This window comes from Azoarcus sp. TTM-91, from assembly GCF_012911025.1.
Lineage (GTDB): Bacteria > Pseudomonadota > Gammaproteobacteria > Burkholderiales > Rhodocyclaceae > Azoarcus.
Genome location: NZ_WUEI01000012.1, coordinates 1 through 55,262 on the forward strand (window position 1 = coordinate 1; position 55,262 = coordinate 55,262).

Below are 55,262 nucleotides of genomic sequence, written 5' to 3' on the forward strand. Positions count from 1 at the left end.
CGCTTCCGCTGGTATGGCCGTCCTAGCGCGCCAGACCGCGAGGGCTGAAGCCCTCCGCCGCCCTGTTCGTGCTGGTGTGGACCGGCATCGACTACTTCCGCGACCGCGCGCTGGAGATGGAGCAGACCCATACCTGGTCGCGCTTCCAGCAGTTGGCGGCGCAGGAAATCGCTCACCTGCGGCGGGAATTCCAGGCCCCGGCGATACGGGCCGGCGGCGAGGACGGCCGGCGGGAGATCGTCCATCTGCTGGCCGACCGCAGCGACGCGCTGGACATCGGCCTGGAAGTCATCGAGATCACCAACGGCCGGCCGACCCCGCTGTACCAGGATCCCGGCCTGCGCCCGGCCCCCATGGTCTACGCGGAAGCAATAGACGCCGGCGAACGCAGCTGGCTGGTGGAAGCCTCGCCGCTGCCCGGCCACTACTCGCTGGAACCCAGTCCCTCGGTTCAGGCGCTGCAGGTGGGCGCGCCGCTGCTGGGCCTGCTCGCCGCCGCCCTCGCCTTCGTCCTGCAGAGCCGCAACCGCGCCATCCGCCGGCAGGTGGCGCGCCAGACCGCCGCGCTGGAACAGGCCAACCGCGAACTCGCCCGCAGCAACGCCGCGATGGGCGCCGAAGTGGACCAGCGCATGCGCTCCGAGGCCGCGCTGCGCAAGAACGGAGCGCTGCAGAGCGCAATCCTGGACTGCTCCGAGTACGCCATCATCTCCACCGACGCCAAGGGCTTGATCCAGCTCTTCAACCCAGCCGCGGAACGCATCTTCGGCTGGCCGGCGGCCGAGGTCATCGGCCATCTCACGCTGCAGACCTTCTACCCGGAAGACGACATGGCGCGGCTGGAAAGCCGCTACGACACCAAGGGCTTCCCCAGCCTGGTGGCGGAAAGCCGTGGCAGCCGCATCGTCGAGCCGCACGAGCTGACGCTGCAGCGGCGCGACGGCAGCCGCTTCCCCGCCAGCCTGTCGATCTCGCCACTGCAGGCGGACGGCCACCTGCTCGGCTACCTCGGCATCGTCGCCGACGTCTCCCACCGCAAGGCGGCGGAGCTGCGCATCCGCTTCCTCGCCCACTACGACGCCCTCACCGAACTGCCCAACCGCAGCCTGCTCAACCTGCGCCTCACCGAAGCGCTGGACACCTGCCGCCGCCGCGGCGAACGGCTGGCCTTGCTGTTCCTGGACCTCGACCGCTTCAAGTATGTGAACGATTCGCTCGGCCACCACGCCGGCGACCTGCTGCTGCAGGCGGTGTCCCAGCGCTTCATGACCTGCGTGCGCGGCGAAGACACGGTGGCGCGCATGGGCGGCGACGAGTTCGTCATCCTGCTGCCGGCGCTGGAATCGCGGAACGAGGCGGCGGAAGTCGCCGAGCGGGTGCTGCAGGCCCTGCGCCGGCCCTTCGACGTGCGCGGCCAGCAGCTCACCATCACCCCCAGCATCGGCATCGCCCTCTACCCGGACGACGGCCCGGACGAAGAAACGCTGATCAAGCACGCCGACGCCGCCATGTACTCCGCCAAGGAGGAAGGCCGCAACGGCTTCCGCTTCTACACCCGCCAGCTCTCCAGCCATGTCTCCGAGCGGCTGGTGATCGAGAACCAGCTGCGCCAGGCGCTGGAACGGCAGGCCTTCGTGCTGCACTACCAGCCGCAGGTGGATGTGGCCAGCGGCGAGATCGTTGGCATGGAGGCCCTGCTGCGCTGGAACAGCCCGGAGCGCGGGCTGGTACCGCCGGACCGCTTCATCCCCATCGCAGAGGACAGCGGCCTCATCGTGCCGATAGGCGAATGGGTGCTGCGCGCCGCTTGCGCCCAGGCCCAGGCCTGGCGGGAGGCCGGCCTGCTGGAGGCACCGGTGGCGGTCAACCTCTCCGCCCGCCAGTTCGACCAGAGCAAGCTGCCGGAACTGATCGCCCAGGTGCTGGAGGAAACCGGCCTGCCGGCGAGGCTGCTGGAGCTGGAGCTGACCGAAAGCCTGGTGATGCGCGACCCGGAGCGCAGCTCCGACATCCTCAACCGCTGCAAGGCGCTGGGGCTGCAGATCGCGGTGGATGACTTCGGCACCGGCTATTCCAGCCTGGCTTACCTGCGCCGCTTCCCCATAGACCGGCTGAAGATCGACCGCTCCTTCATCAAGGACATCGTCGAAGAGCCGGACGACGCCGCCATCGCCCGCACCGTAGTCGCCATGGCCCACAGCCTGCGCCTGGCGGTGGTGGCCGAAGGGGTGGAGAGCGTGGCGCAGCTGCGGCTGCTGCGCGAATGGCAGTGCGACATCTACCAGGGCTTCCTCTCCAGCCGGCCGCTGCCGGGCGAGGAGATCAGCGCACTACTGGCCGGCCTGCGGGCCGCGCATCTGGTCGGCCTGCCACTGCCGGTAGAGCCGGTCTGAGGTCACCCGCACAGACCGCCGCCTGCCTCCCCCTCCCCGCGCCTGAGAGGGACGGAGAGAGGAAGAGGGCCACCCGCGAAGGGGCGGCTACGTTCCGGCCAACATAGCCTGCTCTTCGTCGCAGTCCCCCGCGCCAAAGCCGCCTGCAGAAAAACTCAAGCCCCGCTGGCAGACTCCAGCACCCGCAGCAGGCTGGCGGTGTCGTCCTGCCCCCAGCCCTGCGCCATCAGCGCGTTGAGCTGCTGCCAGACCTGCGCCGCGATCGGCAGCGGCACACCCAAGCGATACGCCTCTCCCAGCAGGATGCCGAAGTCCTTGTGATGCAGCCACGCCTCCACGCCGGCGGAGAAATCCCGCGACACCATGCGCCCACCCATCACCTCCAGCATGCGCGAGGCCGCCGAGCCGCCCATCAGCGCCTGGCGCACCGCGGCGACATCCACGCCGTGGGCGGCGGCGAGCCGCATGGCTTCGGCGCAGGCCTCTATGGCGGACACCATGACCATCTGGTTGCAGGCCTTGGCCACCTGGCCGGCGCCGGCCGGGCCCACATGCACCACCCGGCTGCCCAGCGTCGCCAACAGTGGCTGCACGCGAGCCAGCACCGCCGCCTCGCCGCCGGCCATGATGGCCAGCGTGGCCGCCTGCGCACCCGCAGCGCCGCCGGAAACCGGCGCATCCAGCCAGTCCACGCCCAGCCCGGCGTAACGCCCGGCCAGTTCGCGCGCGACCGTGGGCGAGGTGGTGCTCATGTCCACATGCACGCCGCCGCGGCGGAAGCCTTCGGCGAGGCCGTTCCCGCCGAAGGCCACCGCACTCACGTCGGCGCCGGTGGTGACGATGGAGAACACCACCTCGCTGCGCGCCGCCAGCTCGGCCGGCGTGGCGCACACCGCGGCCCCGGCCCGGGCCGCCTCGGCCGCCGCTTCCGGCCGCCGCGCCCACACCGCCAGTTCGTGCCCGGCGGCGATCAGGTGGCCCAGCATCGGCCGCCCCATCGCCCCCAGGCCGACGAAGCCCAGCTTCATTCGCCAGCCCCGCCGCTCATACGCTCCAGCAGCTTGAGCACGCCAATGGAGTCGTCCTCGCCCAGGCCGCTGCCGACCATGGCGTTGAACATCTGCGCGGTGGCCGCCGCCGCTGGCAGGGCGAGGCCGAGGCGATGCGCTTCTTCCATGACGATGCGCATGTCCTTCTGGTGCATCCAGGCCTTGAAGCCGGGCTTGAAGTTGCGGTCCAGCATGCGCTGGCCGTGGTTCTCCAGCACCCGCGAATAGGCGAAGCCGCCGAGCAGCGCCTCGCGCACCCGCGCCGCATCCACGCCGCTGCGGGTGGCGAAGTTCAGCGCCTCGGCCACCGCCGCCACGCCCACGCCGGTCAGGATCTGGTTGCAGGCCTTGGCGACCTGGCCGGCGCCGGAATCGCCGATGCGAGTCACCGACTTGCCCATGGCCTCGAACAGCGGCTTCACCTTGTCGAAGGCAGCCTGCTCGCCGCCCACCATGATGGTCAGCGTGGCGGCGATGGCGCCCACTTCGCCGCCGGACACCGGCGCGTCCAGCATGGCAATGCCCTTCTCCGCCATGCGCGCCGCCACCGCCTGCGCCGCGGCCGGCGCGATGGTGCTCATGTCCACATGGACCAGCCCCGGCCGCGCGCCTTCGGCCACGCCGCCGGCACCCAGCGCCACCTGCTCGACGTCCGGCGCATCGGCCACCATGGAGATGGTCACCTCCACCTGCGCCGCCACCTCGGCTGCGCTGGCGTGGCCCTGGGCACCGGCTTCCAGCAACGGCGCCATGGACTCCTGGCGGCGGGTCCACACATGCACCTTGTGGCCGGCCTTGAGCAGATTGAGGGCCATGGGGCGGCCCATCAGGCCGAGTCCGATGAATCCGACTTCCATTGGGATTGCACTCCTTGCGAGGGATGGGAGGCCACCGCGCACGCGGCTACCGCGGGCGCGCCGCCGGGCGGATAATGCGGCCATGACTTACGCCCCAATCATCAAGGAAATTGCCCGTGGCGCCAAGGGCGCGCGGCCTCTGGACGTGGCCGCCGCGGCCGCGCTTTTCGGCGACATCCTGGACGGCAAGGTGCCGGACCTGGAGCTGGGCGCCATCCTGATCGCGCTGCGGGTGAAGAGCGAATCGCTGCCCGAGTTGCTGGGCTTCAAGCAGGCGATGGATGTGCGCACTGCCCAGGTCGCCGTGCCACCCGGCCCGCGTTGCGTGGTGCTGCCCACCTACAACGGCGCCCGCCGCCAGCCCAACCTGATGCCGCTGGTGGCGTTGCTGCTGGCGCGCGAAGGCGTGCCGGTGCTGATCCAGGGGCGGCACGACTTCGAATCCCGCGTCAGCCCCTTCGAGCTCTTGTCCGCCCTCGGGCTGGAGCGCGCGGCGGATGCAGCCGCCGCCTCCGCCCAGCTTGCCCAACGGCGCCTCGCCTGCATCGGCGTCGAACAACTGCTGCCGGGGCTGGACCGCCTGCTGGCACTGCGCACCCGCTTCGGCCTGCGCGGCAGCGGCCACATCATGGCCAAGCTGCTGGACCCGGCGCGCGGGCGCAGCGTGCGGGTGGTGGCGGTGACGCACCCGGAGTATCTGGAGCGCATGGATGCCTTCCTGCGCGCCGACCCGGGGCCGGCGATGCTGCTGCGCGGCACCGAGGGCGAGATCTACGCCAACCCGCGCCGCTGCCCGACGCTCACCGTCTACGAACACGGCCAGGGCCGGGTTGCAGTGGAGGGCGAAGAAGGCGGCGCGCCGCCGCTGGCCGGCCTACCGGACAATCCCTCCATCGCCGACAACGTGCGCCTGATCCAGGCAGTGCTGGCCGGCGAGCAGCCGGCGCCCGAGCCCATCCGGGCGCAGGTGGACGCCCTGGCGGCCCTGGCGAAGGCGCCGTGAACGAAACAAGGGGAGCCGCCTCACTCCCCTTTTCATGCACCCGGCGAACCTGGATTTCTCAGCCTTGCAAGTGCAGGCGCCAAACACAGTCGAATCGCCTTGCGCCCGCCGCCCGCAGGCGGCACCGGCCTACATGTCGCCGAAGAACTGCACCTTGACATCCCGCGGCGGTGCCGAGAATGGCGCCGAGCTGACCAGCAAATCGGCGCCCGCGGCAACATAGGCTTCGGCGTTGTCCGCCTTCACCCCGCCAGCGGCGGCCAACAGGCAGGGCAGCTGGCGCACATCCAGCGCGGCGCGGCACTCGGCGACCCGGTCCGGCGGGAATTTCTCGGTCTGCACCACATGGGCGCCGGCCTGCGCCCAGGCCAGCGCCTCGTCCACCGTGCCGACCTCGACCACCACCTTCTTTTCCGGCTCCGCCGCCCGCAGGCGCGCCACCGTCACCGCCGGCGACTCGTCCAGATACAAGCGGTGCTCCGGAAAGACCAGCAGGGTCTCGGAGAGGCCAAGCCGGTGCATGGTGGCGCCGGCGCAGCGCACCGCCTTCACCGACAGCGCCTTGGTGCCGGGAACCGTCTTGCGGGTGCAGGCCACCGGCACCCGCTTGCCTTTGTGCTGGGCCGCCTGGACGATGGCCGCCGCCGCACTGGCGATGCCGCTGGCCCATTCGACCAGGACCTGGGCGGTCTTCCAGGTGCGGTGCAGCACTTCCGCACTGCCGTCCACGGTGAGGATGGGCGCCTGGAAGGACAGGCTCTCGCCCGACCGGGCTTCGAGCCGCACCCGCGCGCCGTTGAGTTCGAACAGCCGGGCGGCCTCTTCCACGCCGCAGACCGTCATCGGGCCGCGAGCGCAGAAGCTCAGCCGGGCCGGCCGCGGGCCGATGCGCAGGCTGTCGGTGGTGAGATCGCCGCAGGGCACGTCGTCGGCAAGCAGGGCCGCCAACTCTTGATCGCTCAGAACCGGATGACGCATGGAAGCCCTACTCCTGGTTGGCCGGCACGCTCCTCACGGGCGGGAACTCAATGCCGGGAAAAGAGATCGCGCAGGGCGCACAGCGCCCGTGTCGGATCGAAGCGGGTGTCCGCCAGCGCCTCGCCGGCGATCAGCTTTTCCAGCGCCGCCTGCGGTTCGCTCTCGCCGGTGAGCAGCACCTCGGCGCCGCGCTTGGCCATGTGGCGCAGGAAGCCATCGCCGGCGCTGCCCGCCACCACCAGATCCACGCCGTCCAGCGGATGCGGGCCGACGTCGTCAAAGTAGTGGAAAAGCTGCGCCTTCTCCAGCGTGATGCGCTCCGGCACCGGCAGCGGGCTGCCCGGAGTGCAATCGTAGATCAGCCACTCGCGCGTCTTGCCCGCATGCCCGGACACTTCCAGGAACTCGCGGGTGGCGACCGCGATGCGCATGCGGCCCTCTAGCCCGCTCAGGATAAAACCGGCGCCGCGGCGCCGGCCTCCCGGCCGATCTCCTCGACGAAGCAGCCCACCGGTGGTCCGAGCACGCCATCCGCCGCCTCGAAGCGGACGACGAACACCTCCACATCCAGCACTTCCTCGATGTGCCCCACTTTCACCACCACGCCGCGGGTGCCGGCCGCGGCCAGCAACTCGCCCTCGGGCACGCCCGGCAGGCTGCCATCGTTGTGGATGTCGTCCACCGCGAACACGATGGTGCCCGGCGGGTAGGTCGGCTCGCCCGACAGGGCTTCCGGCTGAACTGGCGTTTCCATGCTCACCCCCAGATTTCCGCAGGTACTTTCAGGCGCTCGACCGGCGCGCCGCCGATCAGGTGTTCGTCGATGATGGCCGCCACGTCGCCCGCCGCCACGCCGCCGTACATGACCGCGTCCGGATAGACCAGCACGCTGGGCCCGCTCATGCAGGGGCCGAGGCAGCCGGTGTTGGTCACCGCGAAGTCGTTCCACAGGTTGCGCGCCTGGAAAGCCTCCTGGAAAGCCTGGAAGACATCCATGCAGCCCTTCTGCTGACAGGAGCCACGGGGATGGCCCGGCGGACGCCCCTGGACACAGACGAGTACGTGCTTTTTCGGCTTGGGCATGGCTAGGCTCCTGGAGGGAAAGATTTCTCCTCTCCGAAGCAAGCCGGGTGCCATCAACTTTCTTTCACCAATTCAAATGCTTGCAGGAAGGGGGCTGTCGTCTTTGCGACAAGCCTCTGCGGGGATGGCAGTCCGGGCCGGGATGCGACAATCGCCTTCCTCCGCCGCGCTCCCCAAAAAAACGCGCCCCGCGTGCCTTGAGGCATCGCGGGGCGCGGCCGGACGGGGCGCGCTGCGCATCAGCCGCCGAAACGCCCGTCGCGGAAATCCGCCAGCGCTTCATAGATCTGCTGCTCGGTGTTCATCACGAAGGGGCCGTACTGCGCGATGGGCTCGTTCAGCGGCCGGCCGGCGATCAGCAGCAGGCGCGCACCCTCGGCTCCCGCTTCGACCGCCACGCCATCCCGGTCCGCCGCGTTGGCGAGCACCGCCATCCTCCTTTCGCCAACCTCCCGCCCGGCGACCGTGACCGCGCCGCGATAGACGTAGAGGAAAGCGTTGTGCTCCGCCGGCAGCCGCTGGGCAAAACGGCCGCCCGCCGGCAGTTGCAGGTCCAGGTAAAGCGGCTGGGTGCCCTCGCGGCTCACCGCGCCCGCTACGCCATGGCTGGTGCCGGCGATGACGGTTACCGCCGCACCGTCGTCAGTCGAGAAGACGGGCAGGTCGGCGGCGGAGAAGTCGCGGTACCACGGGTCCCTCATCTTGTCCCCGGCCGGCAGGTTCAGCCACAGTTGGAAGCCTTCCATCAGGCCGTCCTCCTGCTCCGGCAACTCGGAGTGGATGACCCCGCGGCCAGCGGTCATCCACTGCACGCCGCCGTTCTGCAGCAAGCCTTCGTGGCCGGCGCTGTCGCGGTGCCGCATGCGGCCGGCGATCATGTAGGTCACCGTCTCGAAGCCGCGGTGCGGGTGATCCGGGAAGCCGGCGATGTAGTCGTCCGGATCGTCGCTGCGGAAGGCATCCAGCATCAGGAAAGGATCCAGCCGCCGCTGCAGCGGCTGGGTGAGCACCCGGGTGAGCTTCACCCCGGCGCCGTCCGAGGTGGCCTGCCCGGCCACCAGGCGCTCCACCTCGCGGGAGCGATTCACCGTGTCGGGCCGCATCGTCTCTGTCGTGGTCGTCATGATGGTCTCCTGTTCTAGGATGCAATTCGGGGTTCAGGCGAAGGCGGCATCCATGTCCGCTTCCGCATCGGCAAAGGCCTGGGCTGCCGCCTCTTCGCCCAGCGCCAGGCCCTCGGCGTAGATGAAGCTGACGTCGGTCATGCCGAGGAAGGCCAGCACCGTCTTGAGGTAAGGCACCTGGCTGTCGGCCGGGGTGTCGCGGTAGCGGCCGCCACGGGCCAGGGCCACGTACACCTTCTTGCCCTTCAGCAGGCCTTCCACGCCGTTCTCGGTGTAGCGGAAGGTGACACGGGCGCGGGCAATGGCGTCGATCCAGTTCTTAAGCTGCACCGGCACGCCGAAGTTGTACATCGGCACTCCCAGCACCACCGTATCGGCAGCCTGGATCTCGGCGATCAGCGCATCATCCAGCGCCACCCGCGCCGCCTGCTCGGCGCTGCGCTGTTCGGCCGGGGTGAAGAGCGCGCCCAGCGCCGCTTCGTCCAGCACCGGATGGGGATTGGCGGCCAGATCGCGCAGCGTGAGGTTGGCGTCGGGATTCGCCGCGCGCAGGCGGGCGACGATGCGCTCGGCAACATGGGTGGAGTTGGCACCGACGGTGCGGGCGCTGGCATTGATCTGCAGGATGTTCATTTGGCTCTCCTTGTTTGGGGTGGGGTGCTTTGCTGCATGGGCTCCACTTTATTACCCACCTCATAATGGATAAATACGCCACATCGGATAACATTGACCCAAAAATGGAACAATACGACGCCAACGATCTCCTCATCTTTGCCCGCGTGGCCGAGGCCGGCAGCTTCACCCGCGCGGCCGAAAGGCTGGAATTGCCCAAGTCCACCGTTTCCCGCCGCATCGGTCAGCTGGAGGAGCGGCTGGGCGAACGCCTGCTCCAGCGCACAACCCGGCGCCTCAACCTCACCGAGTTCGGCCACAGCCTGCTGGAGCACGCCCGCCAGGTGGCGGCGGAAGTGGATGCGGTCGCCGCACTGGCGGAGCATCGTCAGGCCCGGCCCAGCGGCCGGCTGCGGGTCTCGATGCCCAGCGACTTCGCCAACCTGCTGCTGGTGGACATGCTGGCCGCCTTCGTCGCCCTGCATCCGGCGGTCACGCTGGAGCTGGACCTGTCGCCGCGGCGGGTGGATCTGCTGGGCGAGAATTTCGATCTCGCGCTGCGCATGGGCGATCTGCCGGACGACGCCAACCTGGCCGCCCGCCGCATCGCCACCTATCCCTCCGGGCTGTACGCCTCGCCCGCCTACCTCGCCGCCCGCGGCGCGCCGGCCGTGCCGGAGGCCCTGGCCGGCCACGACTGCCTGCACCTGCTGGGCCGCAACGGCGAACCAGCCCCTTGGTGCCTGCGCCACGGCGAGCATGAGTGGACGGGCACGCCGCCCGGCCGCAGCATCGCCAATTCGCCGGAACTGCTGATCCGGCTGGCCCGGGCCGGTGCCGGCATCGTCGCCGTGCCCGAGTACTTCGCCCAGCCTCACGTGCGGCGGGACGAATTGCGCCGCGTCCTGCCCGAGTGGAACCTGCCCTCAGCCACCGCCTGGGCGGTGTTTCCCGGACGCCGGCTGATGCCGACCAAAACGCGGGCCTTCCTCGACATGCTGGCAACCGCCCTCAGCCCGATACGGGAATAGCCAGTCCACACGCCTGCCCCTGCGCAGGGAACTTTCCGCCTAGCCGCACGCACGAAATGCGCTCGCCACCGGCTGGCGCTAGCATCTCGACTTCGGCCTCATCGGCACCGCCCCTCCCACCCTTCGCTCTCGACGCCCCCATGCCTGCAACCTTCCTGTCCTACCCGCGCGGCCCATTCCTCGCCCTCTTCCTCATCTGCACCGGTTTGCTGGGCTTCGGGCTCTATCTCCAGCATGCAGTCGGCCTGCAGCCTTGCCCGATGTGCATCATGCAGCGCTACGCCTTCGTCACGATCGCGTTGGTCTCGCTCGTCGCCGGCATCCATGGACCGGCGCGCACCGGCCGCAAGGCCTACATCCTGCTGATCCTGATCGCCGCCCTGGCAGGAGCCGGCGTTGCCGCGAGGCAGAGCTGGATACAGCTGTATCCGCCCGAATTCGCCGAGTGCGGCCCTGACCTTGGTTATATGCTGGACAGCTTCCCTCTCGCCGAATCCCTGCCGATGATCTTTGGCGGCTCAGGCGATTGCAGCGCGGTGGACTGGACCTTCCTCAGCCTCTCCATCGCCAACTGGTCCCTCCTTTGCCTGCTGGGCATCGCAGCGGTCGCGGTGCACCAGCTATTGCGTCGGCGCTGAGCCTTTCCCTCCGCTTTCCTCGCCCGCGCTACCGCAGCGCAGCATGCCTCGCGGGCAGCCGGATGCCGTACGCCGGACGATAGCGGCCACCCAGCCAATACCCACGTTGGCAGAAATGGAATCCATTGCTATTGTTGGCGCGCAGTTACCGGTATTGCATCGGATCGGAACGCCGCAACCAGCGGCGTCCGCGCGAGGAGAGCCATCATGTATGAGCAATCGAATGCGAGCCGGGGAGTGCCTCCCTGGTTCAAGGGCAGCGCGGAAGACTACAGCCAGCTGGAGAAACTGCATTTCGACATGCGCGTACGGGAGAACGCCCGCCGCCGCGCATTCGCCTCGCGGCTGACCGCCTATCTGCTGGTCATGCTGGGACTCGCCATGGCGATGGGGCGCTTCGCCCTGGCCGAGGGCGAAGGCTTCACCGAAACCACTTCGGCTACGGTTTTCCCCTTTTTCGTACTGACTGCCACGGTGGCGCTGTTCGAGCTGGTGCGCTTTCTAGAGCGGCACGTATTCGATCTGGAAGTGAATTTGCGCTTTGCACCATTGGCGCAGGAGTGTGTCCGTCGGGGGGAGGTGGATGAGGAGCAGCCGCTGCTGCCCTACTCCGACGAAGCCCCGCTGCATGCGGAGCTACTGCGGTTTGCCCGCGCCCGGCGGGAAAGCCGGCGCCTGCTGCCCGCCCTGTTCCGCGCCGGCTTCACCCTGGGCGGCCAGCTGCCGCGCAGGCCGGGAAAATACTGAACCGGGCGCAATCTCGCCCGGCGGTTCAGCCCAGTACGCGGACTATGGCGCCCCCGATCTCGTAGATGCCGTCGCCCACCGCGTGGCAGCGCTTCACCTGCAGCCGTGTCACCAGCGGCGGGCGGTCGAGCTGGGCGCCGGGCGAGGCAACGGCCACCTCGATCACTTCCAGCTCCCCGGGCACATAGGCCGCCCGTATCGTCATTCCGCCGACACTGATTTCCACGCACTCCGCCGCCACCACCTCGCCATTGGGCAAGAAGATGGACGCGGAACAACCGAGGGGAATGCGCCGGTCCAGCCGACGATCCGGAGGTGTGGAGCGAGCATTCATTGGCAACCCCGCAGATGACGATGCGCGATTGTAGCCGGCCTGCCCCGGCGGGGATGGCGGACATATGCCCGCATCCGGGCGAAATCAGCTGGAAGGGGCACGCGCGCAGGCGCAGGCGTAATCCGCGATGGCCGCCACCACCGGCTCCGCCTCGCCCACTGCCGGTTCCAGCTTGAACACCACCTGCGGATGCCGGGTGGCGAGTTCCGCCAGGAGCGCCGGCAGGTCGCGCTTCAGGTGGCCGCCCTGGGCCAGGAACACCGGCACGATCACCAGGCGCTGGCAGCCGCCGGCGATCAAGCCCTCAGCCGCTTCCGCCAGGGAGGGCGACATCAGCTCCAGGAAGGCCAGCGTTACCTCCAGCTCCGGCGCGAGCGCCCGCACACGCTCGCGCATACGCTGCATCGGCCCCGCCCAGGCGGGATCACGCGCACCATGCCCGAACAGGATCACGCCCTGACTCCCGCTCATGGCCGCGCCTCCTGCACCACCAGCCGATCCAGCACCCGTGCCGCGGCGAACAGGCCCACGCTGGCAGTCATCGCCACGCTGGAACCATAGCCTGCGCAGGCCAGCCCCTGCGGCCCCTGGCCCGGCGCACAGGCGGCAACCGGATAGCGCAGCGGCTCCACCGAATACACCGCCTCGATCCCGAACTTGCGCCGTGGGTCGCGCGGGAACCCGTGATTCTTGCGCAACGCGGCCCTCACCTTGGCGAGCAGGGGGTCCTGTTCGGTGCGGGCAAGGTCGTCGACCCGGATGCGCGTCGGATCCGTCTTTCCGCCTGCCCCGCCCGCCATCACCAGCGGCAAGCCCTGGCTGCGGCAAACCGCGGCAATGGCGACCTTGGCACGCACGTTGTCGATTGCATCCACCACATAGTCCATGCCCTGCAGCAGCTCGGCCGCATTCTCCGGCGTCAGGAAGTCTTCCACCTGGACGACCCGGGCGGCCGGATTGATTGCGGCAATGCGCGCCGCCATCGCCTGCACCTTGGCCTGGCCCAGCGTTCCGTCCAGCGCATGGATCTGCCGGTTGATGTTGGACTCGGCGACATTGTCCAGATCCACCAGGGTCAGCCGGCCGACCCCGCTGCGCGCCAGCGCCTCCGCCACCCAAGAGCCGACGCCGCCGACGCCGACGACGCAGACATGCCGCTGCGCCAGCCGCTCCACCGCCCCGGGGCCATAAAGGCGGTCCAGGCCGCCGAAGCGGCGAGCGGCATCGGCCTCCCCCGTGGGGGGCGACAGGGCATGTTCGGGAGCGAGCGGAAGCGACATCGGAGACATACGGGAACGGGAAATCCGGCCGATCTTACTCCACTCCCCTGGCCCGGGCGGGGCGGCGGCGGCCTGCGGTGCCGGCAACAGACGGGAGCGGCGCACCGCGACAGGCTCCGCCCCCGAATGCTCAGACGATCTCTGCCGCCGGCAAGCGGGCCTTCTGGCTGTCCAGCCACACGCCCAGCCCCTGGGCATTCAGCTCCAGGTCGTCGCGCAGCAGTTCCAGCACGGCGTCCTCTGCCAGCAGCCAGCCCTGCCGCTCCGACTCCTCCCGCACGATCTGCTCCAGGCCGGCGAGGATCTCCACATGCCGCGCCACCCCATCTCCGCGGGCAGCCTTCGCCACCGCGACCTGGGTGTCGATGAGCCGGTGCAGATCGTCGGCCAGCCGTGGAATGTCGGTCACCCGGCTGTAGTGAGTAAGGAACATGGCCCGCGGCGAACGCGACAGCATGCGGTTCACCGAAGCGTGCAACGCATTCGGATCGAACTGGGTAGGCGTGGTGCTGGGAAAGATGAAGGCGCGGCCATCCACATCCAGCTCGCGGTAGGAGAGGCCGAAGGTATCGCCGGCGAAGAAGGACTGTGCCTGGGTATCCCAGAGCGCCACGTGATGCTTGGCATGCCCCGGCGTCTCCAGCACCTCGAAGACACGACCCGCCAGTTCCAGCGTCTGCCCCTCCACCGCGGCGACGACGCGCTCTTCCTCCACCGGCACCAGGCGACCATACAGCGAAAAGGCGCGCTCAGCCCCATACACCGCAGCCGTTCCCTGCCACAGTCGGGTGGGGTCGACCATGTGCGGAATGCCGCGCGGATGAACCAGCAGCCTGGCCCCGGGCAGCGCGCACATCAGGCTGCCGGCGCCACCGGCGTGGTCCAGGTGAACATGGGTCAGCATCACCCATTCGACAGCGTCCGGCGCCACGCCCAAGCCGGCCAGCGCGGCCAATACGCGCGGCACCGATGCGTTGCAGCCGGTATCCACCACCGCGGCGCGGCCTCGGTGGACGATGATGTGGATTGCGGCAAGCAGTGGCCGGCCATAGCCGGAATCCACCGCATAAATGCCGTCAGGATGCGCACAGAGATCATGCACGGTTGCCTTCCTCCGTCCTTCGGACTGTTTTGCCCGATTCTATCCGAGTAACAAAAAACGCTCTCCAGCCGCGCAGCCCAAGGGGTGGAATGCGCCGGGCAGCGGACCCGGGACGTTAAACTGTCCGTCCCTAACGCCACCGCGGCCCCGGCTCACGACATGGATTTCGATTTCGACCGACAACCCGACCGCCGTACCGTTCCCGGCGAGAAGTGGGGCCGCTATGCCGGCCGTGACGTACTTCCGCTCTGGGTGGCGGACATGGATTTCACCGCACCGCCCGCCGTGCTGGAAGCGCTGCGCGAGCGGCTGGACCATGGCATCTTCGGCTACACCGATGCCTGGCCCTCGCTGACCGAGGCGGTCATCACCGGCCTGGCGCGCGACCATGCCTGGCAGGTCGAAGCCGAGTGGCTGGTATGGCTGCCGGGCGTGGTCACCGGCTTCAACCTCGCCTGCCGTGCCGTTGGCCAGCCCGGGGACAGCGTATTCACCGCCACGCCGATCTATCCGCCCTTCCTGTCCGCGCCGGACAACTGCGAGCGCCGGCTGATCACCGCACCGCTGGTTGAAGGCCCGACGCGCTGGGAGTGGGACAGGCAGGCGACCGAGCAGGCGCTTGCCGGGGATACCCGCCTGTTCATGCTGTGCAGCCCGCACAACCCGGTGGGCCGGGTGTTCGACCAGGAAGAGCTGCAGTGGCTGGCCGACCTCGCCCAAGGCCGGGACCTGGTGGTCTGCAGCGACGAGATCCATTGCGGCCTGGTGCTGGACGAGGACAAGCCGCATGTTCCGCTGGCCGCGCTCAATCCGGAGATCGCCCGCCGCAGCATCACGCTGATGGCGCCCTCCAAAACCTGGAACATCCCCGCGCTCTATTGCGCCTTCGCCATCATTCCGGACGCCGGCCTGCGGGCGCGCTACCGGCGGGCGATGCGCGGCATCGTGCCGCATGTGAACGTGCTGGGGCTGGTGGCCACCGAGGCAGCCTATCGCGACGGCGGCGCCTGGCGCAGCGCGCTGCTCGATTACCTGCGCGGCAACCGCGAGCGGGTGATGGAGGCGGTAGCGGCCATGCCGGGCCTGCGCACCAACCGGCCGGAGGCGACCTATCTCGCCTGGCTGGATTGCCGCGACAGTGGCCTGGCAGATCCGGCGGCCTTCTTCGAGGCCGCGGGCGTAGGCCTGTCGGACGGCCGCCCCTTCGGCCTGCCCGGCTTCCTGCGCCTCAACTTCGGTTGCCCGCGAGCGACGCTGGACGATGCGCTGGGGAGGATGCAGCGGGCGCTGGCCACACGCTGACGCGCGCCAACCCGCCATGCCGGGGCGGAAGAACACCGCGGCGGGCGTCTGCAGGGGAAGTCAGCGGTGGCGGAGGAAGCGCGCCTCGAACTCCGCCGCCGGCACCGGCGGGCTGCAAAGATAGCCCTGGTAGGCGCCGCAGCCCAAGGTCGCCAGCAAGGCAAGCTGGGAGGCGGTTTCCACCCCTTCCGCCTGCACGCTGATCTCCAGCGCCCTCGCCATGGCGACCACCGCGGCGGCAATCGCGAGGTCGTTGCGGTCGTCGGCCAGATCCTTGACGAAACTGCGGTCGATCTTGAGTTTGTCGATGGCAAAGCGCTTGAGGTAGGCGAGGCTGGAATAGCCGGTGCCAAAATCGTCGATGGCCAGCCGCAGCCCCAGCTCCTTGAGGCGATCCAGCATTGCCGCCGCCCGCTCGCCTTGGTCCATCAGGTTGCTCTCGGTGATCTCCAGCTCCAGCCGGCCGGCCGGCAAGCCGGTTTCCTCCAGCACTTCCCGCAGCATGGAGCCCACATCCTGGCGCTTGAACTGTGCCGCGGACAGGTTGACCGCCATCGAACCGAAGGCAAGGCCGGCGGAAATCCAGGCCTGGGCCTGGCGACAGGCTTCGCGCAGCACCCATTCGCCCAGCGGCAGGATGAGGCCGGTTTCCTCGGCGATGGGGATGAACTCCACCGGCGAGATCATCGCCTCCCCCGCGGGCTGCCAGCGCACCAAGGCCTCCGCTCCCAGCAGGCGGCCATCGGCCACCGACAGCACCGGCTGGTAGAAGACGACAAACTCCTCCTGCGCCAGCGCCCGGCGCAAGCGGGTTTCCAGGTCCAGCCGCTGGCTGGCGTAGCGGGTCAGGTCTTCGGTGTAGAAGCCATAGGTGTTGCGGCCCTGGCTCTTGGCCCGGTACATCGCGGCATCCGCGTTGCGCACCAGTTCCATGAACTCCCAGCCGTCGTCCGGATAGAGGCTGATGCCGACGCTGACGTGGATGAACACCTCATGACCCGAAGAAAGGGAGAAAGGCTCGGCCAGCCCCTCGATCAGGTTCTGCGCCACGATGGCGGCATCGCCCGGCGCCTCCACTTGCTCCAGCAGCACCATGAACTCGTCGCCGCCCAGGCGGCCGAGGGTGTCCTCCTCGCGCAGCCGGCGGCGCAAGCGGCCGGCGACCTCGCACAGCAGTTCGTCGCCCACCGAATGGCCCAGGCTGTCGTTCACCGTCTTGAAACGGTCGAGGTCGAGGAACATCACCGCCACCCGCTTGCCGCGGCGCTGGGCCACCTCCAGCGCGTGCTCCAGGCGGGAGAGCACCAGCAGGCGGTTGGGCAGGTCGGTGAGCGGATCGTGATGGGCAAGGTATTCCAGGCGCGCCTCGGTCTGCTTGAGCTTGCTGATGTCGGTGAACACACCGACGTAGTGGCTGAGCTCGCCGGCCTCGTTGCGCACCGCGTTCAGGGTGAGCCACTCCGGATACAGCTCGCCGTTGCGGCGGCGGTTCCACAGCTCGCCCTGCCAGTAGCCCGTCTGCGTCAGCGCCGCCCACATCGCCTGGTAGTGGGCGCGGTCGTGACGGCCGGACTGGAGGAAACGCGGATTGCGGCCGATCACCTCGTCCCGCTCGTAGCCGGTCACCACGGTGAAGGCGCGATTGACCGAGACGATGCGGCCTTCGAGGTCGGTGATGAGCACGCCGTCGTGGGTGCTCTCTATCACCGCCGCGTTCAGCCGCAGGCACTCGGTGGCGGCACGCTGCTCGCTGATGTCGCTCCATACGCCGACGATGCGTTGCGGCGCGCCCTCGCCATCCCTCACCAGCCTGCCTTCGTCGCGCAGCCACATCGTCTCGCCGTCACCCCGCAGGAAGCGGTATTCGCGCACCCGCTGGGTGCCGGCACGAAGGTCCACCGGCAGGCTGCGCGCCAGCGCCTGCTCGGCCGGGTGCAGACAGCTAGCCCACCAGCCTGGCTGCAGCGCGGCGGCGACTTCGTGGCCGGCGAGACGAGGCAGGTTGTCGCTGACCCAGGTGAGCCGCCAGGCGCCGTCGCGCAGCTCCATGGTGTAGTTCACCGAGGGGCTGGTGGCGAGCACCTCCTGCAGACGCGCGCTGGTCTGGCGCAGCGCTGCGCGCTCGCGCACCAACTCCGCCTCGCGGAACACCTTGTCCAGCACCAGCGGCAGCTCGTGCAAGTAGCCGTCATGCTTCACCAGGTAATCGGACACCCCCAGCCGCAGCGCCTGGGCTGCGATCTCCTCGCTGCCCTGGCCGGTGACCATGACGATGGGCAGGTCCAGCCGGCGCTCTTCGCGCAACACCTTGGTGATGTCCAGCGCGTTCATGCCGGGCAGCAGGAAATCGAGCAGCACCACATCGTAGTCGCAGGGCAGCCCGGGAGCGGCCGGCAGGTTGGCGAGGACTTCGTCCGCAGTCGCCACATTGCGGATGCGCAGGTGGGGAGCCCCGTGCTGCAGGTGCCGCCGGGTGAGGTCGATGTCGAAGCGGTGGTGCTCGGCATAGAGCACCCGGATGGGCCGGCTGCGGTGAGCCAGCTCGGCGCGCGAGCGATTCAGCGCCACCTCCAGCGTGCGCGGCAGGCGCTCCAGGTAATCGCCGTCCTTGACCAGGTAGTCGTCCGCTCCCGCTTTGAGGGCCGCCACCGCAGCGCCCTGGTCGCCCGAGCCGGTGAGCACCACGAAGGCCAGTGGCAGCCGCTGCTCCCGCACCCAGTTCAGCAGGTCCATGCCGCTGCCGTCGGGCAGGGCGAGATCGGCCACCACCACCTCGTAGCCAGGCTCCAGCTTGAGCCGCTCTATGCCGCGCGCAACGCTGGTCGCCAGTTCGAGCACAGCGGCCGGCATGCCGCGCGCGAGTCCGCGGCGGACCAGATCCGCATCGAGCGGATTGTCTTCGACGTAAAGGACTTTCATCCGTACCCCCGGCCGCCGCCTCAGGCCCGGGCGGGCTTGTTGAGCGCGCACCAGTAAAGCTCGATCTGGCTGGCGACCTGGGTGAACTTGTCGAAATCGACCGGTTTCAGGATGTAGGAGTTGGCGCCCAGGGTGTAGGCGGTCTCGATGTCGGCGTCTTCGTCCGAGGTCGTGAGCACCACCACCGGCACACTGCGCGACACCTCCTCGCGCTTGTACTGGCGCAGCACGTCCAGGCCATGCACCTTGGGCAGCTTGAGATCCAGCAAAACCACCAGCGGCAGCGGCTCGCCGGCGCTCCAGCGCGGCAGGAAGTCGAGCGCCTCCTGGCCATCACGGGCGACCAGCAGCGGGTTCACCAGATGCCGGCGGTTGAAGGCGCGGCGGGTAAGGTCCAGATCGGCCGGATTGTCCTCGACCAGCAGGATGGGTCGGGCGGTGGGCAGCAGCTCGCTCATAGTGGCAGTTCCAGGTGGAAGGTGGCACCCTGCCCCACGGCGCCCTCGGCCCATACCCGGCCGCCCATGCGCTGGACGGCCTTGCGCACGATGGCGAGGCCGACGCCAGTGCCGGCGTAGTCCTCTGCCCGCTGCAGACGCTGGAAGATCTCGAAAATGCGATCGTGGAATTTCATGTCGAATCCGATTCCGTTGTCCTGGACACGTACATGACAGCGCTCCCCCTCCGCCCGGGCCGAAATGCGAATTTCAGGCGAGACGGCATCCCTTGAATACTTGAGAGCGTTATCAACGAGATTTCGCAGAACTTGCGCCAGTCCGTCGGGATCCACCTGCACCCTCAACTCCGGCACATCCACTTCGATGCGGGTATGGCCGCTTTCCAGCTCCGCGGCCCGCTCGGCGAGTATGCCACGCACCATGTCGGGCAGGTTTACCTCGGTCCGCTGCAGCGTGCGCCGCTCCATGCGGGAATAGGCAAGCAGGTCGTCGATCAGGCGGGCCATCTGCTTCACGCCGGAACGAATGTGCCGGATGAAGAGTTTTCCCTCCTCGTCGAGCTGGCCGGCATAGTCCTCCATCAACAGGTGGCTGTAGCCGTCGATGCCGCGCAGGGGCGCCTTGAGGTCGTGGGAAACCGAGTAGGCGAAGGTCTCCAGCTCCTTGTTCAGCACCGCCAGCTGGGCGGTGCGCTGCTCCACCCGCGCCTCCAGCTCGGCATTGAGCTCGCGTATCGCCGCATCCTTGCGGTGGCGTTCGGTGACATCAGTGAGCAGGCCGGTGCGCTCGACCGGCCGGCCGTCGGCATCCCGCTGCAGGCTGCCGCGCTCTTCCACCCAGATGTACTCGCCGCTGCCGGAGCGGATGCGGTACTCCCGCATGGCATTGTCGCCCTCGGCCTCCGCCTGCTCCACGCGCTCGCGATCCTCCGGATGGACGAGCTCGATGAAGCGGAAATCCGCTGCCGTGAGCTGGGCTGTGCTGTAACCCCAGCGATGGATGTTCTCTGACACATAGGTGACCGGCCAGCCGGGCGACAGCCGCCAGCGGAACAACACGGTGGGGCTGGCCTCGACCACCGCGGAGGCGGCTTTCAGCGCCGCCTGGTCGCGGTAGCGGTTGGTGAGATCCAGCAAGGCGCCGATGACGGCCGGGCCGCCCTCGTAGTCGATCCGGCTGCCATACACCTCCACCGGAAAAGCGCTGCCGTCGCGCCGTATGCCGCGGAACTCGTACTGGACGAAGTCCACCTCGCCTGTGGTACGGCGTCGCAGTTGCTCGGTCACCCGAGGCAAGTCGTCCGGATGCACCAGGCGCGCAATGGGGAGGTCGATGATCTCCTCGACCTCATAGCCGAACCACTCCGCCAGCCGCGGATTGGCATAGGTCATGCGGCCGTCGCGAACGAGGTAGACGCCAACCAGGGTGCGCTCGACCAGGCCGCGGAAGCGGGCCTCGCTCGCTGCGATGGCGGCGGCGGCATCGCGGTCCTGCTGCATGTCGAAGCAGCTGCCGATATAGCCGAGGAAGCGGCCGTCCGCTCCAAGGATGGGCTCGGCATGGCTCGCCATCCAGTGGTAGCCGCCATTGCGGAAACGCAGGCGGTATTCGGTGGAGAATGGTCGGCGCGCCGACAGGGCAGCGCGGAAGATCCGCTGCCAGCTGGCGAGGTCGTCCGGATGTACTCCCGCCAGCCAGCCTTCGCCGAGCTCCTGCGCCAGCTCCCGCCCGGTGGAGGACAGCCAGGCCTGGTTGAAGTAATCGAAGGCCCCCGCCGCGTCCGCCCGCCAGATGGGGTTGGGCATCCTGTCCAGCAGACGCACATGGTAGTCGCGCGAATCCAGCACCTCGCGCATCAGCGAAGACAGCTGGCGACCGAGCAGGCCCAGTTCATCACTCCCCGACACAGGGCGCGGCAGATTGCCGCCGCGCGCCTGGGAGCGGGTGTAAGCCAGCAATTGCTCAATGCGGTCGGTCAACAGCACCTTCACCAGCGCGCCGATGCCTAGCGACAACAGCAGGATGGGCAGCAGGACAATGAGGCTCTGCCGCAAGGCCTGCTGGCGGGCGGAGCGCAGCAGCGGGCCCGTGTCCAGCAAGATCACCGCGTAGCCCGCCTGAGTGGAGCGGATCTGCCCCGCAGGCGCCGGCAGCCGCACCGGGAAGACACCCCACAGCCGGTCGCTGCCGCGATCGCCCGCTACCTGCCCGGCCAAGGTGCGTCGCGCCGCACTCACCAGCGCCGATGGCGGCGCCGGCAAGCCGACCTCTTCCAGCATGCGCCCCTCCAGCCCAGGCCGGGTGGCGGCGACGATACGCTCGCCACTGCCGACGAAGGCGGCATAGACCAGGTGCGGCAGGGTCACCCGCTGCGCCACCAACTGGCGCGCATAGCGGCCATCTCCCTCAGCCAGCGCCGCCTCCAGGTTGGCCGCCAGGGTGCCGCCGGAATGGCGGGCGATCATCTCCACCCGGGTACGCGCATCTTCGGAATAACTGTTCAGGATGAAGGCGAACTGGCCGGCAGCCACCAGCACGCCGAACACCAGGACGATGCCGAGCAGCAATTGGCGCAGGGGCAGGTAGCTGACCACCTCATACCTCCTCGACCAGGCTGGAATCGAGCAGGCTCTCACCCTGCACTTGGGCATGCAGCAAGCGGTAGTTGTGCAAGGTGAGCGCCACCCGCCCCAGCGTGCTGGCCAGTTCGCCGCTGGAGAAAAGGCGGCGGTTCTCCGCCGGGTCCGGCAGGCGCACACCCTGCAGCGCAACGCTGAACGCCTCGGGCGCCAACCCGGCACGCGGCCCCAGCGCCAGCGCGGCGGCCCCCGGGTTGGCCAGCAAGCGCTCACGCGCGGCGAAGTGGCTGGCTATCAATTGCCGTACATCCGCCCGGCGGCTGGCGAGTTGCAGCTCTCGGACCACGATCACGTTCGCGAACTCGCCGGCCATTTCCCGGGTGGAGAACAGCTCGAGCGCCCCCAGGGCCAGCAGACGGGAACGCACCGGCTCGATGCTGACCAAGGCATCCACCCGCCGTTCGAGGTAGGCGTCTTCCTGCTGGTCCAGGGGCAGAGGCACGAAAACCACTTCATCGAGCCCGACGCCGGCGCGCTCCAGGGTCTTCGCAACCAGATAAGCGCCTCCGGCTTCCGTTTCGACACCAATGCGGGCGCCCCGCAGGGAGCCCAGCCCCTGGGCCGGCGGCCTCGCCAGCAGGCTGCCCGCCCCCTCGGAAAAATCCACCACGCAGACCAAGCGCGGCGCCTGTTCGTGTGCGGCCAGCAGCAAGGCTTCATCGAGCGTCACCACCGCCGCATCCAGGTTGCCATTGCGGAAGGCCGCCAGCACCATGGAGGCGTTGGGAAAATCAAGCAGCCGCGCAGAACCAGGAGGCAACAGCGCCTGGGACTCCGCCAGCCTCAAGCTGGCAGTACCGGGCCAAGGACTGGCGCCGACCAACAGGGGATCACGCGTGAGGGCACAGCCAGAGAGTGTGAACGGCAGCGCCGCACTCATCGGCAAGGCAGGAAAGGCGGCGAGAAAACGACGACGCTCCACGCTCCGGCACCACTCCTCGTCACATGCCGCAAAACAGCGGCGACGGTTGGACAGGCGGCAGCCAAGCGGACTGCACCCCTGCAGCAACTTGCGTTTCGGCTATCGAGTGTAATGCAGACGGACTCGCCCTCGCGCGTTCAGTAGCCCCGGCCGGACAAGGGGTCACCTGCCCGGCTCAGCATCCGGGCGGGACATGCGATGGGCGGCAAAACAGTGGCGGCAAAAAACAAAGGGCCCGCAGCCATCGGCCGCGGACCCTTCGTTTGCCCGGGAGCAAAATCAGAACGGGATGTCGTCGTCGAAGTCGCCGAAACCGCCGCTGTTACTGTTGGCGTTGCTGGCCGGCGCGGGACGGGAGGCCGGTGCCGGCGCGCGGGACTGCTGCGGCGCCGGGGCGTCGTAGCCGCCACTGTCCCCCCCACGCATCGGCGCATCGCCGCCTTCGCGGCGGCCCAGCATCTTCATCTCCTCGGCGCGGATCTCGGTGGTATAGCGATCCTGGCCGCTCTGGTCCTGCCACTTGCGGGTGCGCAGGCTGCCCTCGATGTAGACCTGGCTGCCCTTGCGCAGGTACTGGCCGGCGATCTCGGCCAGCTTGCCGTAGAAGCTGACACGGTGCCATTCGGTGGCCTCGCGGCGCTCGCCGCTGGTCTTGTCACGCCAGCTCTCGGTCGTGGCGAGGCGGATGTTGCAGATCGCGTCGCCCGACGGGGCAAAACGGCTTTCCGGATCAGCGCCGAGGTTGCCGACCAGAATCACTTTGTTAACGGAAGCCATCGGTTCTCCTTTGATTTCGAGGTGCAGACCGCCCGTGCAGGGCGGCCATCAGATTCTTTCAGCCGCCGCTTGCGGCCGGAACGGCGCGCACGGGCGGGGGGCTCATCGTTGCCGCCAGGGCCAGCCACAGCAGGGCGAGCCCGCCACAGGACAAGAAGACGGCCGCCGAACCATGGTGCTGCGCCAGCCAGCCGCCCAGCGCACCACCAAGGAAAAGTCCGGCGGATTGCAGCGTATTGTAGACGCCCAGCGCGGTTCCCTTGGCATCCGCCGGCGCGATGCGCGAGATCCACGACGGCTGCGTCGCCTCCAGCACATTGAAGGCGATGAAGAACAGTGTCAGCCACAAGCCCAGCGCATAGACGCCGTGGCCGAAGGCGTAGAAACCGAGCTGCACGACCACCAGCAGCGCCACCGCGCCATTGAACACCAGCTTCATGCGGTTGTAGCGCTCTGCAAAAATGATGGCCGGCACCATGAAGACGAAGGACACCAGCACCGCCGGCAGATACACCTTCCAGTGCTCGGCAACCGGCAGGCCAGCGGTGGAGATCAGCGCCGCCGGCACCATGACCCACATCGTGGTCTGGATCAGGTGCAGCACGAAAACGCCGATGTTGAGCCGCATGAGCTGGCCATCGCGCAGCACATCCACGAAGCGGCCGGCGTTGGCGCGCGGCACCTGCGGCGCGCCGGGCACCACCCAGCCCAGCACCGCCATCGCACACAACGCCAGCGCGGCGGTGAGCCAGAACAGCCCACTCATGCCTATCCAGGCATAGAGCAGCGGCGCCCCCACCAGCGACACGGCAAACACCAGGCCAATGCTGGACCCTATCATCGCCATCACCTTGGTGCGGTGCTGGTCGCGGGTAAGGTCCGCGGCCAGCGCAGTCACCGCGGCGGAAATCGCGCCGGCGCCCTGCAGCACGCGACCGGCGATGATGCCGTAGATACCATCCGCACAGGCCGCAACCACGCTGCCGATGGCGAACAGCAGCAGGCCGAAGAAGATCACCGGCTTGCGCCCGAAACGATCGGACGCGGCGCCATAGGCGATCTGCAGACAGGCCTGGGTCAGGCCGTAGGCGCCGATGGCAAGCCCGACCAGCGTAAGGTTGTCGCCGCCCGGAATGTGCTGCGCGTGGGCGGAAAAGACCGGCAGGATCAGGAACAGGCCGAACATGCGCAGCGCGAAGATCGCCGCCAGGCTGACACCGGCCCGGCGTTCAGCGGCCGTCATCGAATCGCGCGCAGAGGAAGACATGCTGGCGGTGGACAAAAGAACGCATTCTAACATTGGCCCGCAGCGCCCTTCTCTCTTATAGTCCAACGTTGCCTTCCGCACTCATCCCAAGCAGCCGCCCATGGACGAAATCCGCATCCGCGGTGCCCGCACCCACAATCTCAAGAATGTGAACCTGGATCTACCGCGCAACCGGCTGACCGTGATCACCGGCCTTTCCGGCTCCGGCAAGTCCTCTCTCGCGTTCGATACCCTGTACGCGGAAGGCCAGCGACGCTACGTGGAATCCCTCTCCGCCTACGCCCGCCAGTTCCTGCAGCTGATGGAGAAACCCGACGTGGATCTGATCGAGGGCCTGTCGCCAGCGATCTCCATCGAGCAGAAAGCCACCAGCCACAATCCCCGCTCCACCGTCGGCACCGTCACCGAGATCCACGACTACCTGCGCTTGCTCTACGCCCGCGCCGGCACGCCCCACTGCCCGGACCACCCGGAGCATGCGCTGGAGGCGCAGAGCGTGTCGCAAATGGTGGACCACGTCCTCGCCCTGCCGGAGGACACCAAGCTGATGATCCTGGCGCCGGTGGTGACCGGCCGCAAAGGTGAGCAGCAGGATCTGTTCTCCGAACTGCGCGCCCAAGGCTTCGTGCGGGCGCGGGTGGATGGCGAGGTGTTCGAGCTGGACGCGATGCCACCGTTGGGAAAAGGGCGCCGTCACAACGTCGAGGTTGTGATAGACCGCCTCAAGGTCCGCGGCGACTTGCGCAGCCGCCTCGCCGAGTCCTTCGAGACCGCGCTGATGCATGCCGACGGCCGGGCCATCGCGCTGGAGATGGATAGCGGCAAGGAGCACCTCTTCTCCGCCCGCTTCGCCTGTCCGGTGTGCAGCTTTGCGCTGGCCGAACTGGAGCCGCGGCTGTTTTCCTTCAACAACCCCGCAGGCGCCTGTCCGAAGTGCGACGGCCTGGGCCAGGTCGATTTCTTCGACCCGCTGCGGGTGGTGGCGCATCCGCAGCTCTCCCTCTCTGCCGGCGCCATCCGCGGCTGGGACAGGCGCAACCAGTTCTACTTCCAGATGCTGGCCAGCCTGGCGGCCCACTACCAGTTCGATGTGGACACCCCCTTCGAAGAATTGCCCGCCGAGATCCGCGATACCGTATTGCATGGATCCGGCAAAACCAAGGTGGCCTTCCGCTACCTCTCCGACAACGGCCGCATGGTCAGCAAGGAGCACCCGTTCGAGGGCATCATCCCCAACCTGGAGCGGCGCTACCGCGAGACCGACTCCCTCGCCGTACGCGAGGAGTTGGCCAAGTACCGTGCCACCCAGCCCTGCCCCGTCTGCCACGGCACCCGGCTGCGCTCCGAGGCCCGCCATGTGTTGATCGGCGACAAGCCGCTGCCCTCGGTGAGCCGGCTGCCGCTGGGCCAGTGCAAGCATTTCTTCGACACCCTGCAACTGAGCGGCCACCGCGCCCAGGTTGCGGACAAGATCGTCAAGGAAATCTCGGACCGCCTCAGCTTCCTGATCGACGTCGGCCTGGATTACCTCTCGCTGGACCGCTCCGCCGATACGCTCTCCGGCGGCGAAGCTCAGCGCATCCGGCTCGCCAGCCAGATCGGCTCCGGCCTCACCGGCGTGATGTACGTGCTGGACGAACCCTCCATCGGCCTACACCAGCGCGACAACGACCGCCTGCTCGTCACCCTGGGCCGGCTGCGCGATCTCGGCAACACCGTGATCGTGGTCGAGCATGACGAGGACGCCATCCGCAGCGCGGACTACCTGGTGGACATGGGCCCCGGCGCCGGCGAGCACGGCGGGCGCATCGTCGCTGCCGGCACACCGGAAGCGGTCATCGCCAACCCGGAGTCGCTGACCGGCGCCTACCTCTCCGGCCAGCGCAGCATCGCCGTGCCCGCCGAGCGGCGTCCGCCGGATCCCGAGCGGATGCTGCATCTCACCGGTGCCCGCGGCAACAACCTCAAGCGCGTCACCCTGAAGCTGCCGGTCGGACTGCTCACCTGCGTCACCGGCGTTTCAGGCTCGGGCAAATCCACGCTGATCAACGACACCCTGGCTGCACTCGCCGCGCGCCACCTGAACGGCTCCAGCGTAGAGGCCGCGCCCTACGACCAGGTGGAAGGTCTGGACGCCTTCGACAAGGTCATCAACGTCGACCAATCACCCATCGGCCGCACGCCGCGCTCCAACCCGGCGACCTACACCGGTCTGCTGACCCCGATACGCGAGCTCTTCGCCGGCGTGCCCGAAGCACGCGCCCGCGGCTACGGACCGGGCCGCTTCTCCTTCAACGTCAAGGGCGGCCGCTGCGAAGCCTGCCAGGGCGACGGCATGATCAAGGTGGAGATGCACTTCCTGCCCGATATGTACGTACCCTGCGACGTCTGCCACGGCAAGCGCTACAACCGGGAAACCCTGGAAATCCGCTACAAGGGCAAGACCATCTACGAAGTGCTGGACATGACGGTGGAGCAGGCGCTGGACTTCTTCCGCCCGGTCCCGGCAGTGGCGCGCAAGCTGGAAACGCTGATGGACGTGGGCCTGGGCTATATCCGGCTCGGCCAGAGCGCGACCACCCTGTCCGGCGGCGAAGCCCAGCGTGTAAAACTGGCCCTGGAGCTCTCCAAGCGCGACACCGGGCGCACCCTCTATATCCTCGACGAGCCCACCACCGGCCTGCACTTCCAGGACATCGAACTGCTGCTGCAGGTACTGCACCGCCTGCGCGACCATGGCAATACCATCGTCGTCATCGAGCACAACCTGGACGTGATCAAGACCGCGGATTGGCTGATAGACCTCGGTCCGGAGGGCGGCGCCGGCGGCGGCACCATCCTCTGCGAAGGGCCGCCCGAAGCCATCGCGGCTTATTCCGGCAGCCATACTGGCCGCTACCTGGCCCCCCTTCTCGCACGCCGCTGATAGATTAAGGAACGCCGCCCCTCTACCCGCACTTGCGGCCAAGCCGGGAGAGGACGACCATCGCACTCGTCCAAAAGAGATAGGCGGTACTGCGATGGCGGAAATACAACTGGACCACCGGGCGCGCTTCCTGCAACGCATCGAGCGGCGGGCCAAGTTCCTGAAGACCCTGCTGGCCTGCAATCTCGGCGTTTTCCTGCCATCCGAGGAGAAGCAGCGCCGACAGGCAATAGAGCAGGTCGTCCGCATGACCGCCCGCCACAGCGAACTGCCACACCTCAGCCAGGACATCCTCGCCGAGGCCTACACCATCCTGCTGAGCCACCTCGAAGAAATGCAGCGGGTACTGCCACACGATGTGCAATACCGAAACCGCATCAAGCGCGACTGGTAAACCTCAGGTTTTCGGATAGCCCTGCGGGTTGCTGCTCTGCCACCGCCAGGAGTCGGCACACATCTCGGGCAACCCACGTTGGGCCCGCCAGCCCAGAACCTCGGCAGCAGCGGCAGGGTCGGCCCAGCACTCTGCGACGTCACCCGCACGCCGCTCAACGATGCGGTAAGGAACCTCCCGGCCGCACGCCGAACTGAAGGCCTCAACCACCTCAAGCACACTGTAGCCCCGACCCGTTCCCAGATTCAGCGTCGTTACAACGGGAAGATCCTTCATCCGCTGCAAGGCAGCCACATGCCCCTGGGCGAGATCCACCACATGGATGTAATCCCTCACGCCGGTGCCGTCCGGCGTAGGGTAATCGCCACCGAATACCTGCAATTCCTTCAGTCGGCCGACCGCCACCTGACTGACGTAAGGCATGAGATTGTTCGGTAGACCATTGGGGTCTTCGCCGATCTGGCCACTCTCATGAGCACCTACAGGATTGAAGTAACGCAGCAGCACGATCTTCCATTCGGGGTCGGCAGTGCCGACGTCGCGCAGGATATCCTCGCTCATCAGCTTGGTACGCCCATAGGGGTTCGTCGCCGAAGTCGGGAAATTCTCCCTGATGGGGACACTCGCGGGATCTCCGTATACCGTCGCAGAGGAACTGAATACCAGGCGCTTCACCCCGCATTCGCCCATCACCCGGGTCAGGGCCAGCACCCCGCCCAGATTATTCTCGTAGTAAGCCAGCGGCAGCCGAACCGACTCGCCCACCGCCTTCTTGGCCGCGAAGTGGATCACCGCATCGATGGCCGCCTCCGCGAAGACCCTGCGCAAGGCCTGCTCATCCCTGACGTCACAGATATGTACTGCAGCAAACTGCTTGTCGGCGAGCACAGCGACGCGCTCCAGGGCCACCGCGCTGCTGTTTGACAGATCGTCCAGCGCTACAACCTCAAAACCCGCCTGGAGCAGTTCTAGGCAAGTATGCGATCCGATATAGCCCGCCGCCCCGGTTACCAATATCCGCGCCATCTATCCCTCCTGAACTGGATTGCACTGCATCTGGAAAAAAACGTTGCAGAAATAAAAAAAGGCCGGGAACACCCGACCTTTCTTCATTAAAGCGCTCCGCCTCCGCAGATCACGCGGCAGCAGCTTCCTGCTCAACGGCCTCGCCTTCAGGACGATCCAGCAGTTCGACCAGCGCCATCGGCGCATTGTCGCCATCACGGAAACCGAACTTCAGGATGCGCAGGTAGCCGCCGTTGCGGGTGGCGTAGCGCGGGCCCAGTTCATCGAACAGCTTGACGACCATGTCGCGGTCGCGCAGGCGGTTGAAAGCCAGACGGCGATTGGACAGGCTGGGCTTCTTGCCCAGGGTGATCATCGGCTCGACCACGCGCCGAAGCTCCTTGGCCTTGGGCAGGGTCGTCTTGATGACTTCGTGGCGCAGGAGCGCGTTGGCCATGTTCCGGAACATCGCCTGACGGTGGCTGCTGGTCCGGTTAAGCTTGCGAAGACCGTTGCGGTGACGCATTTCTTTTCCTCACTTCCCGCCAATCAACCGAGCTTCTCGAGCCCGGCCGGTGGCCAGTTTTCCAGTTTCATGCCAAGGGTGAGGCCACGAGAGGCCAGCACTTCCTTGATCTCGTTCAGCGACTTCCGACCCAGATTGGGGGTCTTCAGCAGCTCGGTTTCCGTGCGCTGAATGAGATCGCCGATGTAGTAGATGTTCTCGGCCTTGAGGCAATTTGCCGAACGAACGGTCAGCTCCAGATCATCCACCGGGCGCAGCAGCACCGGATCAATGGACTGTTGCTTGGGGGGTTCGACCGACGCCGGAGTACCTTCCAGGTCGGCGAACACCGAGAGTTGATCCATCAGCACGCGGGCAGCGTAACGGATAGCCTCTTCAGGATCCACCGCGCCATTGGTCTCGATGTCAATGACCAGGCGATCCAGGTCGGTACGCTGCTCGACACGAGCGCTTTCAACCAGATAGCTCACCCGACGCACCGGGCTGAACGAAGCGTCCAGCATGATGCGGCCGATGGTCTTGCTTTCGCCGCTGACGGGACGGGCATTGCCGGGAACATAACCACGGCCTTCCTCGACCTTGATCTGCAGATCAAGCTTGCCACCAGGCGCCAGGTGCGCGATGACGTGCTCGGGGTTGATGATCTCGACATCGTGGCCGATCTCGATATCCCCCGCCTTGACGACACCCTCGCCCGACTTGGTCAGACGCAGCACCGTCTCGCTACGATTGTGCAGCTTGAGCACCACGCCCTTGAGGTTCAACAGCAGGTCGACGATGTCCTCGCGCATCCCATCGAGTGTGGAGTACTCGTGCAGCACGCCTTCGATCGACACTTCCGTCGCCGCATGACCCGGCAGCGAGGAAAGGAGGATGCGCCGCAGCGCATTCCCCAGGGTATGTCCGAAACCACGCTCGAACGGCTCCATGGTCACCCGCGCCTGCACGGGCGAAATGCTCTGGACGTCGATGATGCGCGGTTTCAGCAGTGCATTGCTTTGCATCAGCAGTTCCTCGGTACTAGGACAGACTTAGCACACCCGATCAACGGGAGTACAGTTCCACGACCAGGCCTTCATTGATGGTCGCAGGCAACTCCGCACGCTGCGGATACGCCTTGAACACACCCTTGGCGGCCTTCGCATCAACCTCAATCCACTCAGGGAAACCACGGGACTCGGCGGCCTCGAGCGCAGCCTTCACACGCAGATGCGCCTTCGCACGATCGGACAGTTCAATGACGTCGCCCGGACGAACGGTGTAGGAAGGAATATTCACCCGCTTGCCATTCACCAGCACGCCATTGTGACGCACGACCTGGCGAGCCTCAGCGCGGGACGCGCCGAAGCCCATTCGGTAGGCGACAGAATCCAGGCGACCTTCCAGCAGTTGCAGCAGATTCTCACCGGTCTGACCGCGGCGGCGATCCGCCTCGGCGTAAACCTTGCGGAACTGCGCTTCCAGAACGCCGTAGAGACGACGAATCTTTTGCTTTTCACGCAGTTGCACGCCATAACCAGACAGACGCTGGCCCGAGCGCTGACCATGCTGGCCAGGCGCGTAGGCGCGACGCTCAACGGAACACTTGTCGGTGAAGCACTTCTCACCCTTCAGGAACAGCTTTTCGCCCTCGCGACGGCACTGACGGCACTTGGGATCGAGATTACGAGCCACGTTTCAACTCCTTGTCAGATACGGCGCTTCTTCGGCGGACGGCAGCCGTTATGCGGGATCGGCGTGATGTCCGTGATGCTGGAGATCTTCATCCCCAGCGCATTCAGCGCACGCACTGCGGATTCACGGCCGGGGCCGGGCCCCTTGATCCGCACTTCCAGATTCTTGACGCCGCACTCTTGCGCGGCCTTGCCAGCAGCCTCGGCCGCGACCTGAGCCGCGAACGGGGTACTCTTGCGCGAGCCCTTGAAGCCAGCACCACCGGAAGTCGCCCAGGACAGCGCATTGCCCTGACGGTCGGTAATGGTGATGATGGTGTTGTTGAAGCTAGCGTGAACGTGCGCGATACCTTCGGCGACGTTCTTCTTGACCTTCTTCCGGACCTTCGTTGCACTCTTAGCCATTATTCGTCCCTATCACTTCTTGCCGGCGATTGCCTTGCGCGGGCCCTTGCGGGTACGCGCATTGGTCTGGGTGCGCTGACCGCGCACCGGCAGGCCGCGACGATGACGAACACCACGGTAGCAACCGAGGTCCATCAAGCGCTTGATGTTCATGGTGACTTCACGACGCAGGTCGCCTTCAACCACAAAGCGGCCAACCTCGTCACGCAGCTTTTCCATGTCGGATTCGGTCAGATCCTTGATCTTGGCCGAACGAACCACGCCAGCTGCGTCGCAGATCTTCTGAGCACGCGTACGGCCGATCCCATAGATGGCGGTCAGCGCAATCTCGGCATGCTTGTGGTTGGGAATGTTTACCCCAGCAATACGGGCCATCCGTTTACCCCAAAACGCGAAACATTAAATTTTAATACCGAGGATTGACTAGATCAACCCTGGCGTTGCTTATGACGGGGATCGGTGCAGATGACACGCACGACACCCTTGCGGCGAATGATCTTGCAGTTGCGGCAAAGCCGCTTGACTGACGCTTGAACTCGCATGTTCTTGCTCCTGTATCTCTACTTATTCACTTGGTCCGGAACACGATCCGGCCCTTGGTCAGGTCATAAGGCGTGAGCTGCACCGTCACCTTGTCTCCCGGGAGAATGCGGATGTAGTGCATCCGCATTTTTCCAGAGATGTGCCCAAGCACCATGTGACCGTTTTCGAGCTTTACCCTGAACGTTGCGTTGGGAAGATTTTCCGTGACCTCCCCTTGCATCTCGATGACGTCTTCCTTGGCCATGGGTTACCTGATCGGGAGTCCCGCACCTTTGAAATTAGCCTTCTTCAACAGACTCTCGTACTGGTGCGACATCACATAGGCCTGCACCTGCGACATGAAGTCCATCGTCACCACCACGATGATCAGCAGTGATGTTCCACCGAAGTAGAACGGCACGTTCCACTTGAGGATCAGGAACTCCGGCAACAGACACACCAGGGTGATATAGACCGCACCAGCCAGCGTCAGCCGCATCAGAATCTTGTCGATGTATCGAGCAGTCTGATCACCCGGCCGGATACCAGGAACGAACGCGCCACTCTTCTTCAGGTTGTCCGCCGTCTCACGGGCATTGAAAACCAGCGCCGTGTAGAAAAAGCAGAAGAAGACGATTGCCAGCGCGTACAGCATCACATAGATAGGCTGGCCCGGAGACAGAGTGGAAGCGATGTCCCGCAACCAGTACATGCCTTCCGAAGAACCAAACCACTGCCCCAGCGTTGCCGGAAACAGAATGATGCTCGAAGCAAAGATGGGGGGAATGACCCCCGACATATTCAGCTTCAACGGCAGGTGAGAACTTTGCCCGCCGTAGATCTTGTTCCCGACTTGGCGCTTAGCGTAGTTCACCAGGATCTTCCGCTGACCCCGCTCCACGAACACAACGAAACCCGTCACCAGAGCTACCAGCACGCAGATGAACAGCGCAGTGAAGGGGTGCATTGCGCCCGTTCTCACCAGTTCGAACAGGCCACCGATCGCATTCGGCAGGCCTGCAGCAATGCCCGCGAAGATGATGATGGAAATGCCGTTACCCACGCCGCGCTCGGTAATCTGCTCACCCAGCCACATGAGGAACATAGTGCCGGTGACCAGCGTCGCTACGGTCACGAAACGGAACAGCAAACCCGGATCCAGCACCAAGCCGGGCTGCCCCTCGAGCGCGATAGCGATCCCGAGCGACTGAGCCAAAGCCAGCACTAAGGTGCCGTAGCGGGTGTACTGCGTTATCTTCCGACGTCCGGCTTCGCCCTCCTTCTTCAACGCCTCCAACTGCGGCACAGCCACCGTCATCAACTGCATGATGATAGATGCAGAGATGTAAGGCATGATCCCGAGGGCGAAGATGGTAAAGCGCGAAAGCGCACCACCCGAAAACAAGTTGAATACACCGAGAATGCCGCCGGCCTGAGACTGGAAGAGCTCGGCCAATCGCTCGGGATCGATGCCGGGGACAGGAATGTGCGCGCCGATGCGATAAACAATCAGCGCGCCCACTAGGAACAGCAGGCGACGTTTGAGGTCGCCGAACCGTCCGGTATTTCCCAGCGTGGCTGCAGGATTCGCCACAATCGTTACCCTTGCTTACTCAGCGAACGAGCCGCCGGCCGCCTCGATGGCGGCACGCGCACCCCGGGTAGCCCCGACGCCGCGTAACACCACCTTCTTCGCTATCTCGCCGGACAGCACAACCTTGGCGGAGAGCGCATCGGCAGGAATCACGCCCGCCTGCTTCAGCACCAGCAGATCGACTTCTTCGACCGGTAGCTTAGCCAGTTCGGACAGACGAACTTCGACATTGCGGTCACGCGTCAACGAAACGAACCCCCGCTTCGGCAGACGACGCTGCAAAGGCATCTGACCGCCTTCGAAGCCAACCTTGTGGAAACCGCCAGCGCGGGATTTTTGACCCTTGTGGCCGCGGCCGCAGGTCTTGCCCAGGCCACTGCCCATGCCGCGACCGACACGGCGGCGGGCCGACTTGGAGCCGGCACCAGGTTTGATGGTATTCAGGCGCATCTCAGCCCTCGCACTTAACCAGGTAGGACACCTTGTTGATCATGCCCCGCACAGCCGGGGTATCGACCAGCTCCACCGTATGGTTGAGCCGACGCAGACCCAGACCACGCACGGTAGCGCGGTGGGACTGCTTGGTGCCGATCACGCTCTTGACCAGCGTGACCTTAATCTTCTTGTCGGACATGGCTTACCCCAGGATCTCTTCGACCGTCTTGCCACGCTTGGCAGCAATTTCAGCCGGAGTGTTGATCGCCAGCAGGCCGTTGATGGTGGCACGCACGACGTTGTACGGATTGGTCGATCCAATGCACTTGCAGATGATGTCGGTAACGCCCATCACCTCGAACACTGCACGCATCGGACCGCCGGCGATGATGCCGGTACCGCCGGGCGCCGGCTGCATCAGCACCGAAGCGGCGCCATGCTTGCCGATAACCGTGTGCTGCAATGTACCGTTCTTCAACGCCACCTTGGTCATCTTGCGACGCGCTTCATCCATCGCCTTTTGCACGGCGACCGGTACTTCACGGGACTTGCCTTTGCCCATTCCGATTCCGCCATCACCGTCGCCTACTACGGTCAGTGCCGCGAAACCGAGGATACGACCGCCCTTCACAACCTTAGTGACTCGGTTGATCGCGACCATCTTCTCGCGAAGACCGTCATCGCGCTCCTCGGAGGCCTGCGCGCGTTTGGTTTGCTGCTTAGCCATACGAATCCTCGCTTAGAACTTCAGACCGCCTTCGCGGGCAGCCTCAGCCAGCGCCTTCACGCGGCCGTGATACAGGAAGCCCGAGCGGTCGAAAGCGACCGTCTCGATCCCGGCAGCCTTGGCGCGCTCGGCAATCAACTTGCCGACCACTTCGGCCGCTTGCTTGTTGCCACCGTTGGCGACCTGCGCACGGACGGCAGGCTCCACGGTCGACGCGGCAGCCAGGACCCGGGAACCGCAACCGGAAATCACCTGCGCGTAGATGTGGCTGTTGGTACGGAACACGGCGAGGCGTACCGCCTTGAGCTCCGCGAGCTTGGCGCGGGTTTTGCGCGCACGGCGAAGACGAGTTTCTTTCTTGTTCATGACGAACCGCCTTACTTCTTCTTGGTTTCCTTGAGCACCACCACCTCGTCCGAATAACGGACGCCCTTGCCCTTGTAGGGTTCGGGAGAGCGGTAGGCCCGCACCTCGGCCGCGACCTGACCGACCTGCTGCTTGTCGATACCCTTGATCACGACTTCGGTCTGGGAGGGCGTCTCAACCTTCACGCCAGCGGGCATCTGATGCACCACCGGATGGGAGAAACCCAGCGAAAGATTCAGCTTGTCACCTTGAGCCTGGGCACGGTAACCAACGCCAACCAGCGTGAGCTTGCGCTCAAAACCCTTGGTCACGCCGTTCACCATGTTATTCACCAAGGCACGAACGGTACCGGACATCGCACGGGCGTTATCCGCACCATCCTTTGCCTTGCAGACGATGGCTTCGCCATCCTTCTCCACGCTGACAGCGGGGTGAATGGACTGACGCAGCGTGCCCAGCGGCCCCTTGATCGCAATCTCAGCGGCGGAGATGGTGACCTCAACGCCCGTCGGGATCGCGACCGGATTCTTCGCTACACGAGACATTGCGCTCCCCTTAGGCGACCAGGCAGATGACTTCGCCACCGACCCGGCTAGCGCGGGCGGCACGATCGGTCATCACGCCCTTGGGCGTGGAAACAATGGCAACGCCCAGGCCGTTCATGACGCGCGGCAGATCGTTGCTTCCCTTGTACACTCTCAGACCGGGGCGGCTGACGCGTTCGATGCGCTCAATCACAGGCCGGCCGGCGTAGTACTTCAGCGCGACATCGAGCGCAGCCTTGCCGCTCTCTTCCCGCACCGAAAAGTCATCGATGTAACCCTCATCCTTCAGCACCTTGGCGATCGCCACCTTGAGCTTCGAGGAGGGCATGCTCACGCTCACCTTCTGGGCCTGCTGCCCATTGCGGATGCGCGTCAGCATGTCGGCGATCGGATCGGACATACTCATCTTTGAATTCTCCTTACCAGCTCGCCTTGGTCATGCCAGGAACTTCGCCACGGAAAGCAATTTCACGCAGCTTGTTACGGCACAGACCGAACTTGCGGAACACCCCACGCGGACGGCCGGTCAGGCTGCACCGGTTGCGCTGACGAGAGGGACTGGCGTTGCGCGGGAGCTGCTGCAGCGCCAAGCGCGCAGACATGCGTTCTTCGTCGGACAGCTTGGTGTCCTTGATCTGAGCGATCAGCGCAGCACGCTTGGCGGCAAACTTCTCAACCAGCTTGCGACGCTTCTCTTCACGATTGATCAGAGCGAGTTTCGCCATGTCAGCCTCAATTCTTGAACGGGAACTTGAAAGCACCGAGCAGAGCACGGGCTTCCTGGTCATTCTTCGCGGTCGTCGTGATGCTGATGTTCATCCCGCGCAGCGCATCGATCTTGTCGTACTCGATTTCCGGGAAGATGATCTGCTCTTTGACGCCCAGGTTGTAGTTACCACGACCGTCGAAGCCTTTCGCAGCAATACCGCGGAAGTCACGCACACGCGGCAACGCAATGGTGATCAGACGATCCAGAAACTCGAACATCTGGGGGCCGCGCAGAGTCACCATGCAACCAATCGGATAACCTTCACGAATCTTGAAGCCCGCAATGGACTTACGCGCCTTCGTCGACACCGGCTTCTGACCAGCAATCTTGGTCATGTCACCGATCGCGTTCTCAAGCACCTTCTTATCACCAACTGCCTCACCCACACCCATATTCAGAGTGATCTTGGTGATGCGCGGCACTTCCATAACAGACTTGTAGCCGAACTGCTTTTGCAGATCAGGAACCACAGAATCCTTGTAGAACTGTTGCAAGCGAGCCATCGTTACTCCTTAGGCATCAACCAGCTCGCCGTTCGACTTGAAGACGCGAACCTTGCGGCCATCCTCAAGCACTTTCACCCCGACGCGATCGCCCTTCTGGGACGCCGGATTGAACAGCGCGACATTGGAAATATGGATAGGCATATCTTTCTCGACGATGCCACCGACTTCGCCCTTGAGTGGATTCGGACGCACGTGCTTCTTGACGCGATTCACGCCCTCAACCACCACATGCTCGTCATCCACGCGGCGCAGCACAGCACCGCGGCGACCGCGATCCTTGCCAGCCAGCACAATGACTTCGTCACCCTTGCGGATCTTGTTCATCTACCGACTCCTTAGAGCACTTCAGGCGCCAGCGAGACGATCTTCATGAACCGCTCGGAGCGCAGCTCGCGAGTAACCGGCCCGAAAATACGCGTGCCGATCGGCTCGAGCTTATTGTTCAGGAGAACTGCGGCGTTGTTGTCAAACTTCACCAGCGAACCATCAGGGCGACGCACACCCTTGGCGGTACGAACAACGACGGCGTTATAAACGTCGCCCTTCTTCACACGACCACGCGGCGCAGCATCCTTGATGGTGACCTTGATGATGTCGCCAATGCCGGCATAACGGCGCTTGGAACCACCAAGCACTTTGATGCACATAACCGAACGCGCGCCGGTGTTATCGGCGACATCCAGCCTGGACTGCATTTGAATCATGAATTTATCTCCAACTTATCCCGCGCTGCGGTCAGTCTTGGAACCCGTCAGGGTGGAATGCCCCGAGCGAGCACCGGAGCAAAGATTTAAAAGTATAACAGCTTGACGCCGCAGCGCCAAGCTGTTTTCAAATGCCGGCTCGCGATCCCGAGTTCAGATCACGCGGGCCTTCTCAACGACCCGGGTCACACGCCAGGTCTTGGTACGAGAGAGCGGACGACACTCTTCGATTTCCACCAGATCACCCTGCGCTGCCTCGCCATTCTCCACGTGAGCGTGGTACTTGGCAGAGCGCGTAATGATCTTGCTGTACAGAGGGTGCTTGACTCGCCGCTCAACCAGAACGGTTACCGTCTTATCCATCTTGTCACTGACCACACGCCCCACCAGGGCGCGGCGAACCTTCTGAACTTGCTGCTCGCTCATTGCTGACCCGCCTTCTCACACAGGATGGTCCGGACACGCGCGATGTCGCGACGGACCTTCCCGAGTTGACTCGTGTTACTCAGTTGCTGAGTCGCCAGCTGCATCCGCAGCGAGAACTGGGCCTTCAACAACTCAAGCAACTCCTGGTTCAGTTCTTCTGCGCCTTTGGCGCGGAGTTCACTCGCTTTCATGCTTACCCCACTTGGCGAGTAACGAACACCGTCTCCAGCGGAAGCTTAGCGGCTGCAAGCCGGAATGCCTCACGCGCGAGCGCTTCGTCCACGCCATCCATTTCGTAGAGCACCTTGCCGGGCTGGATCTCAGCGACCCAGTACTCGGGGTTACCCTTACCGTTACCCATCCGAACTTCAGCGGGCTTCTTGGAGATCGGCTTGTCCGGGAAAATCCGGATCCAGATCCGACCACCCCGCTTGATGTGACGGGTCATCGCGCGACGCGCAGACTCAATCTGACGAGCAGTCAGCCGGCCTCGGCCAACCGCCTTGAGCCCGTACTCGCCGAAGCTGACCTTAGCACCGCGCGTAGCAAGCCCGGTGTTACGGCCCTTCTGCTCCTTCCGATACTTTCTTCTCGAGGGCTGCAGCATTATTCACTCCTGCTTTCTTCTTGCCGGCCTTGGCCGTCGCCGCCCCGGCGGGCAGGACGACGACCCGGACGGCCTTCACCGTCACGCGGGGCACCACGGCGACCACGGCGATTGTCGGCCTCAGGCTCGGCGGCCGCCGGCTGCTCGTTGCGACCCAGCATTTCACCCTTGAACACCCAGACCTTGATGCCGATAACACCATAGGTGGTGTGCGCTTCGGAAACACCGTAGTCGATGTTCGCACGCAGGGTGTGCAGCGGAACGCGACCTTCGCGATACCACTCGGTACGAGCGATTTCGGCGCCATTCAGGCGACCGGAACTCATGATCTTGATGCCTTGAGCACCAAGACGCATGGCGTTCTGCATCGCGCGCTTCATGGCGCGGCGGAACATGATGCGCTTCTCGAGCTGCTGGGCGATGGAGTCCGCAATCAACTTCGCATCGATCTCGGGCTTGCGCACTTCCTCGATGTTCACATGAACAGGCACACCCACGATCTTCTGCAGATCGCGCTTCAGCGCCTCAATATCCTCGCCCTTCTTGCCGATAACGACACCCGGACGGGCACTGTAGAGCGTAACGCGCGCATTCTTGGCCGGACGCTCGATGATGACACGGCCAACCGACGCATGCGCCAGGCGCTTCTTCAGATAGTCGCGGACCTTCAGGTCCTCGTGCAGCATCTTCGAGAAATCCTGGCTGGAAGCAAACCAGCGGGAACCCCAATCGCGCGTGACAGCGAGACGGAATCCGGTGGGATGAATTTTCTGACCCATGAATACTCCTTACTCGCCGACAGACACGTAGATGTGGCAGGTGGGCTTGAGAATGCGGTTGCCCCGGCCCTTTGCGCGGGCAGTGAAACGCTTCAGCGTCGCACCTTCTTCCACGTAGATGGTCTTGACCTTTAGCGCATCAATGTCGGCACCGTCGTTGTGCTCGGCATTTGCGATAGCGGATTCGACAACCTTGCGGATGATCTTTGCACCACGCTTGGGGGAGAAAGCGAGGATGTTGAGAGCCTGGTCGACCGACTTGCCTCGCACCAGGTCAGCAACCAGGCGACCCTTTTGGGCCGACAGGCGCACGCCACGGAGAACGGCTTTGGTTTCCATGTCTTCTTACCTCTTCGCTTTCTTGCTGGCGGCGTGACCCTTGAAGGTACGCGTCAGCGCAAATTCACCCAGCTTGTGGCCGACCATGTTTTCGGACACATACACCGGGATGTGCTGACGGCCGTTGTGAACAGCGATCGTCAGGCCGACGAAGTCCGGCAGCACCGTGGAACGACGGGACCAGGTCTTGATCGGACGCTTGTCATTGCTCGCCCGCGCGGCGTCCACCTTCTTGAGGAGGTGCGCGTCGATGAACGGGCCTTTCTTGATAGAACGAGCCATCTGTTACCCCTTAACGCTTGTGACGACGCTGCACGATCATCGTGTCAGTGCGCTTATTGCGGCGAGTACGGTAGCCCTTGGTGGGCTGACCCCACGGGCTGACAGGAACACGACCCTCGCCGGTGCGACCTTCGCCACCACCGTGCGGGTGATCCACCGGGTTCATCGCAACGCCGCGAACAGTCGGACGGATGCCACGCCAGCGGTTAGCACCCGCCTTGCCGATCTTGCGCAGGCTATGCTCTTCGTTACCCACTTCACCAATGGTCGCGCGGCACTCGACGTGCACGCGGCGGATCTCACCGGAGCGCAGACGCAGCTGGGCATACACTCCTTCGCGCGCCAGCAACTGGACGGAGGTGCCAGCAGCACGGGCGAGCTGAGCCCCCTTGCCCGGCATCATTTCGACGCAGTGAATCGTGGAACCCACCGGGATGTTGCGGATCGGCAGGGCGTTGCCCGGCTTGATCGGCGCCTCGGCGCCGCTCACGATCTGCTGACCAACCTCGACACCGCGAGGGGCGATGATGTAGCGGCGCTCGCCATCGGCATAGCAAAGCAGCGCGATGTTCGCAGAGCGGTTAGGGTCATATTCCAGACGCTCGACCTTGGCGACGACGCCATCCTTGTTGCGGCGGAAGTCGATCACCCGATAGTGCTGCTTGTGGCCGCCACCTTGGTGGCGAACAGTCACCCGGCCACCGTTGTTACGGCCCGCGTTCTTGGTCTTCTTCTCGATCAGACCATCGAACGGGCGACCCTTGTGCAGATCGGGGTTGACCACCTTGACCATCGCACGACGGCCAGCGGAAGTCGGCTTGAGTTTTACCAGTGCCATGATCGATTACTCCCCAGCCGCAAAGTTGATTTCCTGGCCAGGCTTCAGACAAACGAAAGCCTTCTTCCAGTCCTTGCGACGGCCGATGGAACGGCCAAAGCGCTTGGTCTTGCCCTTCACATTTGCGATCTGGACCGACTTCACTTCAACCTTGAACAGCAGTTCGACGGCCGCCTTCACTTCAGGCTTGGTCGCGGTAGAGGCCACCTTGAAGATAACCTGCTCGTTCTTCTCGGCGATGAAAGTCGCCTTTTCGGAGATCTGCGGCGCCAGCAGCACCTGCAGCAAACGCTCCTGATTGATTGCGCTCATTGCCAGGCTTCCTCCATCTTCGCCAGCGCGCCCTTGGTCACCAGGACCTTGGGAAAACGAACCAGCGACACCGGATCGGCTTCCTGGACCTCGAGCACCAGAACCTTGTGCAGGTTGCGAGCGGACAGGAACAGGTTCTCGTCGACTTCGTCGGTAATCACCAGCACAGACTCCAGCCCCATGCCCTTCAGCTTCTGGGTCAGGAGACGAGTCTTCGGCGCCTCGACGCTGAAACTCTCCACTACAGCCAGGCGATCTTCACGCGCCAGCTGCGAAAGAATGGAGGCCACGCCAGCCCGATACATCTTGCGATTGACCTTCTGGCTAAAGTTCTCGTCAGGCGAGTTCGGGAAAATCTTGCCGCCACCACGCCACAGCGGGCTGGACGCCATACCGGCACGCGCGTTACCCGTACCCTTCTGGCGGAACGGCTTGCGTGTCGACTTGGAGACTTCGGACCGACCCTTCTGGGCACGATTGCCGGAGCGGGCATTCGCCATATAGGCGGTAACCACCTGATGGATCAGCGCTTCGTTGTAGTCGCGCCCGAACAGGGTATCGGAAGCCTGCAGCGTCGCTGCTGCCTGCCCCTGATCGTTCAAGAGTTTCAATTCCATTGCGTAACTCCCCTTAGGCCTTGACTGCCGGACGAACGACAACGTCACCGCCCTTGGCACCAGGCACCGCCCCCTTGATCAGCAGAAGCTGACGCTCGGCATCCACACGAACCACTTCCAGCCCTTGCGTGGTGCGCTGAGCAGCGCCGTACTGGCCGGCCATGCGCTTACCCGGGAAAACACGCCCCGGATCCTGCGCCATACCGATCGAGCCCGGCGAGTTGTGGGAAATGGAGTTACCGTGGGAAGCACGGTTGGAGGAGAAGTTGTGACGCTTGATCGGACCGGAGAAGCCCTTACCGATCGAGACACCCGTCACATCAACTTTTTGACCAACGGAAAAGATCTCCGCGGAGATGACATCACCCGCTTTGAAACCAGCGAGCTGCTCACCCTCGACACGGAACTCCTTGAGACCTCGGCTCGGCTCGACGCCGGCCTTGGCAAGATGACCCGCCGCGGCTTTAACCAGACGGCTAGCACGACGCTTGCCGAATGCGACCTGAACCGCAGCATAGCCGTCGGATTCAGGCGTCTTGATCTGGGACACGCGATTGTCGGACACGTCAAGCACAGTCACCGGAATGGAACGACCATCCTCGGCAAAAATGCGAGTCATGCCAACCTTGCGTCCAACAAGGCCTAGACTCATTTTTTTCTCCTGATTCCCGGTTGCGATTGACCGGGGTCGCTCAAATTATTGCGCCAATAGGCACAAAGGCCGGATTATACCGGCCTTTTTCAAAATCCCGCAAGCGGACTGCTTACTGGAGCTTGATCTCGACATCCACGCCCGCCGGCAGATCCAACTTCATCAGCGCATCCACCGTCTTATCGGTGGGATCGATGATGTCCATCAGACGTTGATGGGTGCGGATCTCCATCTGATCGCGGGACGTCTTGTTCACGTGCGGCGAACGCAGCAGGTTGAAACGCTCGATACGGGTGGGCAGCGGAACGGGGCCGCGCACAACCGCACCGGTACGCTTCGCAGTCTCGACGATCTCCAGCGCAGACTGGTCGATCAGGCGATAGTCGAAAGCTTTCAGACGGATGCGGATTTTCTGGTTCTGCATGATTTATCCCAAAGAGCGATGAGGCGACACGACGGTCGCCCCGGATAGAAATTACTCGATGATCTTGGCGACGACGCCGGCGCCGACGGTACGGCCGCCTTCGCGGATCGCGAAGCGCAGACCTTCTTCCATGGCGATCGGAGCGATCAGCTTCACGGTGATCGACACGTTGTCACCCGGCATCACCATCTCGGTGCCTTCCGGCAGCGCGATGGAACCGGTCACGTCCGTGGTACGGAAGTAGAACTGCGGACGGTAGTTGTTGAAGAACGGCGTGTGACGACCACCCTCTTCCTTCGACAGCACGTAGATTTCGCCGGTGAAGTGGGTGTGCGGGGTGATGGAGCCCGGCTTGCACAGCACTTGGCCACGCTCCACGTCTTCACGCTTGGTACCGCGCAGCAGCACGCCGACGTTGTCACCTGCCTGACCCTGATCCAGCAGCTTGCGGAACATTTCCACACCGGTGCAGGTGGTCTTGACGGTGGGCTTGATGCCGACGATTTCGATTTCTTCGCCAACCTTCACGATGCCGCGCTCGACACGACCGGTCACCACGGTGCCGCGGCCGGAGATCGAGAACACGTCTTCGATCGGCAGCAGGAAGGGCTTGTCGATGGCACGTTCCGGGGTCGGGATGTAGCTATCCAGGGCGTCGGCCAGACGGAAGATCGCCGGCTCACCGATGTCGGACTGATCACCTTCCAGCGCCTTCAGCGCGGAACCCTTGACGATGGGAATGTCGTCGCCCGGGAAGTCGTACTTGGACAGCAGCTCGCGCACTTCCATTTCGACCAGCTCGAGCAGCTCTTCGTCGTCGACCATGTCGCACTTGTTCAGGAAGACGATGATGTACGGCACACCGACCTGGCGAGCCAGCAGGATGTGCTCGCGCGTCTGCGGCATCGGGCCATCAGCGGCCGAGCACACCAGGATCGCGCCGTCCATCTGCGCCGCACCCGTAATCATGTTCTTCACGTAGTCGGCGTGCCCCGGGCAATCCACGTGGGCATAGTGGCGCGTGGCCGTCTCGTACTCGACGTGCGCGGTGTTGATCGTGATGCCGCGAGCCTTCTCTTCCGGCGCCGCATCGATCTGATCGTAGGCCTTCGCCTCGCCACCGAACTTCTTCGACAGAATCGTCGTGATCGCCGCCGTCAGCGTCGTCTTGCCGTGGTCAACGTGGCCGATCGTGCCTACGTTCACGTGCGGCTTCGTCCGCTCAAACTTACCCTTAGCCATTGCTCTTCCTCGTAGCTCTTAGTTATTACTTGCGATTGTTGATGACTGCTTCGGCGACACTCTTGGGCGCCTCGGAGTAGTGCTTGAACTCCATGGAGTAGGTCGCGCGCCCCTGCGACAGCGAGCGCAACTGGGTCGCGTAGCCGAACATCTCGGCCAGCGGCACCTCGGCCTTGATCTCCTTCATGCCGCCAGGAAGGTCGTCCATACCCTGGACGATGCCGCGACGCCCGGAAAGATCGCCCATGACGTTACCCATGTAGTCTTCCGGCGTTTCAACCACGACAGCCATCATCGGCTCAAGCAGCACCGGGTTGGCCTTGCGCATCGCATCCTTGAACGCCATGGACGCGGCCATCTTGAAGGCGTTTTCGTTCGAGTCCACATCGTGGTAAGAGCCATCGAACAGCGTAACTTTCACATCCACCACCGGGAAGCCGGCCAACACGCCGTTCGGCAGAGTATCCTGCAGCCCCTTGTCGACCGCGGGAATGTACTCGCGCGGGACCACGCCGCCCTTGATGGCGTCAACGAACTCGTAACCCTTGCCGGTCTCGTTCGGCTCCAGCTTGATCCAGACGTGACCGTACTGACCACGGCCACCGGACTGCTTGACGAACTTGCCTTCCTGCTCGACCGACTTGCGGATCGCTTCGCGGTAGGCGACCTGAGGCGCGCCGACGTTCGCCTCGACGTTGAACTCACGCTTCATGCGGTCAACGATGATCTCGAGGTGCAGTTCGCCCATGCCGGAAATGATGGTCTGACCAGACTCTTCGTCGGTGCGCACACGGAAAGACGGATCTTCCGCAGCCAGACGACCCAGCGCGATACCCATCTTCTCTTGGTCACTCTTGGTCTTCGGCTCGACGGCCACGTGAATGACTGGATCGGGGAATACCATGCGCTCCAGGATGATTGGCGCAGAGGGATCGCACAGGGTCTCGCCGGTGGTCACCTCCTTCAAGCCAACGCAGGCGGCGATGTCGCCGGCCAGCACTTCCTTGATTTCCTCGCGTTCATTGGCGTGCATCTGCAGGATGCGGCCGATGCGCTCCTTCTTGCCCTTGACTGAGTTCAGCACGGTTTCGCCAGAGCTCAGCACACCGGAGTAGACGCGCACGAAGGTGAGTTGCCCCACGAACGGGTCGGTCATCAGCTTGAACGCCAGCGCCGAGAACTTCTCGCCGTCATCCGCCTTGCGCACCACTTCCACTTCATTGTCATCAGTACCCGCGACAGGCGGAATATCCACAGGCGAAGGCAGGAACTCGATGACCGCGTCCAGCATCCGCTGCACGCCCTTGTTTTTGAACGCAGTACCGCACAGCATGGGCTGGATCTCACACGCGATCGTGCGCGTACGCAGACCGAGCTTGATCTGGTCCTCGGAAAGCTCGCCGTTCTCGAGATAGGTGTTCATGAGTTCTTCGGAAGCCTCGGCGGCCGCCTCGACCATCTGCTCGCGCCAAGACTCGGCATCAGCCTGCAACTCCGAAGGGATGTCGCGGTACTCGAACTTCATGCCCTGGGAAGCCTCATCCCAGATGATCGCCTTCATCTTGATCAGGTCGACGACGCCGGTGAACGTGTCTTCTGCCCCGATGGGGATCACGATAGGAACAGGATTCGCCTTCAGGCGTGCCTTCATCTGGTCCACGACCTTGAAGAAGTTGGCACCAGAGCGGTCCATCTTGTTCACGAAAGCAAGGCGAGGAACCTTGTACTTGGTCGCCTGGCGCCACACCGTCTCGGACTGAGGCTGCACGCCACCCACGGCGCAATACACCATGCAGGCACCGTCCAGCACCCGCATGGAGCGCTCGACTTCGATAGTGAAGTCAACGTGCCCCGGCGTGTCGATGATGTTGAAGCGATGCTCCGGCAGGGAGAGATCCATGCCCTTCCAGAAGCAGGTGGTCGCAGCGGAGGTGATGGTGATGCCACGCTCCTGCTCCTGCGCCATCCAGTCCATGGTCGCAGCGCCATCGTGCACTTCACCGATCTTGTGATTCACACCGGTGTAATAGAGGATGCGCTCGGTCGTAGTCGTCTTGCCGGCGTCGATGTGAGCGGAGATACCGATGTTGCGGTAGCGCTCGATAGGAGTCTTGCGAGCCACGATACTATTCCTGCCTTGGAGAGATCCCGCGGAAGCCGCGCCGATCTGATTATTGCGTTACAAAACAATCGAGCCCTTCGCAGGGCCCGATATACCGCTCACTAGACAAATCAGAAGCGGTAATGCGAGAACGCCTTGTTGGCCTCGGCCATACGATGCACTTCTTCGCGCTTCTTCATCGCGGCGCCCCGACCTTCAGCCGCCTCGAGCAACTCACCCGCCAGGCGCTGGGCCATCGACTTCTCAGCCCGCTTGCGGGCCGCTTCGCGCAGCCAGCGCATGGACAGCGCCATGCGACGGGAAGGACGAACCTCGACCGGCACCTGGTAGTTGGCACCACCAACGCGGCGGCTCTTCACTTCCACCACAGGCTTGACGTTCGCAACCGCGGCGGCAAAAACCTCCAGCGGATCCTTGCTGGCCTTGCTGGTGATGTGCTCGAACGCACCATAGACAATGCGCTCGGCGACGGATTTCTTGCCCGCCTGCATGATCACATTGATAAACTTGGAAACATCCTGAGAGCCGAACTTCGGATCAGGCAGGACTTCACGCTTGGGTACTTCACGACGACGCGGCATGACAACCTCTCGCTAATTTTTTGCCGACAATCAGGCTTTCTTCGGGCGCTTGGCGCCGTACTTGGAGCGCGATTGCTTCCGGTCCTTGACACCCTGCAAGTCTAGGGAGCCACGCACGATGTGGTAACGCACACCCGGCAAGTCCTTTACACGGCCACCGCGAATCAGGACCACGGAGTGCTCCTGCAGGTTGTGACCCTCGCCGCCGATGTAGGAGATGACCTCGAAACCGTTGGTCAGACGAACCTTCGCTACCTTACGCAGCGCCGAGTTCGGCTTCTTCGGAGTCGTGGTATAGACGCGGGTGCAGACACCACGCTTCTGCGGGCAAGCCTCCAGCGCAGGCACCTTGCTCTTGGTGACCTCCATCTGCCGCGGCTTGCGGACCAGCTGATTGATTGTTGGCATAGCTTAAGAATTTCCCAAAAAACCGAGGCAGCCCACCACGGGCCGCCTCGGGCGGTTTATTCCGGCTGCGACTGACTACGATTGGTCAGTCCACAAAAAGAGGCCGGATTTTAGGCCGGAGACAAAACGAAAGTCAACTCGCCTGAATGTCCTGCGGCGCTTCGACAACAGGTTCCACCGGAGCCCATGCGTGCTCGGCGCCAAGATCGTCGCCCTGAGCCTGCGACTTGCGGCTGCGGTGATAGGCCAAGCCGGTACCCGCCGGGATCAGGCGACCAACGATAACGTTCTCCTTCAGACCGCGGAGTTCGTCGCGTTTGCCCATGATCGCGGCTTCCGTCAACACGCGGGTCGTTTCCTGGAAGGAAGCCGCGGAGATGAAGGAGTCGGTGGACAGCGAGGCCTTGGTGATGCCCAGCAGCACGTTCTCGTACTGAGCCGGCAGCTTACCTTCCGCGTTGATGCGATCGTTTTCGTCCAGCACTTCGGAACGCTCGACCTGCTCTTCGCGGATGAACTTGGTGTCGCCCGGGTCGGTGATCACAACGCGGCGCAGCATCTGGCGAACAATCACTTCGATGTGCTTGTCGTTGATCTTCACACCTTGCAGACGGTACACGTCCTGCACTTCGTCGATGATGTAACGGGCCAATTCGCCGATACCCTGCAGGCGCAGGATGTCGTGCGGATCGGCTGGGCCGTCGACGATGAGCTCGCCCTTGTTCACTACCTGACCGTCGTGGACCATCAGGTGCTTGTCCTTCGGGATCAGGAATTCGTGCACCGTACCGTCCGGCTCGGTGATCACCAGGCGCTGCTTGCCCTTGGTGTCCTTGCCGAAGGAAACGGTACCGGTGTACTCGGCCAGCAGCCCTGCATCCTTGGGCGAACGGGCTTCGAACAACTCGGCAACACGCGGCAGACCACCGGTAATGTCGCGGGTCTTGGCGGATTCCTGCGGAATACGTGCAAGCACATCGCCCACGCTCACCTGCTGGCCGTCCTTCACGGTGATCAGCGATCCCACCTGGAAGGTGATGGTCACCGGGTGATCCGTACCCGTGATCTTCACCTCCTGGCCTTGCTCGTCGAACAGCTTCACCTGCGGGCGCACGCCCTTGGCGGAGCCCGAGCTGGAGCGGCGCTTGGAGTCGATGACCACCAGCGTCGACAGACCAGTCACTTCGTCGATCTGCTTGGCGACGGTGGCGCCCTCTTCCACATTCTCGAACTTCACGATACCGCTGTATTCGGTAACGATAGGACGGGTGTGCGGATCCCAACTGGCCAGCTGCGCACCAGCCTTGACGGTTGCGCCGTCATCCACCGCCAGCGTGGCGCCGTACGGCAGTTTGTGACGCTCGCGCTCGCGGCCCATGTCGTCGGCGACCACCAGTTCGGCCGAGCGGGCGATGACCACCTTCTCGCCCTTCGGGTTGGAGACGTAGCGCATGTTGCCGGCGAAGCGGATGGTACCGGCCGACTTGGCCTCGACACCACTGGCAGCCGCGGCCCGGGATGCCGCGCCACCGACGTGGAAGGTACGCATCGTCAGCTGGGTGCCCGGCTCGCCGATCGACTGCGCAGCGATCACACCGACCGCCTCGCCTGCGTTGACCATGCTGCCGCGGCCCAGGTCACGGCCGTAGCACTTGGCGCACAGACCGTAACGGGTTTCGCAGGTCAGCGGCGTACGGACCTTGACCTCGTCCACCCCCAGGCTTTCGATCAGTTCAACCGCGTCTTCGTCCAGCAGCGTGCCGGCCTCGATGGCGGTTTCCTGGGTATCCGGGTTGACGACGTCCTCGGCGCAGACACGGCCCAGGATGCGCTCGCGCAGCGGTTCGACGACTTCCCCGCCCTCGATCAGGGCCTTCATGTTGAAGCCTTCACGCGTGCCGCAATCGTCCTCGATAACCACCAGATCCTGCGTCACGTCCACCAGACGACGAGTCAGGTAGCCGGAGTTCGCGGTCTTCAGCGCGGTATCGGCCAGGCCCTTACGGGCGCCGTGCGTCGAGATGAAGTACTGCAGAACGTTCAGACCTTCACGGAAGTTGGTGGTGATCGGCGTTTCGATGATCGAGCCGTCAGGCTTGGCCATCAGGCCCCGCATGCCGGCCAGCTGGCGGATCTGGGCGGCGGAACCCCGCGCGCCGGAGTCGGCCATCATGTAGATGGAGTTGAAGGACTCCTGCTTGACCGTCGAGCCTTCGCGGTTGGTCACCTCCTCCTGGCCCAGCTGCTCCATCATCGCCTTCGCCACCTGGTCGCCGCAGCGGCCCCAGATATCGACGACCTTGTTGTAGCGCTCACCGTCGGTCACCAGACCGGAGGTGTATTGCTGGGCGATCTCCTTTACCTCGGACTCGGCCGCGCGGATCAGGTCTTCCTTCAGGTTCGGAACCAGCATGTCCTTCACCGCGATGGAAATGCCGGCACGCGTCGCCAGACGGTAGCCGAACTGCATCAGCTGATCAGCGAAGATCACCGTCGCGCGCAGACCGCAACGGCGGAAGGACGCGTTGATCAGCTTGGAGATTTCCTTCTTCTTCAGCGGCTTGTCGATAACGCTGAACGGCAGGCCGGCCGGCAGGATCTCCGACAGGATGGCACGGCCGGCGGTGGTGTTGTGGCGCACCACGCGCTCCAGGCGCTCGCCCTCGGGACCGCGATCAAATTCCTTCAGACGCACGGTCACCCGGGCGTGCAGCGAAATCTGGCCGGATTCGTAGGCGCGCTTCACCTCGCCTACGTCGGCGAACAGCATGCCTTCGCCCGGTACGTTCACCCCCTCGCGGGTGGCGTAGTACAGACCCAGCACGATGTCCTGCGACGGCACGATGATGGGATCGCCGTTGGCGGGCGACAGCACGTTGTTGGAGGCCAGCATCAGCGTGCGGGCTTCCATCTGCGCTTCCAGCGACAGGGGAACGTGGACCGCCATCTGGTCGCCGTCGAAGTCGGCGTTGAAGGCCACGCAGACCAGCGGGTGCAGCTGGATCGCCTTGCCTTCGATCAGCACCGGCTCGAAAGCCTGGATGCCGAGACGGTGCAGGGTCGGTGCGCGGTTCAGCATCACCGGATGCTCGCGGATCACCTCTTCCAGGATGTCCCAAACCACGGGCTCTTGGGACTCCACCATCTTCTTCGCCTGCTTGATGGTCGTAGCCAGTCCCATCAGTTCCAGCTTGTTGAAGATGAAGGGCTTGAACAGTTCCAGCGCCATCAGCTTCGGCAGGCCGCACTGGTGCAACTTGAGCTGCGGGCCCACGGTAATGACGGAACGGCCGGAGTAGTCGACGCGCTTGCCCAGCAGGTTCTGACGGAAACGACCGCCCTTGCCCTTGATCATGTCGGCCAGCGACTTCAGCGGACGCTTGTTGGCACCGGTCATCGCCTTCCCGCGACGGCCGTTGTCAAGCAGGGAGTCCACCGACTCCTGCAGCATGCGCTTCTCGTTGCGGACGATGATGTCCGGCGCCTTCAGTTCCAGCAGCCGCTTCAGGCGGTTGTTCCGGTTGATGACGCGGCGGTAGAGGTCGTTCAGGTCAGAGGTAGCGAAACGGCCGCCGTCCAGCGGCACCAGCGGGCGCAGGTCCGGCGGCAGCACCGGCAGCACTTCCAGGATCATCCATTCCGGCTTGATGCCGGACTGCTGGAAAGCCTCCAGCACCTTCAGGCGCTTGGAGAACTTCTTGATCTTGGCTTCGGAGTTGGTGGTTTCGAGGTCGCCACGCAACTTTTCGATCTCGAGGTTCACGTCCAGCGTGCGCAACAACTCACGAATGCCTTCGGCGCCCATCACTGCGTCGAAGTCGTCACCGTATTCCTCGACCTTCGCGAGGTAGTCGTCCTCAGTCAGCAACTGAGCACGGTTGAGCGGGGTCATGCCGGGCTCGACGACGACAAAGGCTTCGAAATACAGCACGCGCTCGATGTCGCGCAGGGTCATGTCCAACACCATGCCAAGACGGCTGGGCAGGCTCTTCAGGAACCAGATGTGGGCAACGACGCTGGCGAGTTCGATGTGCCCCATGCGCTCGCGGCGCACCTTGGACAGGGTCACCTCGACGCCGCACTTCTCGCAGATCACGCCGCGATGCTTCAGGCGCTTGTACTTGCCGCAGAGGCACTCGTAGTCCTTCACCGGCCCGAAGATCTTGGCGCAGAACAGGCCATCGCGCTCGGGCTTGAAGGTACGGTAGTTGATCGTCTCCGGCTTCTTGACTTCGCCATAGGACCACGACCGGATCTTGTCCGGCGAGGCGAGGCCGATCGTAATCGCTTCGAACTCTTCCTCGTTCGGCAGGGTTTGCTTGAACAGGTCAGCGAGCAGGCTCTTCATGTATCACTCCATCCGGCACATGCGGGTTGCGCAATGTGCGGGTTCAATCGCGGTCCAGATCGATGTCGATCGCCAGGGAACGAATTTCCTTCACCAGCACGTTGAAGGACTCGGGCATCCCAGAGTCGATCTTGTGTTCGCCCTTGACGATGTTTTCGTACACCTTGGTACGGCCGGTAACGTCGTCCGACTTGACCGTCAACATCTCCTGCAAGGTATATGCCGCGCCGTAAGCCTCGAGCGCCCACACTTCCATTTCCCCGAAACGCTGGCCGCCGAACTGCGCCTTGCCGCCCAGCGGCTGCTGCGTCACCAGCGAGTACGGGCCGGTGGAGCGCGCATGCATCTTGTCATCGACCAAGTGGTGCAGCTTCAGCACGTGCTTGTAGCCCACGGTGACCTTGCGCTCGAAGGGCTCGCCAGTGCGACCGTCAAATAGCGTCACCTGGCCGCCGACCGGGAGGCCGGCCAGTTCCAGCATCTTGGAGATCTCTTCTTCCTTGGCTCCATCGAACACCGGGGTCGCGAACGGTACGCCCTTCTTCAGGTTCGAGGCCAGTTCGACGACGTCCTCGTCGCTGAACCCGGAGAAGTCTTCCGGCTTGCCGCTGCCGTTGTAGATCTCCTCCAGCAGGCCGCGGACTTCACTGGCGGCTGCATTCGCACGCAGCATCTTGTCCAGGCGCTGGCCCAGGCCCTTGGCCGCCCAGCCAAGGTGGGTTTCCAGGATCTGACCGATGTTCATCCGCGAGGGCACGCCCAGCGGGTTCAGCACGATGTCGACCGGCGTGCCGTCTTCCATATAAGGCATGTCTTCGACCGGAACGATCTTGGACACCACACCCTTGTTGCCGTGACGGCCGGCCATCTTGTCGCCCGGCTGCAGGCGGCGCTTCACCGCCAGGTACACCTTGACCATCTTCTGCACGCCCGGGGGCAGCTCATCGCCCTGGGTGAGCTTCTTCTTCTTGATCTCGAAGGCCTGTTCGAAGTCCTTGCGGGTCTTTTCCAGGCCTTCACGGATGGCTTCGAGCTGGATCGCCAGCTCTTCGTCCGCCATGCGAATGTCGAACCAGTGATAGGGCTCCAGCGTGTCCAAGTATTCGACGGTGATCGCAGTACCCTTGCTCAGCTTCTTCGGACCTCCGTTGGCCTTCTGGCCAACAATCATGCGCTGGATACGCGCGAAGGCGTCCCGCTCCACGATGCGCATCTGGTCGGCCAGATCGGTTTTGAAGCTGCGCAGCTGATCGTCGATGATGGACTGGGCGCGCTTGTCGCGCTCGATGCCCTCGCGGGTGAAGACCTGCACGTCGATGACAGTGCCAGTCATGCCGGACGGGACGCGCAGCGAAGTGTCCTTAACGTCGGAAGCCTTCTCGCCGAAGATCGCGCGCAGCAGCTTCTCCTCCGGCGTCAGCTGGGTTTCTCCCTTGGGCGTGACCTTGCCGACCAGCACGTCGCCGGCTTCGACTTCGGCACCGATGTAGACAATGCCGGACTCGTCCAGACGGGACAGTTGGGCTTCGCCCAGCGACGCGATGTCGCGGGTGATTTCCTCAGGCCCCAGCTTGGTATCGCGCGCGACGACGGTCAGTTCCTCGATGTGGATCGAGGTGAAGCGATCATCGGCAACCACGCGCTCGGAGATCAGGATCGAGTCTTCGAAGTTGTAGCCATTCCAGGGCATGAACGCGACCAGCATGTTCTGGCCGAGCGCCAGTTCGCCCAGATCGGTGGAGGCACCGTCGGCAATCACATCGCCCTTGGCGATGCGGTCGCCCACCTTCACCACCGGACGCTGGTTGATGTTGGTGTTCTGGTTGGAACGGGTGTACTTGATCATGTTGTAGATGTCGACGCCGACTTCACCCGCAAGGGTTTCGGCATCGTTCACCCGCACCACGATACGCTGGGCATCGACGTAGTCGACCAGGCCGCCACGCTTCGCCTGCACCGCGGTGCCCGAGTCCACTGCCACGGTGCGCTCGATGCCGGTGCCGACCAACGGCTTCTCCGGACGCAGGCAGGGAACCGCCTGACGTTGCATGTTGGCGCCCATCAACGCACGGTTGGCGTCGTCGTGCTCAAGGAACGGAATCAGCGAGGCTGCGACAGACACGATCTGACCCGGCGCCACATCCATGTACTGGACCTGGTCGGCACTCGCCAACGTAAATTCGCCCTTGTGGCGGCAAGAGATGAGATCGCCTTCCAAAGTGCCGCCGCCGCCGATCTCAGCGTTCGCCTGCGCGATCACGTACTGGCCTTCCTCAATCGCCGACAGGAAGTCGATCTGATCGGTGACCTTGCCATCCGCCACCTTGCGATATGGCGTCTCGAGGAAGCCGTGACGGTTGGTGCGGGCGTACACCGCCAGCGAGTTGATCAGACCGATGTTCGGGCCTTCCGGCGTCTCGATCGGGCACACCCGGCCGTAATGGGTCGGGTGTACGTCACGAACTTCGAAGCCAGCACGTTCGCGGGTCAGACCGCCCGGGCCAAGCGCGGAAACGCGGCGCTTATGGGTGATCTCGGACAGCGGATTGGTCTGGTCCATGAACTGGGAGAGCTGGCTGGAGCCGAAGAACTCCTTGATCGCGGCCGAGATGGGCTTGGCGTTGATCAGGTCATGCGGCATCAGGTTGTCAGACTCAGCCTGGGACAGACGCTCCTTCACCGCACGCTCGACACGGACCAGGCCGGCACGGAACTGGTTCTCGGCCAGTTCGCCAACGGACCGCACCCGACGGTTCCCCAGGTGGTCGATATCGTCGATCTCGCCGCGGCCGTTGCGCAGTTCAACCAACACGCCGATCACGGCCAGGATGTCTTCGTTGGCCAGCACGCCGACACCTTCCTCGCCGTGGGGACCGACCTTCTCATAGAAACGTTTCAGCCAGCCCGGCGCCTTGTCGTCGATCTTCTCGGGATAGGCACGACGGTTGAACTTCATGCGGCCGACGGAGGACAGGTCATAGCGTTCTTCCGCGTAGAACAACCCCTGGAACAGGGCTTCCACCGCGTCCTCGGTGGGCGGCTCGCCCGGACGCATCATGCGGTAGATCGCGACCTTGGCAGCCCACTGGTCGGCCGTTTCGTCGATACGCAGCGTCTGCGAGATGTAGCCGCCGCGGTCGAGGTCATTGATGTAGAGGGTCTGCAGGTCGACAACGCGGGCGTCGCGCAGCTTGCCGAGTAGATCTTCGGTGATCTCGTCGTTGGCACGGGCGACCAGTTCGCCGGTTTCCGCGTCCACAACGTTCTTGGCAATCACACGACCGAGCATGAAGTCGTCCGGCACCGCAATGGTCTTGACGCCGGCTTGATCCAGTTCACGGATATGCTTGGCGGTGATGCGCTTGTCGCGCGCCACGATCACCTTGCCATCCGGCGTCACGATGTCGAAGCGGGCCACTTCGCCACGCAGGCGATCCGGCACCAGTTCGAACTGCGCACCTTCGGGCGCCAGTTGGAAGGCATCGAAGTCGTGGAAGGTCTCGAGGATCTCTTCCGGCGTCATCCCGATGGAGCGCAGCAGGATGGTCACCGGCATCTTGCGCCGACGGTCGACGCGGAAGTACAGGTAATCCTTGGGATCGAACTCGAAGTCCAACCAGGAGCCACGGTAGGGAATGATGCGGGCGGAGAACAGCAGCTTGCCGGAGGAGTG

The 55,262-nt window shown here is 64.6% G+C and carries 62 protein-coding genes (1 of these 62 running past the window's edge); 8 read left to right on the plus strand and 54 right to left on the minus strand.

Annotated elements, in window-relative coordinates:
• The first annotated feature begins 68 nt into the window (after positions 1-68).
• Entirely contained in the window at positions 69-2,393 is a 2,325-nt protein-coding gene (locus GRF61_RS05460; protein ID WP_169149697.1) for an EAL domain-containing protein, read from the plus strand.
• Positions 2,394-2,548: 155 nt separating this feature from the next.
• On the opposite strand, the gene GRF61_RS05465 is transcribed toward GRF61_RS05460, so the two are convergent.
• Both GRF61_RS05465 and GRF61_RS05470 read right to left on the minus strand, forming a co-directional pair.
• A complete protein-coding gene (locus tag GRF61_RS05465; protein WP_169149698.1) occupies positions 2,549-3,421 on the minus strand; it encodes an NAD(P)-dependent oxidoreductase in 873 nt (290 codons plus the stop codon).
• Positions 3,418-4,299 (minus strand): 2-hydroxy-3-oxopropionate reductase, encoded by an 882-nt coding sequence (locus GRF61_RS05470; protein WP_169149699.1) that lies wholly within the window; start codon positions 4,297-4,299, stop codon positions 3,418-3,420. The genes GRF61_RS05465 and GRF61_RS05470 overlap by 4 nt, the downstream gene beginning before the upstream one ends.
• A gap of 82 nt (positions 4,300-4,381) precedes the next feature.
• Between GRF61_RS05470 and ybiB the strand changes: the two genes are divergently transcribed.
• Entirely contained in the window at positions 4,382-5,302 is a 921-nt protein-coding gene (gene ybiB / locus GRF61_RS05475; RefSeq protein WP_169149700.1) for a DNA-binding protein YbiB, read from the plus strand.
• A 129-nt stretch (positions 5,303-5,431) separates the two neighbouring features.
• Here the strand turns inward: ybiB and modD are convergent, their stop codons facing one another.
• From modD to GRF61_RS05505, 6 genes are all read right to left on the minus strand, one after another.
• The gene (gene modD / locus GRF61_RS05480) at positions 5,432-6,280 is read right to left on the minus strand and encodes a ModD protein (protein ID WP_169149701.1); all 849 of its coding nucleotides are present in this window, start codon (positions 6,278-6,280) and stop codon (positions 5,432-5,434) included.
• A gap of 47 nt (positions 6,281-6,327) precedes the next feature.
• Positions 6,328-6,711 (minus strand): hypothetical protein, encoded by a 384-nt coding sequence (locus GRF61_RS05485; RefSeq protein ID WP_169149702.1) that lies wholly within the window; start codon positions 6,709-6,711, stop codon positions 6,328-6,330.
• Between the two features lie 17 nt (positions 6,712-6,728).
• Positions 6,729-7,034 (minus strand): nitrogen fixation protein NifZ, encoded by a 306-nt coding sequence (locus GRF61_RS05490; RefSeq protein ID WP_169149703.1) that lies wholly within the window; start codon positions 7,032-7,034, stop codon positions 6,729-6,731.
• Positions 7,035-7,036: 2 nt separating this feature from the next.
• Positions 7,037-7,363: a (2Fe-2S) ferredoxin domain-containing protein gene (locus tag GRF61_RS05495; RefSeq protein ID WP_169149704.1), complete on the minus strand. Its 327-nt coding sequence runs from the start codon at positions 7,361-7,363 to the stop codon at positions 7,037-7,039.
• Between the two features lie 239 nt (positions 7,364-7,602).
• Positions 7,603-8,487 (minus strand): pirin family protein, encoded by an 885-nt coding sequence (locus GRF61_RS05500; RefSeq protein WP_169149705.1) that lies wholly within the window; start codon positions 8,485-8,487, stop codon positions 7,603-7,605.
• Positions 8,488-8,520: 33 nt separating this feature from the next.
• Positions 8,521-9,120 (minus strand): NAD(P)H-dependent oxidoreductase, encoded by a 600-nt coding sequence (locus GRF61_RS05505; RefSeq protein ID WP_169149706.1) that lies wholly within the window; start codon positions 9,118-9,120, stop codon positions 8,521-8,523.
• A 104-nt stretch (positions 9,121-9,224) separates the two neighbouring features.
• On the opposite strand from GRF61_RS05505, the gene GRF61_RS05510 reads away from it, so the two are divergent.
• The 3 genes from GRF61_RS05510 (at position 9,225) to GRF61_RS05520 (ending at position 11,515) form a co-directional block, all read left to right on the plus strand.
• Complete coding sequence (locus GRF61_RS05510; protein WP_169149707.1) at positions 9,225-10,130, plus strand: LysR family transcriptional regulator; 906 nt, start codon at positions 9,225-9,227, stop codon at positions 10,128-10,130.
• Between the two features lie 140 nt (positions 10,131-10,270).
• The gene (locus GRF61_RS05515) at positions 10,271-10,768 is read left to right on the plus strand and encodes a disulfide bond formation protein B (protein WP_169149708.1); all 498 of its coding nucleotides are present in this window, start codon (positions 10,271-10,273) and stop codon (positions 10,766-10,768) included.
• 207 nt (positions 10,769-10,975) lie between these two features.
• Positions 10,976-11,515 (plus strand): hypothetical protein, encoded by a 540-nt coding sequence (locus tag GRF61_RS05520; RefSeq protein WP_169149709.1) that lies wholly within the window; start codon positions 10,976-10,978, stop codon positions 11,513-11,515.
• Positions 11,516-11,540: 25 nt separating this feature from the next.
• Here the strand turns inward: GRF61_RS05520 and GRF61_RS05525 are convergent, their stop codons facing one another.
• The 4 genes from GRF61_RS05525 to GRF61_RS05540 form a co-directional block, all read right to left on the minus strand.
• The gene (locus GRF61_RS05525; protein WP_133590404.1) at positions 11,541-11,849 is read right to left on the minus strand and encodes a PilZ domain-containing protein; all 309 of its coding nucleotides are present in this window, start codon (positions 11,847-11,849) and stop codon (positions 11,541-11,543) included.
• An 84-nt stretch (positions 11,850-11,933) separates the two neighbouring features.
• Positions 11,934-12,320 carry a CbiX/SirB N-terminal domain-containing protein gene (locus GRF61_RS05530; RefSeq protein WP_169149710.1) on the minus strand — a complete coding sequence of 129 codons (387 nt, stop codon included), beginning with the start codon at positions 12,318-12,320 and terminating at the stop codon, positions 11,934-11,936.
• Positions 12,317-13,129, minus strand: a complete 813-nt coding sequence (locus GRF61_RS05535; RefSeq protein WP_169149711.1) for a tRNA threonylcarbamoyladenosine dehydratase — start codon at positions 13,127-13,129, stop codon at positions 12,317-12,319. The genes GRF61_RS05530 and GRF61_RS05535 overlap by 4 nt, the downstream gene beginning before the upstream one ends.
• Before the next feature lie 130 nt (positions 13,130-13,259).
• On the minus strand, positions 13,260-14,231 hold the full coding sequence (locus GRF61_RS05540) for an MBL fold metallo-hydrolase (protein WP_169149712.1): 972 nt from the start codon (positions 14,229-14,231) through the stop codon (positions 13,260-13,262).
• A gap of 159 nt (positions 14,232-14,390) precedes the next feature.
• On the opposite strand from GRF61_RS05540, the gene GRF61_RS05545 reads away from it, so the two are divergent.
• Positions 14,391-15,533, plus strand: coding sequence for a PatB family C-S lyase (locus GRF61_RS05545; RefSeq protein ID WP_169149713.1), 1,143 nt, complete (start codon positions 14,391-14,393; stop codon positions 15,531-15,533).
• A 60-nt stretch (positions 15,534-15,593) separates the two neighbouring features.
• Here GRF61_RS05545 and GRF61_RS05550 read toward each other — a convergent pair whose 3' ends face one another.
• From GRF61_RS05550 to GRF61_RS05575, 6 genes are all read right to left on the minus strand, one after another.
• Positions 15,594-18,452, minus strand: coding sequence for an EAL domain-containing protein (locus tag GRF61_RS05550; RefSeq protein WP_169149714.1), 2,859 nt, complete (start codon positions 18,450-18,452; stop codon positions 15,594-15,596).
• Positions 18,453-18,472: 20 nt separating this feature from the next.
• Entirely contained in the window at positions 18,473-18,910 is a 438-nt protein-coding gene (locus GRF61_RS05555) for a response regulator (protein ID WP_169149715.1), read from the minus strand.
• Positions 18,907-21,504: a PAS domain-containing protein gene (locus GRF61_RS05560; RefSeq protein ID WP_169149716.1), complete on the minus strand. Its 2,598-nt coding sequence runs from the start codon at positions 21,502-21,504 to the stop codon at positions 18,907-18,909. The genes GRF61_RS05555 and GRF61_RS05560 overlap by 4 nt, the downstream gene beginning before the upstream one ends.
• A gap of 1 nt (position 21,505) precedes the next feature.
• Complete coding sequence (locus tag GRF61_RS05565) at positions 21,506-22,309, minus strand: ABC transporter substrate-binding protein (RefSeq protein ID WP_169149717.1); 804 nt, start codon at positions 22,307-22,309, stop codon at positions 21,506-21,508.
• Between the two features lie 441 nt (positions 22,310-22,750).
• Entirely contained in the window at positions 22,751-23,248 is a 498-nt protein-coding gene (gene ssb, locus GRF61_RS05570) for a single-stranded DNA-binding protein (protein WP_169149718.1), read from the minus strand.
• Between the two features lie 58 nt (positions 23,249-23,306).
• Complete coding sequence (locus tag GRF61_RS05575) at positions 23,307-24,491, minus strand: MFS transporter (protein ID WP_169149719.1); 1,185 nt, start codon at positions 24,489-24,491, stop codon at positions 23,307-23,309.
• A 124-nt stretch (positions 24,492-24,615) separates the two neighbouring features.
• Between GRF61_RS05575 and uvrA the strand changes: the two genes are divergently transcribed.
• Positions 24,616-27,441, plus strand: coding sequence for an excinuclease ABC subunit UvrA (gene uvrA, locus GRF61_RS05580; protein ID WP_169149720.1), 2,826 nt, complete (start codon positions 24,616-24,618; stop codon positions 27,439-27,441).
• A 94-nt stretch (positions 27,442-27,535) separates the two neighbouring features.
• Positions 27,536-27,835, plus strand: coding sequence for a hypothetical protein (locus GRF61_RS05585; RefSeq protein WP_169149721.1), 300 nt, complete (start codon positions 27,536-27,538; stop codon positions 27,833-27,835).
• A 3-nt stretch (positions 27,836-27,838) separates the two neighbouring features.
• Here the strand turns inward: GRF61_RS05585 and galE are convergent, their stop codons facing one another.
• The 36 genes from galE to rpoB form a co-directional block, all read right to left on the minus strand.
• Positions 27,839-28,861 carry a UDP-glucose 4-epimerase GalE gene (galE, locus tag GRF61_RS05590; RefSeq protein WP_169149722.1) on the minus strand — a complete coding sequence of 341 codons (1,023 nt, stop codon included), beginning with the start codon at positions 28,859-28,861 and terminating at the stop codon, positions 27,839-27,841.
• A gap of 109 nt (positions 28,862-28,970) precedes the next feature.
• Positions 28,971-29,366, minus strand: coding sequence for a 50S ribosomal protein L17 (gene rplQ, locus GRF61_RS05595; protein WP_169149723.1), 396 nt, complete (start codon positions 29,364-29,366; stop codon positions 28,971-28,973).
• Between the two features lie 23 nt (positions 29,367-29,389).
• A complete protein-coding gene (rpoA, locus tag GRF61_RS05600; RefSeq protein WP_169149724.1) occupies positions 29,390-30,370 on the minus strand; it encodes a DNA-directed RNA polymerase subunit alpha in 981 nt (326 codons plus the stop codon).
• A gap of 40 nt (positions 30,371-30,410) precedes the next feature.
• Positions 30,411-31,040 (minus strand): 30S ribosomal protein S4, encoded by a 630-nt coding sequence (rpsD, locus tag GRF61_RS05605; RefSeq protein WP_169149725.1) that lies wholly within the window; start codon positions 31,038-31,040, stop codon positions 30,411-30,413.
• 14 nt (positions 31,041-31,054) lie between these two features.
• A complete protein-coding gene (gene rpsK, locus GRF61_RS05610) occupies positions 31,055-31,444 on the minus strand; it encodes a 30S ribosomal protein S11 (protein WP_133590434.1) in 390 nt (129 codons plus the stop codon).
• Between the two features lie 12 nt (positions 31,445-31,456).
• Entirely contained in the window at positions 31,457-31,819 is a 363-nt protein-coding gene (gene rpsM / locus GRF61_RS05615; RefSeq protein ID WP_133590436.1) for a 30S ribosomal protein S13, read from the minus strand.
• Positions 31,820-31,872: 53 nt separating this feature from the next.
• Complete coding sequence (gene rpmJ, locus GRF61_RS05620; RefSeq protein ID WP_004258276.1) at positions 31,873-31,986, minus strand: 50S ribosomal protein L36; 114 nt, start codon at positions 31,984-31,986, stop codon at positions 31,873-31,875.
• A gap of 26 nt (positions 31,987-32,012) precedes the next feature.
• The gene (gene infA, locus GRF61_RS05625; RefSeq protein ID WP_011767119.1) at positions 32,013-32,231 is read right to left on the minus strand and encodes a translation initiation factor IF-1; all 219 of its coding nucleotides are present in this window, start codon (positions 32,229-32,231) and stop codon (positions 32,013-32,015) included.
• 3 nt (positions 32,232-32,234) lie between these two features.
• Positions 32,235-33,560, minus strand: coding sequence for a preprotein translocase subunit SecY (gene secY / locus GRF61_RS05630; RefSeq protein ID WP_169149726.1), 1,326 nt, complete (start codon positions 33,558-33,560; stop codon positions 32,235-32,237).
• Positions 33,561-33,575: 15 nt separating this feature from the next.
• Entirely contained in the window at positions 33,576-34,010 is a 435-nt protein-coding gene (gene rplO, locus GRF61_RS05635) for a 50S ribosomal protein L15 (RefSeq protein ID WP_133590440.1), read from the minus strand.
• Position 34,011: 1 nt separating this feature from the next.
• A complete protein-coding gene (rpmD, locus tag GRF61_RS05640; protein WP_096449272.1) occupies positions 34,012-34,194 on the minus strand; it encodes a 50S ribosomal protein L30 in 183 nt (60 codons plus the stop codon).
• 3 nt (positions 34,195-34,197) lie between these two features.
• Positions 34,198-34,722 (minus strand): 30S ribosomal protein S5, encoded by a 525-nt coding sequence (rpsE, locus tag GRF61_RS05645; protein WP_133590444.1) that lies wholly within the window; start codon positions 34,720-34,722, stop codon positions 34,198-34,200.
• A gap of 12 nt (positions 34,723-34,734) precedes the next feature.
• A complete protein-coding gene (gene rplR / locus GRF61_RS05650; RefSeq protein WP_169149727.1) occupies positions 34,735-35,088 on the minus strand; it encodes a 50S ribosomal protein L18 in 354 nt (117 codons plus the stop codon).
• Between the two features lie 11 nt (positions 35,089-35,099).
• Positions 35,100-35,633, minus strand: a complete 534-nt coding sequence (rplF, locus tag GRF61_RS05655; RefSeq protein WP_169149728.1) for a 50S ribosomal protein L6 — start codon at positions 35,631-35,633, stop codon at positions 35,100-35,102.
• Positions 35,634-35,643: 10 nt separating this feature from the next.
• Positions 35,644-36,039, minus strand: coding sequence for a 30S ribosomal protein S8 (gene rpsH, locus GRF61_RS05660; RefSeq protein ID WP_133590450.1), 396 nt, complete (start codon positions 36,037-36,039; stop codon positions 35,644-35,646).
• Positions 36,040-36,052: 13 nt separating this feature from the next.
• Positions 36,053-36,358, minus strand: a complete 306-nt coding sequence (rpsN, locus tag GRF61_RS05665) for a 30S ribosomal protein S14 (protein ID WP_133590452.1) — start codon at positions 36,356-36,358, stop codon at positions 36,053-36,055.
• 7 nt (positions 36,359-36,365) lie between these two features.
• On the minus strand, positions 36,366-36,905 hold the full coding sequence (rplE, locus tag GRF61_RS05670; RefSeq protein ID WP_133590454.1) for a 50S ribosomal protein L5: 540 nt from the start codon (positions 36,903-36,905) through the stop codon (positions 36,366-36,368).
• A 9-nt stretch (positions 36,906-36,914) separates the two neighbouring features.
• Complete coding sequence (gene rplX, locus GRF61_RS05675) at positions 36,915-37,232, minus strand: 50S ribosomal protein L24 (RefSeq protein ID WP_169149729.1); 318 nt, start codon at positions 37,230-37,232, stop codon at positions 36,915-36,917.
• 11 nt (positions 37,233-37,243) lie between these two features.
• Positions 37,244-37,612, minus strand: coding sequence for a 50S ribosomal protein L14 (gene rplN, locus GRF61_RS05680; protein WP_133590458.1), 369 nt, complete (start codon positions 37,610-37,612; stop codon positions 37,244-37,246).
• A gap of 153 nt (positions 37,613-37,765) precedes the next feature.
• Positions 37,766-38,038: a 30S ribosomal protein S17 gene (gene rpsQ / locus GRF61_RS05685; RefSeq protein ID WP_169149730.1), complete on the minus strand. Its 273-nt coding sequence runs from the start codon at positions 38,036-38,038 to the stop codon at positions 37,766-37,768.
• Complete coding sequence (gene rpmC, locus GRF61_RS05690; RefSeq protein ID WP_169149731.1) at positions 38,035-38,229, minus strand: 50S ribosomal protein L29; 195 nt, start codon at positions 38,227-38,229, stop codon at positions 38,035-38,037. The genes rpsQ and rpmC overlap by 4 nt, the downstream gene beginning before the upstream one ends.
• Positions 38,230-38,231: 2 nt before the next feature.
• Positions 38,232-38,645, minus strand: coding sequence for a 50S ribosomal protein L16 (gene rplP, locus GRF61_RS05695; protein WP_133590464.1), 414 nt, complete (start codon positions 38,643-38,645; stop codon positions 38,232-38,234).
• The gene (rpsC, locus tag GRF61_RS05700) at positions 38,645-39,424 is read right to left on the minus strand and encodes a 30S ribosomal protein S3 (protein ID WP_169149732.1); all 780 of its coding nucleotides are present in this window, start codon (positions 39,422-39,424) and stop codon (positions 38,645-38,647) included. Before rpsC ends, rplP begins: the two co-directional genes overlap by 1 nt.
• A 9-nt stretch (positions 39,425-39,433) precedes the next feature.
• Positions 39,434-39,763, minus strand: a complete 330-nt coding sequence (gene rplV / locus GRF61_RS05705) for a 50S ribosomal protein L22 (protein ID WP_133590468.1) — start codon at positions 39,761-39,763, stop codon at positions 39,434-39,436.
• Positions 39,764-39,769: 6 nt separating this feature from the next.
• Complete coding sequence (gene rpsS / locus GRF61_RS05710) at positions 39,770-40,045, minus strand: 30S ribosomal protein S19 (RefSeq protein WP_011767136.1); 276 nt, start codon at positions 40,043-40,045, stop codon at positions 39,770-39,772.
• 10 nt (positions 40,046-40,055) lie between these two features.
• Positions 40,056-40,883 (minus strand): 50S ribosomal protein L2, encoded by an 828-nt coding sequence (rplB, locus tag GRF61_RS05715; protein WP_169149733.1) that lies wholly within the window; start codon positions 40,881-40,883, stop codon positions 40,056-40,058.
• Between the two features lie 6 nt (positions 40,884-40,889).
• Positions 40,890-41,186 (minus strand): 50S ribosomal protein L23, encoded by a 297-nt coding sequence (rplW, locus tag GRF61_RS05720; RefSeq protein ID WP_348982353.1) that lies wholly within the window; start codon positions 41,184-41,186, stop codon positions 40,890-40,892.
• Positions 41,187-41,191: 5 nt separating this feature from the next.
• On the minus strand, positions 41,192-41,812 hold the full coding sequence (gene rplD, locus GRF61_RS05725) for a 50S ribosomal protein L4 (protein ID WP_169149735.1): 621 nt from the start codon (positions 41,810-41,812) through the stop codon (positions 41,192-41,194).
• A 13-nt stretch (positions 41,813-41,825) separates the two neighbouring features.
• Positions 41,826-42,464 (minus strand): 50S ribosomal protein L3, encoded by a 639-nt coding sequence (rplC, locus tag GRF61_RS05730; RefSeq protein ID WP_133590476.1) that lies wholly within the window; start codon positions 42,462-42,464, stop codon positions 41,826-41,828.
• 112 nt (positions 42,465-42,576) lie between these two features.
• Positions 42,577-42,888 carry a 30S ribosomal protein S10 gene (gene rpsJ / locus GRF61_RS05735; protein ID WP_169149736.1) on the minus strand — a complete coding sequence of 104 codons (312 nt, stop codon included), beginning with the start codon at positions 42,886-42,888 and terminating at the stop codon, positions 42,577-42,579.
• A gap of 51 nt (positions 42,889-42,939) precedes the next feature.
• On the minus strand, positions 42,940-44,130 hold the full coding sequence (tuf, locus tag GRF61_RS05740; protein ID WP_133590480.1) for an elongation factor Tu: 1,191 nt from the start codon (positions 44,128-44,130) through the stop codon (positions 42,940-42,942).
• Positions 44,131-44,155: 25 nt separating this feature from the next.
• On the minus strand, positions 44,156-46,252 hold the full coding sequence (fusA, locus tag GRF61_RS05745) for an elongation factor G (RefSeq protein ID WP_169149737.1): 2,097 nt from the start codon (positions 46,250-46,252) through the stop codon (positions 44,156-44,158).
• Between the two features lie 110 nt (positions 46,253-46,362).
• A complete protein-coding gene (rpsG, locus tag GRF61_RS05750; protein WP_133590484.1) occupies positions 46,363-46,833 on the minus strand; it encodes a 30S ribosomal protein S7 in 471 nt (156 codons plus the stop codon).
• A 30-nt stretch (positions 46,834-46,863) separates the two neighbouring features.
• Positions 46,864-47,241, minus strand: a complete 378-nt coding sequence (rpsL, locus tag GRF61_RS05755; RefSeq protein ID WP_133590486.1) for a 30S ribosomal protein S12 — start codon at positions 47,239-47,241, stop codon at positions 46,864-46,866.
• 133 nt (positions 47,242-47,374) lie between these two features.
• Positions 47,375-51,589 carry a DNA-directed RNA polymerase subunit beta' gene (gene rpoC, locus GRF61_RS05760; protein WP_169149738.1) on the minus strand — a complete coding sequence of 1,405 codons (4,215 nt, stop codon included), beginning with the start codon at positions 51,587-51,589 and terminating at the stop codon, positions 47,375-47,377.
• A gap of 43 nt (positions 51,590-51,632) precedes the next feature.
• Positions 51,633-55,262: the 3' portion of a DNA-directed RNA polymerase subunit beta gene (gene rpoB, locus GRF61_RS05765; protein ID WP_169149739.1), read on the minus strand. The gene runs 504 nt beyond the window's last position; the window shows 3,630 of its 4,134 coding nt (coding positions 505-4,134); its start codon lies off the right edge, out of view; the stop codon is at positions 51,633-51,635.

Bases quoted from the DNA above. Each gene is read 5' to 3' on its own strand.
- rplP (WP_133590464.1), bottom strand. From the start codon at position 38,645: ATGCTGCAGCCCTCGAGAAGAAAGTATCGGAAGGAGCAGAAGGGCCGT.
- GRF61_RS05465 (WP_169149698.1), bottom strand. From the start codon at position 3,421: ATGAAGCTGGGCTTCGTCGGCCTGGGGGCGATGGGGCGGCCGATGCTG.
- rplF (WP_169149728.1), bottom strand. From the start codon at position 35,633: ATGTCTCGTGTAGCGAAGAATCCGGTCGCGATCCCGACGGGCGTTGAG.
- rpmD (WP_096449272.1), bottom strand. From the start codon at position 34,194: ATGTCCGACAAGAAGATTAAGGTCACGCTGGTCAAGAGCGTGATCGGC.
- GRF61_RS05535 (WP_169149711.1), bottom strand. From the start codon at position 13,129: ATGTCGCTTCCGCTCGCTCCCGAACATGCCCTGTCGCCCCCCACGGGG.
- GRF61_RS05545 (WP_169149713.1), top strand. From the start codon at position 14,391: ATGGATTTCGATTTCGACCGACAACCCGACCGCCGTACCGTTCCCGGC.
- galE (WP_169149722.1), bottom strand. From the start codon at position 28,861: ATGGCGCGGATATTGGTAACCGGGGCGGCGGGCTATATCGGATCGCAT.
- rpsE (WP_133590444.1), bottom strand. From the start codon at position 34,722: ATGGCTAAGCAGCAAACCAAACGCGCGCAGGCCTCCGAGGAGCGCGAT.
- rpsJ (WP_169149736.1), bottom strand. From the start codon at position 42,888: ATGCAGAACCAGAAAATCCGCATCCGTCTGAAAGCTTTCGACTATCGC.
- GRF61_RS05470 (WP_169149699.1), bottom strand. From the start codon at position 4,299: ATGGAAGTCGGATTCATCGGACTCGGCCTGATGGGCCGCCCCATGGCC.
- GRF61_RS05520 (WP_169149709.1), top strand. From the start codon at position 10,976: ATGTATGAGCAATCGAATGCGAGCCGGGGAGTGCCTCCCTGGTTCAAG.
- modD (WP_169149701.1), bottom strand. From the start codon at position 6,280: ATGCGTCATCCGGTTCTGAGCGATCAAGAGTTGGCGGCCCTGCTTGCC.
- rplD (WP_169149735.1), bottom strand. From the start codon at position 41,812: ATGGAATTGAAACTCTTGAACGATCAGGGGCAGGCAGCAGCGACGCTG.
- GRF61_RS05515 (WP_169149708.1), top strand. From the start codon at position 10,271: ATGCCTGCAACCTTCCTGTCCTACCCGCGCGGCCCATTCCTCGCCCTC.
- GRF61_RS05510 (WP_169149707.1), top strand. From the start codon at position 9,225: ATGGAACAATACGACGCCAACGATCTCCTCATCTTTGCCCGCGTGGCC.
- GRF61_RS05555 (WP_169149715.1), bottom strand. From the start codon at position 18,910: ATGAGCGAGCTGCTGCCCACCGCCCGACCCATCCTGCTGGTCGAGGAC.
- tuf (WP_133590480.1), bottom strand. From the start codon at position 44,130: ATGGCTAAGGGTAAGTTTGAGCGGACGAAGCCGCACGTGAACGTAGGC.
- rpsQ (WP_169149730.1), bottom strand. From the start codon at position 38,038: ATGAGCGAGCAGCAAGTTCAGAAGGTTCGCCGCGCCCTGGTGGGGCGT.
- rpsC (WP_169149732.1), bottom strand. From the start codon at position 39,424: ATGGGTCAGAAAATTCATCCCACCGGATTCCGTCTCGCTGTCACGCGC.
- GRF61_RS05505 (WP_169149706.1), bottom strand. From the start codon at position 9,120: ATGAACATCCTGCAGATCAATGCCAGCGCCCGCACCGTCGGTGCCAAC.
- rplC (WP_133590476.1), bottom strand. From the start codon at position 42,464: ATGAGTCTAGGCCTTGTTGGACGCAAGGTTGGCATGACTCGCATTTTT.
- rpsL (WP_133590486.1), bottom strand. From the start codon at position 47,241: ATGCCAACAATCAATCAGCTGGTCCGCAAGCCGCGGCAGATGGAGGTC.
- rpsS (WP_011767136.1), bottom strand. From the start codon at position 40,045: ATGGCTCGTTCTATCAAGAAAGGCCCGTTCATCGACGCGCACCTCCTC.
- GRF61_RS05490 (WP_169149703.1), bottom strand. From the start codon at position 7,034: ATGGAAACGCCAGTTCAGCCGGAAGCCCTGTCGGGCGAGCCGACCTAC.
- rplB (WP_169149733.1), bottom strand. From the start codon at position 40,883: ATGGCACTGGTAAAACTCAAGCCGACTTCCGCTGGCCGTCGTGCGATG.
- rpsH (WP_133590450.1), bottom strand. From the start codon at position 36,039: ATGAGTATGTCCGATCCGATCGCCGACATGCTGACGCGCATCCGCAAT.
- rplN (WP_133590458.1), bottom strand. From the start codon at position 37,612: ATGATTCAAATGCAGTCCAGGCTGGATGTCGCCGATAACACCGGCGCG.
- GRF61_RS05550 (WP_169149714.1), bottom strand. From the start codon at position 18,452: ATGAAAGTCCTTTACGTCGAAGACAATCCGCTCGATGCGGATCTGGTC.
- rpsG (WP_133590484.1), bottom strand. From the start codon at position 46,833: ATGCCGCGTCGTCGTGAAGTACCCAAGCGTGAAGTCCTGCCTGATCCG.
- rpsM (WP_133590436.1), bottom strand. From the start codon at position 31,819: ATGGCCCGTATTGCTGGGGTAAACATTCCCAACCACAAGCATGCCGAG.
- ybiB (WP_169149700.1), top strand. From the start codon at position 4,382: ATGACTTACGCCCCAATCATCAAGGAAATTGCCCGTGGCGCCAAGGGC.
- rplX (WP_169149729.1), bottom strand. From the start codon at position 37,232: ATGAACAAGATCCGCAAGGGTGACGAAGTCATTGTGCTGGCTGGCAAG.
- rplE (WP_133590454.1), bottom strand. From the start codon at position 36,905: ATGGCTCGCTTGCAACAGTTCTACAAGGATTCTGTGGTTCCTGATCTG.
- GRF61_RS05530 (WP_169149710.1), bottom strand. From the start codon at position 12,320: ATGAGCGGGAGTCAGGGCGTGATCCTGTTCGGGCATGGTGCGCGTGAT.
- rplO (WP_133590440.1), bottom strand. From the start codon at position 34,010: ATGCGCCTGAATACCATCAAACCTGGTGCCGGCTCCAAGTCGGCCCGC.
- GRF61_RS05485 (WP_169149702.1), bottom strand. From the start codon at position 6,711: ATGCGCATCGCGGTCGCCACCCGCGAGTTCCTGGAAGTGTCCGGGCAT.
- rplR (WP_169149727.1), bottom strand. From the start codon at position 35,088: ATGAACAAGAAAGAAACTCGTCTTCGCCGTGCGCGCAAAACCCGCGCC.
- GRF61_RS05495 (WP_169149704.1), bottom strand. From the start codon at position 7,363: ATGCCCAAGCCGAAAAAGCACGTACTCGTCTGTGTCCAGGGGCGTCCG.
- rpmJ (WP_004258276.1), bottom strand. From the start codon at position 31,986: ATGCGAGTTCAAGCGTCAGTCAAGCGGCTTTGCCGCAACTGCAAGATC.
- rpoC (WP_169149738.1), bottom strand. From the start codon at position 51,589: ATGAAGAGCCTGCTCGCTGACCTGTTCAAGCAAACCCTGCCGAACGAG.
- rplQ (WP_169149723.1), bottom strand. From the start codon at position 29,366: ATGCGTCACCGCAACGGTCTTCGCAAGCTTAACCGGACCAGCAGCCAC.
- rpsN (WP_133590452.1), bottom strand. From the start codon at position 36,358: ATGGCGAAACTCGCTCTGATCAATCGTGAAGAGAAGCGTCGCAAGCTG.
- uvrA (WP_169149720.1), top strand. From the start codon at position 24,616: ATGGACGAAATCCGCATCCGCGGTGCCCGCACCCACAATCTCAAGAAT.
- GRF61_RS05575 (WP_169149719.1), bottom strand. From the start codon at position 24,491: ATGACGGCCGCTGAACGCCGGGCCGGTGTCAGCCTGGCGGCGATCTTC.
- GRF61_RS05500 (WP_169149705.1), bottom strand. From the start codon at position 8,487: ATGACGACCACGACAGAGACGATGCGGCCCGACACGGTGAATCGCTCC.
- GRF61_RS05525 (WP_133590404.1), bottom strand. From the start codon at position 11,849: ATGAATGCTCGCTCCACACCTCCGGATCGTCGGCTGGACCGGCGCATT.
- rplV (WP_133590468.1), bottom strand. From the start codon at position 39,763: ATGGAAACCAAAGCCGTTCTCCGTGGCGTGCGCCTGTCGGCCCAAAAG.
- GRF61_RS05585 (WP_169149721.1), top strand. From the start codon at position 27,536: ATGGCGGAAATACAACTGGACCACCGGGCGCGCTTCCTGCAACGCATC.
- infA (WP_011767119.1), bottom strand. From the start codon at position 32,231: ATGGCCAAGGAAGACGTCATCGAGATGCAAGGGGAGGTCACGGAAAAT.
- rpmC (WP_169149731.1), bottom strand. From the start codon at position 38,229: ATGAAAGCGAGTGAACTCCGCGCCAAAGGCGCAGAAGAACTGAACCAG.
- ssb (WP_169149718.1), bottom strand. From the start codon at position 23,248: ATGGCTTCCGTTAACAAAGTGATTCTGGTCGGCAACCTCGGCGCTGAT.
- rpsK (WP_133590434.1), bottom strand. From the start codon at position 31,444: ATGGCTAAGAGTGCAACGAAGGTCCGGAAGAAGGTCAAGAAGAACGTC.
- rpoA (WP_169149724.1), bottom strand. From the start codon at position 30,370: ATGCAAAGCAATGCACTGCTGAAACCGCGCATCATCGACGTCCAGAGC.